The organism is Litorerythrobacter xanthomarinus, assembly GCF_046254955.1.
GTDB lineage: Bacteria > Pseudomonadota > Alphaproteobacteria > Sphingomonadales > Sphingomonadaceae > Qipengyuania_C.
Genome location: NZ_JBJXRG010000002.1, coordinates 53,918 through 109,518 on the forward strand (window position 1 = coordinate 53,918; position 55,601 = coordinate 109,518).

Below are 55,601 nucleotides of genomic sequence, written 5' to 3' on the forward strand. Positions count from 1 at the left end.
GTGCGTCCGGCATATCCGGGGGGACCCCTTCCAGGCGAAGAGATCGATGCGGATGTCGCCGCTGCCCCTGCGGATGACGATGATCGCTACAACACCCACGAAGCGCCGGACTTCTCCGAAGCCTGATCTCAATCGGGGCGGCCGCGCTCCGTGTCTTTGTAAGCGGGGATGGCGAGGCTCCATTTGATCGCCGCCCCGCGCAAGGCAAATCCGGCAAGCCACGCCGCGCTCCACACGTATGGATTGTCGAGACCCAGCAGGCTGCCAGCAGCAGTGAGCAGGGCCGAGAGGGCAGCAGCTGTCACATAAAGCTCGGGTCGCATCAGGATTGACGGTACACCCGCGATCACGTCGCGGACCACGCCCCCGGCGCATCCGGTCACTACGCCGAGGATAACCGCTGGCAACGGCGCGACCCCGAATGCCAGCGCCTTGGCAGTCCCCAGCACGGCGAAAGCCGCGAGGCCTGCCGCGTCGGCCCATTCCAGCATCTTGCCATCCCACCAGCGCGTCGGCGTGAACCACGCTAGCAAAGCCGTACCGAAAATGACCGGAGCGACCCAGGGATCGGTCAGCCAGAAGGCCGGCGTTCCGATGAGCATGTCGCGCAAAGATCCGCCGCCGACCCCGGTTACCAGCGCGAAAAATGCCATTGTAACGAAAGTCTGACGCAACCGTGCCGCCACCAGCGCGCCGCTCAGCGCGAATACGGCTGTGCCCAGAAGATCGAGCAGCGGAGGGAGCGCGGGCGGGTTCAAACTGTCTGCTGCTGCTGCGATTTGACTCGCGCCTTGCGCCGGCGGAACATCAGGACGACGCCGAGCAGCGAAGCAATAACGCTCAGCGCAGCAAAGGATACCAGCATGGTGCGGTTGAAAGCGCTCTGGCCATCCAGCTCGCGAGTCTGCAGGTCCATGATGTGGAGACCCCAGGCAAAATCGAAGGTGCGCCACCAACCAGTGCGCACGGCCTCGATCCGCCCGCTTTGCGTTCCGACATAGACATTTGTCCCATCTTCAAGGGCGACTTGCCAAACGCTCCTCGGCGCGCGGAAATCGAACGGGACATTGTCTGCATCGAATTTCCGGGTGCTTGCAACCTGATCGCCGCCTTCGATACGCTCCGCCACGATCAGGCGCGCCTCGAGCTCGCTGAGCGGCGCCATTTTTGTGCCGTCTTCACGCAGACGGTCGCTGGTGCCGTCGGCATAGTTGATGCGCGTGACGAGTTCGCCGCGCTCCATCGACGTACCGACCGAGCGGACTTCCTTTTCCCATTCTGCGGGCAGGTTGACCGCGATCGCGATATCGCGCGGCAGGTTTTCCGCCGGGACATCCTTCACAAGATGCGAACCGCGGACCTCCTCGATCGGTTTCACGACCATTATCAGGCCGGTAACAACCCACATCAGGATCGGAACGCCCGTGAGCCAGGCGAGCCAGATGTGCCACTTGGCGAATTTGCGCATCGATGCGGCGGCCATTGTGTGCTGCTCCTATCCGTGCAGAATTTCTGCGATCGCGGCTGCCGCTGCGATGCAATCGAGGTCGCGCCAGTAGGGGCCTATCACTTGCATGCCGCAGGGAAGTCCGTCGGTTTCACCAACTGGCATGCAGGTAGACGGCAGTTGGGGGAAGATCGCCAGGCCAGACCATGCCAACCCGTCGGCTGCCCGGCGCATTGTGCCGTTTATTGGCACGTCGCCCTTGAACACGGCTTCGTCGCGGTGCGGGAAAGCGAGGATCGGGGCAGGTGCAGCGAGCACAAAATCGTACTTTTCGAACAGTTCCGCCCAGACTGCTTCACAGCGCGCCTGACTATCCACGAGCTTGAACCAGTCTGCTGCGGTGGGTTGGGCGCCATTCGGCGCAGGTTCGCCGCGGGCCATCGAGATATTGAGCATCTTGATGTAATCCGCATTCATCGCGGCAAGATCAGGCAGCAGGTCTGTTTGTCGGTCGATCGCTACTCCTTCGGCCTCCAGCGCGGGAACGGCTGCATCGATCGGTTCCCGCACGCTGGCGTCCAGTTCGCTCACTGGGTGCTCGGCGAGGTACAGTAACCGGCATTCCCGGAGTGGTTTTGGCCGCGCCTTCAATGGCATGCTTGCGGTGAGGCGGACCAGGAGATCTAGGTCTGCCGCATTGCGGGCGAAAGGGCCAGGGACCGACAAGGGGCCATCCTGTACCAAGATATGTCCGAAGCCAGGGTATTGGTGGCCACGCTTGCTCACCAGTCCCCAGCTCAGCTTATGTCCGAACACGCCGTTGAAATGCGCCGGTACGCGGACCGATCCGCCGATATCGGTGCCATAGTCGCACGGCACGAAACCTGCTGCGACAGCAGCGGCTGAGCCGCCCGATGAACCACCGGCGCTCTTCGAAGTGTCATGGGGATTGCGTGTACGCCCATAAACCGGGTTAAAGCTTTGCCAATCGGCCAAACCCGTAGGTACGTTTGTCTTGCCGATGATGACGGCTCCACCTGCCTTGAGCGCCGATGCGACATGCGAGTCCTCTTTGGGAAAAAACCCTTCGTGTTCGGCATAGCCATGGGTGGTCTGCAATCCAGCGATGTTGAAGCTTTCCTTGACGGTCATCGGCACGCCCAGCAGCGGCTGCTTGTCGCTTGGCGACTGTCCATCGAGCGCTGCTGCTGTTTCACGCGCTCGTTCGAAATCGCGTACGACGACGGCGTTGATTTCACCGTCGCCCGCTTCAATCCGCGCGATCGCCGCATCGACCGCTTCGAGCGGCGACAACTCGCCCGCCTTGATCTGCGCAGCCAGTTCAATCGCACCCGGTTCTTCCGTCAATTTCGGATAAGTCATCCAGTTCTCCCTCCTGCACATTCATTGGCGATGGGGCAGGAGCCGTCAATCCCGCGCACGGTGGGCATGACATCGCGCACCGCAAGCGCTAGGCCTGTCACACGTTACACACGCAACCAGAATTCGAGGGTCCTTTCATGCGCATAGCTGTCCTGCCACTGCTTCTCGCTACGTCCGCCTGCGTCACCTATTCGCAAGACGAAGCCGACTACTCGGCCGCCGAAGCCGCTGCCGCCGTCGAGGCAGCTGCCGCTGAAGCGGAGGCTGCCGTGGCGGCTGAGCTAAACGCCTATGACATGCGCGCCAGCATAGATACGCTGGCGGTGATCGAGATGAATCCCGATACCAGCTACCTCACCGCGGAAGAGCGCCAAGTGGTCAACCTGCTGATTGAAGCTTCGGGCTACATGAGCGAGATCTACCTGCGCCAGCGCGGGGTGAACAATCCGCAGATCCGCGATGCCATTTCGCGCAGTCGCCGTGCCGACCGCGATCTGCTGCTCGCAATGTTCGATCGCAATATGGGCCCGTGGGACGAGATGGCAGAACTGCACCCTTTCTGGGGCAGCGAGGCGATGCCCGAAGGCGCCGGTTTCTATCCGGCTGACATTACGCGCGAGGAATTCGACGCCTATCTCGAGGCCAATCCCGAGGAGGCCGAGGCGCTGACCGACGACTACACGGTTGTGCGCCGCGACGGGGACAAGCTCGTCGCCATTCCCTATTCCGAGGCCTATGCCGAATGGTTGATACCGGCTGCGAAACTCCTCGAGGAAGCATCTGAAATCACGAGTAATCCCAGCCTCAAGAAATTCCTGTCACTGCGCGCGAAGTCGTTCCTGAGCGACGATTACTTCGAAAGCGAACTGGCGTGGATGGACCTCGAAGGGACTCCGATCGAAGTCGCGATCGGGCCCTATGAAGTTTACACCGACCGTCTTTACGGCAAAAAGACCGCCTTTGAGAGTTTCGTCACGCTCAAAGACCCCGACGCATCCGCCGCGCTCGCCAAGTACAAGGCCTATCTGCGCGATATGGAAGCGAACCTGCCCATCCCCGATGAGCACAAGAACTTCGCTCGCGGCTTCGAAAGCCCGATAGCCGTGGCGGATCAGGTGCAGGGCGGCGGTGACAACATTCCGGGCACGCAAACCATCGCCTTCAACCTGCCCAATGATGAACGAGTGCGCGAAGCGAAGGGCGCGAAAAAGGTCATCCTTGCCAATGTGCTGGGCGCAAAGTTCGACCGCATCCTCGATCCGATTGCCGATGTAGTTCTCAAGCCTGACCAGGCGGAACTGGTCGTCAAGAAGTACATGTCCAACAATACGCTGTTCCACGAGCTATCGCATAGCCTTGGGCCGGGCAGCATCACCGTCGGCGGACGTGAAACGACCGTGCAGGACGAGCTCAAGGAAATGTACTCGGGCCTTGAGGAATCGAAGGCCGATACGATGGGCTTGTGGAACACACTTTACATGATGGAGCGTGGCGAAATTCCGATGGCCGAAAAGGATCAGCTCCTTGCGACCTATTTCGCCGGGATTTTCCGCTCGGTCCGCTTCGGCACCGAAAGCGCGCATGGCCGGGGCAATGCCCTGCAGTTCGGCTTCCTCAAGGAGAAGGGCGCAATTGCGTGGGACGATGATGCCAAGCGCTTCGTGATTGATGCCGCAAAGATGGAAGCGGGGCTGAAGGAACTACTCACCCAGCAACTGATGCTGCAGGCCACCGGTGACTACGAGGGAACCAAGGCATTCTTCGAAAAGTATGCGCATCTCGACGAGCACGCGAAGGCGGCAGTCGCCTCGATGGATCACATTCCGGTCGACATCCTGCCGGTCTATCCGAAGGAAGTCTGAACCCGGGGGGGGGAGGGGGCAAGATGATTCGAACTGGTTTGATGCTTTTAGCCGCAGCCATGCTGGGGGCTTGTGCGAGCGAACCTCCCGAAACTAGCGCGGACACCAGCAATGTGCTGGAACTGCGTGTCGACGGGCTGAAATTCGTCGGCCCGGATACGATCAAGTCAGGTTGGACGACGATCCGGATCCGCAACGAAGGCGGAATGACTCACCACGCCCTGGTCTATCCCCTTCCCGAAGGGATCACGCCAGAAATGCTGGATCGTGAAGTCGTCAGGCCAATTCAACTCAGCCTTTCTGCGGCGATCGCGGGAGACTCCGAAGAAGCCGCACAAATCGCCTCGACGATGCCCGCTTGGGTCGCCGATCTCGTCTGGATGGGTGGGCCGGGGATGATGTCGGACGGCGTTACCGGCGAAGCGACCATGTTTCTCGAACCTGGCAACTATGTCGTCGAATGCTATGTGAAGTCGAACGGGGTGCAACACAATTACAACTCGCGGGAAGGCGAGCTCGGCATGATCTTGCCACTAACCGTGCTGGCTGAGGATGGCGGCATGGCCGAGCCGGGAGCAAATGTGACTTTGGCGCTCTCCAACAGCGGTTTCGAGATTACCGAAGGCGCATTCGTGGCTGGGACCAACTCGGTGCGCGTCAATTTCGTCGAGCAGCAGATGTACAACGATTTCGTCGGCCACGATGCGCATGTCTTCCGCATCGACGACGACACCGATGTCGATGCTGCGGCGAAATGGCCCGACTTCTTCCCGATCGATGGGCAGCAGACCCCGGCACCGGCGAAGTTTGTAGGAGGCATCCACGATATGCCGCGAGGTTCGACCGGCTATTTCACGGTCGAGCTCGAAGCGGGCGAATACGGCATCACGGCGGAGATCCCAGATGCGCAGGCCAATGGGTTCTTTGAGCGCTTTAGCGTAGGCTAGGGAGAATTGTTGCCGCGCAGCAGACGAGTGAAAAGAGCTCGTAAGCCTAGATAGACTGCAAATGCCAAGGCGATACCGGCAATGCCGTCCACGGCATAGTGCCAACCAAGCGCAACCGACAGTATTGCGATGTAGAGGCTGATTGCCGCGACGGGGATCCACCATCTGCGCGCGAAATAGTAGAAGCACAGCACAGTCCAGGCAGACATGGTTACATGCATGGACGGCATGGCGGATATGCCCGCTGCCGGGCTGAATTCGCCATTGTAGAAGTTGTACCATAGGTAATCGGCAGCGCGCAGTGTTTGCTCTCCCGGATCCAATCCGGCGAAGCGGTCACCATAGCCGAGGCGCTCGAAGAAGATCGGACCGCCTGCAGGAAAGAACGTATGCACCAGCGGCCCGACAATCGACCACAGAAGGAAATAGCTCAACGCCATCGCCGTCTTCTCGGGCGAACTAGGGGCCGCGAACAAGAACATCAGTGCGATAATCATCAGGGCAAACCATCCAGGATGGTAGAACTTGTTGGCGAATTCGATATTCATCCAGCACAGCAGCACCCATGGATCGACGCCGAAAAACAACGCTTTGTCGATGTCTGCCAGCAGCGGATCGGCGCCAAATGGCACGAAGATATTGAGTACTGGCTTGATGTATAGAAACGCCATCATATTGGCCCAGGCAAGCACCATCAGCACCACGAGCTTGGCTACAAGCCAGTTATTGGATCTGATCCATATCGCAAGCTCTCGCACAGGATTCTTAATCCCAGCGAACATCATCTCGAAGACCTTCCACACAAGTCGGACGCCGAGAAGGCCGAAAGTCATAATGAGCCAAAATGGCAGAACTTGTAGGCCGCTTCCGAAATTCACTGATGCAGGCAGCAGAGCATAGGCGAGGAGACCGTTGCCAACGGTAAATAGGGCCGCTGGGATAATCCAGGCCAGTTCGAGTGTGGTCTCCCGCATCATTTATTGTCGCTTACTAACCCTGCGAACATGTCGCAATGCAGGCCAGTAGAATTAGCTTAACCTATTGTGCTGCCGTACCAATGCGGGCCAATTGAACTTCGTCCTCGCTATTGTGGGATCAAGCTGCTAGGCCCCTGATTGACGTCGATATTCGCGACGGACTTCGAGATTTGCCGACCGCCGCTTGCCCCATGGGCCCCGGCATAAACCAGACGACGATTTCCCTTCATCGAACGATTTGACGCACAACCACCGCGCAATGTCGCGCGGGGGCACTACACGCGTTCTTGAAAGGAACACTCATGTCTAAGGTAGGCACCGTAAAATTCTTCAACCAGGACAAAGGCTACGGCTTTATCCAGCCCGACGATGGTTCGCCGGACAGCTTCGTACACATCACTGCAGTCCAGGCTGCCGGGATGACCAATCTCGATAAGGAACAGCGCCTCAACTACGATGTTGAGATCGGCCGCAATGGCAAGGAAAGCGCTGTGAACCTGTCGTCTGCCGACTAGGTGATTACGGGGTGCGGCGGATCGCCGCCGCACCCTTTCGCCTGGGTCTGAAGCGGGAGGTATGAATGGCTGACAACTACAAATTCTACAACGAGCGGGCCGAGGCGGCAGCGGCTGCTGCCGAAAAAGCTACCCTTGATAATGTGCGTGACCGCGAGTTACGCGCCGAAAAGACCTGGCGGGGCCTGGCGACACAGGCGCGATCCGTTGCCAAGCAGCGCGAGAAGGTCGAGCTGGAAAAAGCCGAAAAGCGGGCTGCTGAAGCACTAGAAGCGGCAGAAGCCGCGGAGGCAGCTGCAGCTGACGCGGCACAAGCCGAGGCGGGCAACCAAGCCTAGCCCAATTCTCCTAACGCAGCATCTTCGGCTGCGTAGCCAAACAAATCCCACGGATAAGCGGCCAGCTGCGGAAATGCAGCGCGCCAGTTAGAGGGATTGTGCGCAACCAACCAATCATTAGCTTCCGGACGCATGATATAGGCATCGTCTTCGACAAAGCCGGTTGCCAATGCCTTTTTCGACGAGATCACGAAGGGGGCCGGTACGCTCCACGGAGTTCTTCCTAGGAACGGGTCCGCATCCCGGCTGAGCCCGACGAATTCTGCTTCCACGCCCATATGGTGGGCAATCGCCTCGCCGATCTCGAGCACGCTCGGGCTATCGGCATCGCCCAGATTGAAGACACCTCCTTGCGCGTGCCGCGCCGCGAAAGCGGAAAAAGCGCCGATCATCCGTGCCGCTGTTGTCTGGAACTGCGATTTGCCTTCAAGCGCCAGCGGAATGCGCCTGCGCCCGTCGATCATGCGTTTGACGAACCACCATTCACGTGGGTGCCTGCTCCACGGCCCATGGATTGCGCAGGGCCGCAGGATCGTAGCGCGGTCGCCGAAAAGCTCGCTAGCGCGTTGCTCCATCCGGATTTTGCGGGTCGAATAGGTATCAGGGCCGGGAGCGACGGTTGATTGATCTTCCGTGATTGGGCCATCGAACTGCGGAAATCCGTTCTGCGCTGCCTCATCGAGCGTGCGGCCCTTGTCGTCGCAATAGACGCTGGCGGAGGAGATGACTATCAACCGGTCGACCCGGTCCGGATCGTAGCGATCGATATCCTCCCCGTCGTATGCAATGGTGTCGACAATCACGTCGGCAGCTGGTGCAGTATCCTCGCCCAACAGATAGGGCCGAAAATGCGCAAGGCTGGCGTCATGCCAATCGGGCATGGATCGCGCATGGAGTGTGACATCCCAACCTTCGGACGCGAAGGCCGAGGCTGCGGCATAGCCAATCTGCCCGCCTCCTATGATCGCTACCGACCCGGTCATTTCATCCGCGCTCCCTTCGCGCCATCCCCAGTGCTAGAGCAAACCCGATGATGGGCGAGGCACCGTAGCCGATGAGGATGCTGGGATAGCTCGAAATCATTCCGGCCAGGCTAAAGCCTGCAAGTGTTCCTGCAAGCGCGTATCGCTCGGGTGCGCCCTGGTCGATTACGCGAAGCATCAGCAGGAAGCTCGCTATCATTGTGGCGAGCATTGTGAGAGCGACCAACGGTGATGTCATCGCGAGCTCTGCCAGGACGCGTTCGACGAATGGTTCCGGCGGGATAACGCCGCGCACATGGGCGAAGAGAGCCGCGAAGAAGCCGATGATCGCAACGAGCCCGGGCTTCCATTCTGACCATGCGAGATAAAGCCCGACTGCTGCTCCGGTGAGGGCAAAGGCGCTCGCGGCATCGGGCTGGACCAGGCACATCAGGATAGCTGTCAAAATGATCGGCGGCGCATAATCGCGATCACGCGCCGCGAGGCAGGCGAGGGAAGGGATTGCGATCATACCTGCGTGCAGATGGAGGCCCCCAAGCGGGATCCAACGCGAGATGCCGTGAATGTCCGGCCCCGTCACGAGCGGCACGGCGAGCAAGGCAATGAGCGCGACCGTGATGGCGCGTCTGACGGGCAAGCTCTCTGGAATTCGCCCGACGCCAATCCAGAAAAGACCGCCGGCGAGTGCCGCGGAATTGATGACAAGGTAGCTGGGCGGCGCGTCGAAGATGGCAAGGTAGGCGAGGCTTGCCAGGCACGGCAGTGCCAGCGCGAGCAGGGCGGAGAGGCGCGGGCCAATCCAAAGCCGCACAACCTTCGCCCACTTCGGCGATGTCATCAGATGTGAATCGGTTTGCCGATCACCGCCATCGCGGCCTCTTTGATCGCTTCAGGGTGCGTCGGGTGAGCATGGCAGGTATAGGCGATGTCTTCTGACGTCGCGCCGAATTCCATCGCGATGCCCGCTTCTGCGATCATCGTGCCCGCAACGCTGGCGATGCACCATACGCCGAGCACGCGGTCAGTTTCCGCATCGGCAATGATCTTCACGAAACCGTCCGGCTCGTGATTGGTTTTGGCGCGGCTGTTAGCCATCATCGGGAATTTGCCGACATTGATCGCCTTCTTGTCGCCGCCCGCCTTCTCGATCGCCTCTTCTTGAGTGAGGCCAACGCCCGCGATTTCCGGCCAGGTATAGACCACACCGGGGATCACATCGTGATTCACGATGCCTGTCTGTCCGGCAATATTCTCTGCCACGGCGATGCCTTCGTCCTCGGCCTTGTGCGCCAGCATCGGGCCGGGGACCACATCGCCGATCGCCCACACGCCATCGACAGTAGTGCGGAAATCGTGATCGATTTCGATCTGTCCGCGCTGATTGGTTTCGAGGCCGATATTTTCAAGCCCCAGCCCATCGGTATTGGGCCGCCTGCCGATGGACACCAGCACGCAATCGGCTTCGAGCGTTTCTGCATCGCCGCCTGCGCTCGGTTCGAGCGTGAGGGTCGCTTTCTTGCCCTTTACCGTGCAACCGGTGACCTTGGTCGAGAGGCGCAGTTCCATGCCTTGCTTCTTGAAGATCTTGGCGGCTTCCTTGCGGATATCGCCGTCCATTCCCGGCAGCAGCTGGTCGAGGTATTCAACCACGATCACTTCCGCGCCGAGCCGACGCCACACTGAGCCAAGCTCCAGTCCTATCACACCGCCGCCGATGACGACCATCGTCTTGGGCACTTTTGGCAGTTCGAGCGCGCCAGTGGAATCCACCACGATTAACTTATCATTGTCGACTTCGACACCGGGTAGAGGGGTGACCGATGATCCGGTTGCGATCACGATGTCCTTGGCGGTGACGGTTTCGTCGCCGACTTTTACTGTGTGTGCATCTTCGAAGGTGGCGAGGCCCTTCTTCCAGTCGACCTTGTTCTTCTTGAACAGGAATTCGATCCCTTTGGTGAGGCCGCTAACCGCATCCAGCCGCTGGGCGTGCATCTTGTCGAGATTGAGCTTCGGCTTCACCTCCACACCCATGGATTCCATCGTGCCATTCGCTGCGGCATCGAAAAATTCGGATGCATGCAGCATTGCCTTTGAGGGAATACAGCCGACATTGAGGCAGGTCCCGCCAAGCGTCTCGCGGCTTTCGGCACAGGCGGTCTTCAGGCCCAGCTGCGCCGCGCGGATCGCGGCGACATAGCCTCCGGGCCCAGCACCGATGATAAGGACGTCGTAATCGTAGGAATTGTCAGCCATTGATCAATTCTCTTCCAAAGTTGGATCAGATTGTGTGGCAGGCTCTTGAGTTTCACCCATCTTGTCCATGGCCTCATTCAGGCATTCTTCCGAGATGGCTTCGATTTTGCCAGAGCCTTCCTCAAGCATCTCTCCTATGGAGAGCTCGCTTGCGCTGCGCTTCGCAACGCACTCGCATGTTTGAGCTACGACTTCAGCTGCAATGCCAACTTCCGCCAGTTCAGTATTGCAGGACGCGGCGATCTCTTCCGCAAGGCCTTCTTCGAACCCTTCGCTCATACCGTCTGCTATGTCGCTGCACGCGGCCAACAGGGCCATGCTCGAAATTACAATCAGGTTACGTGTCATATGCTGGTACCTTACAGATCGATCAGCATCCGGGTGGGATCTTCGATCGCTTCCTTGATAATCTTGAGCGCGGTGACTGCCTCGCGGCCATCGATCAGGCGGTGATCGTAGCTCAGCGCGAGGTACATCATCGGCCTGATTACCACTTCGCCATTCACAGCCACTGGGCGATCCTCAATCCGGTGAAGGCCGAGCACCGCGCTCTGCGGCGGATTGATGATCGGGGTCGACATCAATGATCCGAAAACGCCGCCATTGGAGATGGTGAAGGTGCCGCCTTTCATGTCTTCCATTGTCAGCGTGCCCTCGCGTGCGCGGCCACCGAAGTCGGCGATATCTTTCTCGATCTGCGCGAAGCCCTTATTGTCAGCATCGCGGATGACTGGGACGACGAGGCCGTTGGGCGCACTGACCGCGACCGAAATATCCACGTAATCGTGATAAACGATCTCGTCGCCTTCAATGTAAGCGTTGGCGGCAGGAACATCTTTTAGTGCAAGACACGCGGCCTTGGCAAAGAAACCCATGAAGCCGAGCTTGATGTCATGCTTCTTGGCGAAGAGATCCTTGTACTTGGTACGTGCTTCAATCACCGCCGTCATATCGCAATCATTGAACGTGGTGAGCAGCGCGGCATTATCCTGCGCGCCCTTGAGGCGTTTGGCGATTGTCTGGCGCATACGCGTCATCTTGACGCGTTCTTCTCGGCGCTCCCCGGCAGATGGCGCGGGGGCAGGGGACGGCGCGGGTGATGCCGATGGTGCCGGGGCCGAGGCGGGCGCAGGCGCGTCGCTCCCCTTGGCTTTCGCCGCAGCCAGCACGTCTTCCTTGGTCAGCCGGCCATCCTTACCCGTACCCTTGATCGTGGTCGGATCGACCCCGTGTTCGAGTACAGCGCGGCGCACGGCGGGCGACATGGTCACGGTCGTATCGGTATCGCTGATTTCGGCCTGCGCTTCCTCGCGCTGCTCGCTTGGCGCTTCATCCTTGTGCTCGCGCGGCTTGGTATCTGTTGGCCCAGCCTGCGCGGCCGTATCGTCGACGGTCGCGATAACCGCGCCCACCTCCACCGTGTCGCCGACAGCTGCCTTGTGCTCGCTCAGCACGCCCGCGACAGGCGAGGGCACTTCGACCGCGACCTTGTCGGTTTCGAGGCTGACGATCGGCTCGTCGACTGCAACGGGATCGCCGGGCTGCTTTAGCCATTCGCCGATAGTGCCTTCGGTTACCGATTCGCCAAGAGTGGGGACTGCAATTTCAGTGGCCATAATCTGGTCCTCAGACCTTCTTCTTGTTGTGACTGGGTTTGCGTTTCTTCAGCGCGCGTATGGCCTTGCCGCCATCGGCGGTGCCGAGCGCGATCTGGACGAGAGCGTCCTGCTGAGCCTGGTGCCTCGCGGCAAAACCGGTTGCCGGCGATGCGGCTTCCTCGCGGCCGGCATAGATCGGGCGCATGCCCTTCTTGCCAACTGCTTCGGCGGCTTCCTCGATCAGGCGATCGACGAAGAACCACGCGCCGTTGTTCTTGCCCTCTTCCTGGCACCAGACAATCTCTTCGAGATTGGTCATGCGCGCGATGCGCTTGGCCAGCGGCTCGCCGGGGAAAGGATACAGCTGTTCGATGCGAACGATCGAGACGTCTTCGAGTTCTTGCTCGTCGCGCTTTTCCATCAGGTCGTAAGCGACCTTGCCGGAACAAAGCACGAGGCGGCGCACGTTCTTGTCAGGAATCTCCTTCATGTCGGACTTGATCCGCATGAAGTGGTTTTCGCCCTGGAACTCGTCGGCAGACGACTTCGCCAGCGGATGCCGCAGCAGGCTTTTGGGCGTCATGATGACGAGCGGCTTGCGGAATGGGCGCAGCATTTGGCGGCGCAGCACGTGGAAGTAATTCGCCGGTGTGGTGATATTGCAGACCTGGATGTTATCATTGGCGCAAAGCTGCAGGAAGCGCTCGAGCCGCGCTGAGCTATGCTCCGGCCCCTGGCCTTCATAGCCATGCGGCAGCAACAACACGAGGCCGTTGGCGCGCAGCCACTTTACCTCGCCTGAGGCAATGAACTGGTCGATCATGATTTGAGCGCCGTTGGCGAAATCGCCGAACTGCGCTTCCCAAAGCACCAGCGTCTTTGGATCGGCCATCGCGAAGCCGTATTCGAAACCAAGCACGCCGTATTCCGAGAGCGTAGAATCGTAGACTTCGAATTTGCCGTGCGGGAGATGCACCAGCGGGATGTATTTGTGCTCGTCCTTCTGGTCGACCCACACCGCATGGCGCTGACTGAAAGTACCGCGCCCTGAATCCTGGCCCGACAGGCGTACGCCAAAGCCTTCGGTTACAAGGCTCCCGAAAGCGAGTGCCTCTGCGGTGGCCCAGTCAAACCCATCGCCGGTTTCGAACATCTCTTCCTTGGCCTTGAGCACACGGCCCAAAGTCTTGTGGATCGTGATGTCGTCGGGAACCGTGGTGAGCGTGCGGCCCAGGCTTTCGAACAGCTTGGGCTCGATCGCAGTTTCGACATTGCGGCGGGCGTTCTCGGGATCGACCGGCTTGTTGAGACCGGCCCAGCGGCCACCGAACCAGTCGGCCTCGTTGGGTTTGTAGCTCTTGGCCGCTTCGAATTCTTCTTCGAGCAGCTGCGTGAATTCGTCGGCCAGCGCCTTGGCGCCATCCTTCGCTATCACGCCTTCGTCTTCAAGCCGCTGTGAATAGACCACGCTTACCTTGGGGTGCGAGCGGATCTCGTCATACATCAGCGGCTGGGTGAATTTCGGTTCGTCGCCTTCATTGTGCCCGAAGCGGCGATAGCACCACATGTCGATCACGATGTCGCGTCCGAAGGTCTGACGGTATTCGACTGCGAGCTTGCACGCGAATGTCACCGCTTCGGGATCATCGCCATTGACGTGGAGGATCGGCGCCATGACGCCTTTGGCGACGTCAGACGGGTAAGGCGAGTTACGAGCGAACTTCGGGCTGGTAGTGAAGCCGATCTGATTGTTGATGATAAAGTGCAGGCAGCCGCCGGTATCGTAACCCTGCACGCCGGAAAGCGAGAGGCTCTCCCACACTACGCCTTGCCCGGCGAACGCGGCATCGCCGTGGATCAGCACTGGCAGGACCTGCTCGTGCTTTGATAGATCGTCGCGGATAGCTTGCTGCGCGCGGGTCTTGCCGAGCACCACCGGATTGACCGCTTCGAGATGCGAAGGGTTAGGGACGAGGCTCATATGCACCTCGATCCCGTCGAAATCGCGGTCGGTACTGGTGCCAAGGTGGTATTTCACATCGCCCGAACCGCCGACATCGTCGGGATTTGCCGATCCGCCGGAGAATTCGTGGAAGATCACCTTGTAGGGTTTGCCCATGACGTTCGCGAGCACGTTGAGCCGCCCGCGGTGGGCCATGCCATAGATGATCTCGCGCACGCCGAGCGAGCCGCCATACTTGATCACCGCTTCGAGCGCAGGGATCATAGATTCCCCGCCATCGAGCCCGAAGCGCTTGGTACCGACGTATTTCTTGCCGAGAAACGCTTCGTACTGCTCGCCGCGGATCACGGCTTGCAGGATCGCGCGCTTGCCTTCGTCGGTAAACTGTATCGTTTCGCCGGGGCTCTCAAACTTGTCCTGCAGGAAGCGCCGCTCTTCGGTATCGGCGATGTGCATGTATTCAAGGCCAACCTTGCCGCAATAGGTCGCGCGCAAGGTCTGGTGCAGTTCCCCCACTGTGGTCCATTCGAGACCGAGAACACCGCCGACAAAGACTTCCTGGCTCTCCTGACCTTCGAAGCCATGGAACCTGAGCGTGAGATCTTCGGGATCTTCACGGTTGTGCAGGCCAAGTGGGTCGAGATCGGCCGCCATGTGCCCGCGTACGCGGTAGAGCCGCACCAGCATCATGGCCTTGATCGAGTTGTTGGCGGCTTCCTCGATCGCTTTGGGATCGAGCGTCTTGCCCGCCTTGTCGGCCGCGGCCTTGACGGCGAGCTTCATCGCTGTCGGGTCGAGCGCATCGGTGAGATCGGCACCCGATCCTACGACTTCGCTCAGCCAGCGTGGATTGGCCCAGGAGGGGCCGGGTTGCGGCCCTTCCTGATCGCTCAATTCGGGAAGAAAATCGTGGCTTTCGTTACCCATTTCGGCACTCCTTGGGGAGGAAGCGTGCGGTGGTGATCAGGCGTGTTCCTTGAGCATCGCGTCGAGCGTGGTGCCCAGCTCGCTGGGCGAAGGTGAGACACGGATACCCGCTGCTTCCATCGCGGCGATCTTGTCATCCGCGCCGCCTTGCCCGCCCGATACGATCGCACCGGCATGGCCCATGCGGCGGCCCGGAGGCGCGGTTTTTCCGGCGATGAAGCCGACCATCGGTTTGCGCCGGCCGAGCGCGGCCTGTTCTTTGATGAACTCGGCGGCTTCTTCCTCGGCGCTGCCGCCAATCTCGCCGATCATGATGATCGACTTGGTTTCGGGATCATCGAGGAACATGTCGAGCACATCGATGAAATTGGTGCCGTTGACCGGGTCGCCGCCGATGCCGACTGCGGTGGTCTGGCCGAGGCCGACCATAGTGGTCTGGTGCACGGCCTCATAGGTGAGCGTGCCCGAGCGTGAGACCACGCCGACGCTACCTTTCTGGAAGATGCTGCCCGGCATGATGCCGATCTTGCATTCTTCCGGGGTGAGGACGCCGGGGCAATTGGGGCCGATCAGGCGCGATTTCGAGCCTTCGAGCGCTGCTTTGACCTTGACCATGTCGAGCACTGGAATGCCTTCGGTAATCGCTACGATCAGTTCCATTTCGGCATCGATCGCCTCGCAAATCGCGTCGGCTGCGAAGGGCGGGGGGACGTAAATGCAGGTCGCAGTCGCGCCGGTTTCGGCCTTGGCTTCGCGCACGGTGTCGAAATTGGGCAGGCCGATATGCGTAGTGCCGCCTTTGCCGGGCGTGACGCCCGCAACCATCTGCGTCCCGTAATCGAGCGCCTGCTGGGTGTGGAAGGTGCCGGTATCACCCGTCATGCCCTGGGTGATGACCTTGGTATTCTTGTCTACGAGGATGGACATTAATTACTCTCCCAGTTCGGTTTGGGATGGAGGCTTAGGCGAGTGAGCTGTCGAGGCCCTTGCACGCCTCGAGCAGTTCTTCGACTGCATCGACGCTGACCTGGAAGCCAGCCTTGGCGGTGTCGTCGAGTTCAATCTCGACAATGCGCTCCACGCCGTTTGCACCGATCACAATCGGGACGCCGACATAGAGCCCATCCACGCCATACTGCCCTTCGAGATAGGCGGCGCAGGGCAGAACGCGCTTCTTATCCTTGAGATAGGCCTCGGCCATCTGGATAGCGCTGGTCGCCGGCGCATAATAGGCCGAGCCATTGCCGAGCAGGGCGACGATCTCGCCGCCGCCCTTGCGGGTGCGGTCCACGATCGCGTCCATCTTTTCTTGTGTCGACCAACCCATCTTGATGAGATCCGGCACAGGAATGCCAGCAACGGTGGAGTATTCGAGGATTGGAACCATGGTATCGCCATGGCCGCCGAGCACGAATGCAGTTACGTCTTCCATTGACACGTCAAACTCGTCGGCGAGGAAATGACGGAAGCGCGCGCTATCCAGCACGCCTGCCATGCCGACGACCTTGTTGTGTGGGAGGCCGGAGAATTCACGCAGCGCCCATACCATCGCGTCGAGCGGATTGGTGATGCAGATCACGAACGCATCGGGGCAGTTGGCCTTGATGCCTTCGCCGACCGCTTTCATCACCTTGAGGTTGATGCCGAGCAGGTCGTCGCGGCTCATGCCCGGCTTGCGCGGCACTCCGGCGGTAACGATCACGACATCCGCGCCTGCGATATCGGCATAGTCGCTTGTGCCCTTGAGGTTCGCGTCAAAGCCTTCGACCGGGCCGGCCTGTGAGAGGTCCAGCGCCTTGCCGGCGGGCATGCCCTCAGCGATATCGAACAGGACGACGTCGCCCATCTCTTTCATCGCTGCGAGGTGGGCGAGGGTGCCGCCGATCATTCCGGCGCCAACGAGGGCAATTTTGTTGCGGGCCATGTGCGCTTAGGGTCCTTCCGAGCCTTGCGGGACAGTAAATCCAGGCCGAAAATGGTGTTACCCTACGTCCCGCAGGGGGTTACACCCGGCATTCGTTGCTGCGCCTAGGCCCGCTCAGGGGCTATTGCAACCCGAATCCCGGCAATTCACCGAACTATCTTTGCAAATAGTTCGCAATAGCAATAATGGATTGGAAGAACGATCGGTGCGACCCGGGCGGTCACAATATTAGACGGTCGATGCGAAGAATTGTTCCTGCGACTGGGCGCAAGGGCGGGTCGCTTTAGCGCTGAGCGACTTTTGCCAGTTCGGTTGCTTGCTCACGGTCGAGCGCGCGGCAGATACCCAGCCAGTGCTCGAATTGGGACCCATCACCTTTCGCGAGGGCGCTTTCGGCTCGGGCTCGTGCCTCGCTGGCGGCACGAAGGCCATATTCGGCAAAATGCCGAAGTGCTGAGGTGGTGATGGCGTTGATCGTCTCGGCGCTGCCGCGAGGCAAGTCGTTATCGGCATGCCGCGCCTCTCCTTTGACGAGATGGCGCGCGAGCGGAGAAGTCGCCGCAGTGCGGGCGGCGGCAATACGGACTGTCATTTTCGTTATTCCTGCGATCCGGGGGCTTCAGTAGGAAAGCTTATAGCGAACATCCGCTAAAACCGGGTTCGCGCTTAGGGTTTCACGCCTGTTAACTTGTTGTTGCAGCTTGCTCCGGGATTTACCCGGCACTATACCGCGCGCCACGTCACGGGTTGTCCGGGAGACCGGGCCTAAGAGGGAAGGAAGTGAAGGGGCGTTGCCCCGGATTCTTCCGCTGCCCCCGCAACTGTGACCGGGGAGTGGGCGCTCCAACTGCCACTGCATCGGCTTCGGCCTGATGTGGGAAGGCGGGGTGCACCGCGATGATCCGGGAGCCAGGAGACCTGCCCGCGTCGGTCGTTCCGCAGCCGGGCGGGGTGTTACCGGATGCAAACGTGGGTACGCGGCCCTGAAGCTGCGCATCCCGTCATGGACGGCATTTCGTTCATGATGGAGATGCATATGCGTAAACACCTATTGCTACTGAGTTCTGCCGCTGTCTTATGGGCGCACCCTGCGCTTGCTCAGGAAGAGCTAACCGAAGACGAGCAGTTTCCCGATGGTTGGGGCGGCGGCTGCTGTTCGATTGCCGGAACGCGGATCGGGACGATAACCGTCACGGCCACAGGCGATGAGACATTTGTCAGTGATACCGGCCAGCCGGTCACGGTTATCAGCCGCAAGGAAATCGAAGACCTGCAAGGCGCAGACCTTACCCGCGTGCTCGAACGCGCGCCGGGGGTGACCTTCAGTCGCAATGGCGGCGTTGGCGGCTTCACCGGTTTGCGCATTCGCGGCGCGGAGGCCGAGCAGCTGCTGGCGATGATCGACGGCGTACCGGTCAATGACCAGGCTGCGCCCGGCGGCGGGTTCGATTTCGGCAACTTGCTCACCGGTATTATCGAGAAGATTGACTTGCTGCGCGGTGCCAACAGCACGGTGTGGGGCGCCGACGCGCTGGGCGGCGTGATGAACGTCACGACGCGGCGGGAGGATGGTGCTTCTGCAAGCGTTGAATATGGCAGCGACGATACGCTGTTCGCCACGGCATCCGGCGGGATCGGCGATGCAGACGCATTCCTTGGCGTGTCAGGTGGATACTTCCGCACCGACGGGTTCTCGGCTGCTGCCCGCGGCACCGAACCGGACGGATTCGAGCAATGGTCGGTTTCGGCGCGCGGAAACATCCGCCTTACGCCAACGCTCGAAGCTTTCGCCAGCGGACGCTATGCCGAGGGTGATTTGGAAATCGACGGTTTCCCGTTCCCGACATTTACCCTGTCGGATACCGACGAGTTCCAGGATACCGACCAGTACTCGGGTGCGGCGGGGCTGTCCTACGGTGGCGACGGACTAGACCTGATCGCCAGCTATTCTTTCTCGGACACCGAGCGCGCGAACTTCAACCCGCTTTTTGGTGCCGATCCAGGTTTTGTTAGCGACGGTCACCTTGACCGGGTGGACCTGCGCGGCAACCTGCAGGCAAGCGAAGTGATTTCTCTGGCCTTCGGCGGTGAATACGAATGGCATGCCTTTGAGACCAATTTCGACGCCCGCCACACGACCCGCATCGCCGGAGCCTACGGCCAGGTCGGGATATCCTCCGGCGGCTTCAACGCGCATATTGGCGTGCGACAGGACGATCACCAACGTTTCGGTGGCGCGACGAGCCTTGGCGCGGATATCAGCTACGCTTTCGGCGATGGCTGGCGCATTCGCGCGTCGTCGGGCGAGGGTTTCAAGGTGCCGACACTGTTCCAGCTGTTCTCCGATTTCGGCAACGAGCTCCTCCAGCCCGAGCGCAGTCGCAGCTATGACATTGCAATCGAGCATGGGACACGAGGTGGCCCACTTCATGCCGCAGTCACTCTGTTCCGCCGCGACAGCAATGACCTGATCGAATTCGTTTCGTGCTTCGGGTCGAGCAATCCAATCTGCACCGATCGCCCGTTCGGCACCTACAATAATGTCGCCAAGGCGCGTGCGCAGGGCTTCGAAGTGGAGCTGGGCGCGAAAGTGAGCGAGCGCTTTTCGGCAATGGCGGTCTACAGCCATGTCGATGCAGAAAACCGCACTGCCGGTGCGTTCAACGAAGGAAACGATTTGGCGCGCCGGCCCAGGCATGCGTTGACGGCTTCGGTCGACTGGCAAGGTCCGGCAGGGATCGGGCTGGGGGCGGACTTGCGTATGGTCGGTGACAGTTTCGACGATGCGGGCAATTTCACCCGGCTTGATGGCTACCAGGTGGTGACGCTGCGCGCGAGTAAGGCAATCGGCGAGAAGTTCGAGATTTTCGGACGGGCCGAGAACCTGTTCGATACCGATTACCAGACAGCAGCGGGCTACAACTCGCGCGACCGGGCTGTGTTCGTCGGGGTGCGGGTGAAGGTGTGAAAATCGCGCTCGCCCCTATTCTTGTGTCAGTCCTCGCGTTGGGGGCTTGCTCGAGCGAGCAGGCTGCTGGCGTTCGGGGTGAGGGAGAGCGGCCCACCATAGTCAGCCTCAACCCCTGCACCGATGCGATCGCGGCGGAGCTGGCCGAGCCCTCCCAGTTGCTGGCGCTATCGCATTATAGTCACGATCCCTCGGCCAGCTCGATCGACCCTCAGCTGGCAAGGCAGTTCGCCATCACAGGCGGAACGGTAGAGGAAGTGCTGGCATTCGATCCCGATATCGTCATTGCCGATACCTTCCTGCAACCTTCCACGAAACGCGCGCTCGAGGCGCTAGGCATCCGTGTCGAGGTGTTCGATATCACCTCGGATATCGAAGCCTCGCGAGACCAGGTTCGCCGCATGGCCGATTTGCTGGGCGTGCCGGACAAAGGCGGAGAGTTGATCTCCCGCATTGACAACGCACTTTACGATCTTCGTGAGAATGCGTCTGCAGGCCAGCCGACGGCGATCCTGTGGCAACCAGGCGGACTTGTCGGCGGCGAGGACGCGTTGGTGAGCCAGCTTCTGCGCGACGCAGGCTTTGCGATCCATCCCGCTGTGCGCGATCTGGGGCAGGGCGGATATCTGCCGCTGGAAATGGTGCTCACTGATCCGCCCGACATCCTCATACTCGCGGGAGCAACTCGCGGGCAAAGGCATAAGGCGCTTGAAGAAATCGAGGGCATGGAGCTGGCGCATTTTGATTCTTCGCTGCTCTATTGCGGTGGGCCATCGATAATCCGCGCGGCCGAGCGGCTGGCTGAAATCAGAGGGCGGGAAACATGACGCGCCCGGTCTTGCTGCTTCTTGTCCTGATAACGATAGCCGTGCCGCTGTCGTTGCTCGCTGGGCGGGTGTGGATCGACCCGGTCACCACGCCCAACGCCGTGTTGATCCTGATGGAGCTGCGGCTGCCGCGGGCTGTGCTGGCCTTGCTGGTCGGTGCAGGATTGGGCGCCGCAGGCGCGGCGATGCAGGGCTATTTGCGCAATCCACTGGCCGATCCGGGCTTGTTCGGGATTGCTCCAGGTGCGGCGCTGGGTGCGGTTTTCACGCTCTTTCTTGCTGCGCAAGGCTGGCCTGTCGATCCTGCCACCGCGTTGCCCGTCTTCGCCCTGTTCGGAGCCGGCGGGGCGATGGCGCTGCTTGCCATGATTGCAGGGCGGACAGGAGGTATCGCGCTCTTCACCCTGGCCGGATTGATGGTCGCCAGCCTGGCCGGGGCGCTCACCAGCCTGATCATCAGCCTCGCGCCCAATGCCTTCGCCATGAGCGAGATCGTGACATGGCTGATGGGCGCGCTGACCGATCGCGGCTGGAGTGACGTGTGGATAGCCGCACCGCTAACATTGGCGGGAATCGCGGTGCTATATGCCGCCGGACCGGCGCTCGATGCGATGATGCTGGGCGAGAAAGCCGGCCGTTCGCTCGGTGTGAGTCCAGGCGTGCTTATGGCATTGCTGATTGTCGGGACCGGGCTGACTGTGGGCAGCGGCGTCGCGGTGGCCGGTATCATTGGCTTCGTCGGCCTGATTGTGCCGCACCTTGTGCGTCCCTTCACCGATCGCAGGCCGTCGAGCCTGATCTTGCCGAGCGCGTTTGCGGGCGGACTTTTGCTTCTCCTTGCCGATATGCTGGTGCGCGTGCTGCCTTTGGTGACCGAATTGCGGCTGGGCATTGCGCTGAGCCTGATCGGTGCGCCGTTCTTCCTTGCGCTCCTCATCCGTATGCGCAGGGGGCTGGCATGATGCTCAGGGTCGAAAACCTGCTGGTCGAGAAACAGGGCAAGCGCATCCTCGGCCCACTCGACCTAGAGCTTGAGCCGGAGCGGATCACGGCGATTTGCGGCCCCAATGGAGCGGGCAAGTCGACCTTGCTCAGCGCGCTCGCCAGCCTCGAAGGCGCGGCTCAGGGTTCAGTGCTTCTCGAAGGCGAAAGCGTCGCGAAAATGCACCCAAGAGAGCGCGCCAAGGCCATTGGCTATTTGCCACAGGATGGCGAAGTGGCGTGGGATGTCTCGGTGCGCAATCTCGTTGCACTGGGCCGGATGCCGCATCGCGATGGCGCTGCCGAGCCGGTCGATAGCGCTATTGCCGCGCTCGATCTGGAAGCCTTTGCCGACCGTCCCCTCTCTCAGCTCTCCGGCGGCGAGCGTGCGCGGGCGCTGCTGGCCCGCGTGCTCGCGGGGGAACCGCGCTGGATCTTGGCGGACGAACCGCTTGCTGCGCTCGACCTGGCGCACCAGCAGGCACTGGTCCGTGTTTTTACGAAAAAGGCCCGTGCAGGGGCTGGGCCCGGAACTGGAGTCGTGCTGGTCGTGCATGACCTTGCGATAGCGATGAACCATGCCGACCGGGTGGTGGTTCTGGACCAAGGGATGATTGCCTCGGACGGAACGCCGGATACCGCGCTAAGCGAGGACATTCTCAAGAGGGTCTGGAAAGTTCAAGCCCGATGGGTCGGCGAGACGGGATCGCGCGCGCTGAGCGTTTAGGTCCTGGAAGCAGCCGCCTCGCGCGGATTATCATAGCGCGCTTCCATGAAAATCGCTTCGCGACGATCGCTCCGGAACTGAAGACCTTTCAACCTTTCGCCGGCCGCATTATGATAGGCTAGCTGTTCGGCTATGCCTTCATAATTCCGATCAGCGATCGCCTGGTTGAGGCGAGGACTTCTTTCCGGACTGACATTGCCTTCGCCCACGTTGAAAACCAGATCGACCAGCGCGTCGAATTCATGCTGGTACAGTGTGAGATCCCCCACCAAGCGCTGAACTGCCTGCTCGGCGATCTCCAAATCCTGCTCAAGAAGTTCGATGATGCGGTCATCGGAAATGTGCTGACCGAGCCTGAGGTTATCTTCCGGAGCAACAAGGTGGCCAACGCCAACGGTTAGCAGCCCAACTGGATCGGCGTATACCGTCCGGTGGATACCTTCCTCCTCGATCAACGCGAGTTTCATATCGTCGCTGGCGCTTATCTTGGAAGCGGAGACGCGCACCTGGGTGGGGTCTTGCATCACGTATTCCTGCGCCGATGCTGTGTTCGACAGCGCGATGGCGCTTGCGCTGATTGCAGCGGTATTGAAACTCATCGCACTAGCACCAAGTGCGAGCGCGACTTTCTTGCGCTTCTGCGGTGTACGCAGGCCTTTGGCGATGCGCTCTCGTCGCAATGTGCGGCGTCTACGCCGTCGTTCCTGCATACGCTGGAGAAGTTCTCGCGCGCGGTCGCGTTTGCGGCGCCGCGTGGACGCAGTTCCTGGCTTGCGCGGAGACGAAACGGCGGACCGGGCTACGGTCCGCCGCATTGGGTGTTTCGGATCAGTCACGATTATGCGTTTTCAGCGATCTTCGTACTGTCATCGTCGATCAGCCGGTTCTCGTCGGCTGTGAAGCCACCGAGTTCGATCTTGCGGCCGCGCTTGCTTGCATCCTTTAGCGGGAGCGAGATCATCAGCACGCCGTCTTCAAAATCAGCTTCGACCTTTTCCTCGTCGACATGCTTGGGCAGCGCGATGCGACGTTCGAACTTGCCGTAGCTGCGCTCAGTCCAACTATCGTCGCTATCCTTTAAGCGGCGCTTCTTCTCGCCGACGATTGTCAGGACGCCGTCATCTACCGTCAGGTCGATATCGGACTTTTTCACGCCCGGGAGTTCGAATTCCATGCGGTAGGACTGATCCTGCTTCGTTATGTCCATCAACGGGCTTGTCTTGCGACTTGACGTGTAGCGACGTGTTTCATCGTTGTCGTCATCATCGAAAAAGTCGTCGAACAAGCGGTTGATTTGTCGGTTGAGATCGGAAAGCATGTCCGATCCCCAGTTACCCTGGCTCCGTCCAAGGGGTCGTCTGTATGGTGTTACATAGCCAAATGCCATGAGGGATACTCCAAATCTGTGGGCGCTACGTCCGGTCCTGCGTCCTGTCTGGGCGAACCGGGAAAAGCGCCGCGTTTACTTACACTTATACAACGGGCCGAGGCGGCCTATCGTTCCTCGACTCGTCGAAGCTGAGGCACGGGTTAGGCGATGACGGCAAGCGCAACGCGATCTTGCAAGGGCTAGCAATTCGCTGTGCAATGTGGTTTGTCCGGACAAATCGACATTCAACGGGAGCAGGCAATGCGCAGAGGCAATTTGGCACGAGCCATGGCAGCGGCGAGTGGAGTGCTGCTCGCCCTCAGCGCCTGCACGAGCATTCCCGGTGATGAACTCCAGACAGCCTCGCTGGTCATTTCCGACGTTACCGCCATCGATGCAGTGAACCGTGCTCGCAGCGATGTCGACGTAGTGATTATGGCCGAGAAGATCGTGGCAGTCGGCCCGGACGCCGGCGACGGATATCGCGCCGAGCCCGGCAAGCGGGTCAATGGGTCGGGCAAGTTCCTCATTCCCGGGCTATGGGATGCCCATGTCCATGTAACCTTTGATCCCGATATCGATTACCGGACTTTCTATCCGCTTTCCCTAGCGCACGGCATCACGGCCTTGCGTGATACCGGCGGCCATCTCGACAAGCTTGCCCCGGCGCGCGCGGCGGCAGGCCAGCCCGACACGCCAGACCTGTTTGTCGCCGGTCCGCTGCTCGACGGCGAGCTGCGTGTCTATGATGGCTCGAGCGCATTTTTCAAGGATATCTCGATCGGAGTGCCGTCGCCGGAAGAAGGCAGGGCAGCGGTCGATCGCCTCGCTGCGGAGGGTGTCGCTTTCATCAAGGCATACGAGATGCTCGCGCCCGATACATTTCGCGCAATCGTGGACCAGGCCAGGATGCACGGCCTGCCTGTTTCCGCTCATGTCCCATTGTCGATGACGGTGGCCGAGGCGATCGATGCCGGAGTCGATGACTTACAGCACCTTCGCAATCTTGAGTTCGAATGCGCTGCTAACTCGTCGGCGCTCGTGGCCGAACGCCAGGCAATGCTTGAAGCCGGGCCCGCAGCGGCCGATGTGCCAAGCGCGGGTGCACTACGCGGCCATATTCATGGGCAACAAAGGCAGGGTGCGCTTTCCTCGCAGGATCCGCAGGCCTGTGAAACTCTGATCGCCGTCCTGGCCGACAACGGCGTGTTCCAGACGCCGACTTCGCATCTCAACGCTGGGCAAGTAAAGCAGTGGTACCTGACCGATGAGTGGCGCGAGACTTTCAACATGCTGCCACTCGAACTCCGCGCCCGAGCGCTACAACTCACTGATCGCGAGAAACAGGAGCCAAGCCCCGAGACGCTCCGCTATTTCGAGTGGAACCGAGCAACCCTTGCCCGGATGGAGCAGGCCGGGGTCCCGCTGATGGCGGGCACCGATGCACCGATTCTGTTCATGACACCGGGTATCTCGCTCCATGCCGAGCTGGCGCAAATGGTGGAGAATGGCGTGTCACCCATTCGCGCGCTCGAGGCTGCGACGGTGGGTCCGGCGCGCTTTTTCGGGATCGAAAACGAGCGCGGCACCATAGCGACAGGCATGAAGGCCGATCTTGTCTTGCTAGCGGCGAACCCGCTCGATGACATTCGCAACACCCAAGCGATAGTAGCCGTAGTGAAGGACGGCGCGCTGCATGATCGCTCAGCGCTTGATGGGATGGTGAAATCGGTGGGTAATCGCCCTTAAAGCTAAGTCTCGACAGCTGACATGAATTCCTCGTTCGAGGCGACAACCATCCACTTGGCATCGACTTGCTTAAGCATTCCGACGGATTCAACCGCACCCACCACCAAGACATTTTCGTAGCCCATGTTCTTAAAGGCTTGGGCGAATTGGCTAGCCTCATCTCTTGTCAAGCATGCGAACGCCTTAGCATCACTCATCATCGTTCTCCTTCAGCGCCGCGCGCCATTCCTTCATCCCCTGGTTCAGGTTGCTCCGATTGCCCAAGAACAACTCTAGGAAGGGCTGCTGGCTTGTATCGGCGACTATTTTCATGCACTCTGTCTTTTGGGCGCAACTGAAAGTTGCAAAGCCGGTCTTCGTTGTGAATCTCTCCCAGAGTTCTTTCCACTTTTCCTCCGGTGTGGAGAGAAACAGCTCTCCTAATTCGATTCGAGCAGATCGATATTCCGCCGTAAAATCGTTTCTGGTGTCCAATGTGCGTTGCCCGGGCGGTGTAATTTCAAAAACCGAAGAGCGAATCTCTCGGTCATCAGCCGCTGCGGCGGATATCACGTCATTGCAAGCTGTACGTGTCGAACGGTCGAGATCGGTTCTGGCCAAAATTCCGGCGCAGAACATCAGGGGTTCGTTAATCCCGGACGTGAGTGCAATCTCAGCGATCTTGTCTCCCAAGAGCAGCCAGGCAGTATCGGACATCGCATTTTTGTTGGCGCTATACCCGCCGGAATTGAATTTTCCTGCACTAACGCCCGATGCGATACTTCCACTTAGCGATTCCAGCTGATCCAAGAGTGACTTTTCTCGTTCTCGCGCTCGCTCGACGTCTGATTTTGCCGCCGCGACCGCTGCATTTGCGGGAGCGCATTTTGCCCAAGCTTCAGCTGCGTTGGCAGGGGCCGAATTGAATTCGCAGAGCTTTTTTTTCTGTCCGGCCTGATCATCGTGCATTATATCTATCTCTGCGAGTGCTTTGTCCGCAGACTTTTGCGCGGCCTCTGCATCGGCGCGCTCTTTTTGATATGTGGTCAGCAAGTTTGCGACCTTCTCACCTTGTGCGATCGCAGCTCGAGCAGCTGGTCCACTAATCACGGTGGCTCGAGGCTTCACCACGCCGGTCAACTGCTCAATCGCCAAAACGGCGACCATCGAACGATGATCACGAGCGGCCAGCGCCACAAATTGCTCGCGGGTAAGAGCACCGGAAAGCCAGCGTTCGCAGGTCCGAAACATAGACTCGCGCAAGAGATTCAGAGTCTGGGTGCGCTCGATTGTCGAGGCGGTTTGCCCGAAGCTGTATGCGCTCTCGAATTCGTTGCCTTCGGGAGAGAATTGGCCACGTGTGGCCATCGCTGTCGTGAATACCGACATTGCATCCGGAGAGGCCTCCGCGCAGATCTTTATTCTGCCCCGATGCTCGGGATCCTTGACCATGATGAGGTGGCGCTGCATGGCGTCGGTCGTAAAAACCGTGCTTTCCTCTGGACCGGAGAATCTCCAATGAACAGAGTTCAACGCAGCGCAACCAGATAGCGCGAAGGCAGACAAGACTCCAACAACGACCTTTGGTGCAATTCTCATATGTTCTCGCAACATCTGGGCGCATCACGCGCGGGTTTGAGCACTTACGGTGCGATAGTTTTGGTTGCGATCCGAGGGCGTAGGGCCTTTGGGGTAGACAGCTTGTCGCCAAGTACGCCGAAGCGTATTTTTTTCAGCAGATCAAATTAATTATCTGTAATTTGCCCGGTATCTGCACCTTCTTGCAAACCGGTTTGAAGCCGATTGAGCTGGGGTTGGTGGATCATTTCCATTTTTCCTCGCTCGCACGTTGACCTTCTGGAACATTTACGGAACATTGTGGATGAAAGTGGCGCGGCGGGCGCGCCTCTGGACTCTTAGGCACTAACACCCCAGATCGCATCCGCATGGCCCTCACCAAAATCTCCGTACGCGGCGCGCGCGAACACAACCTTCGCGGGATCGATATCGACCTGCCGCGCGACGCGCTGATCGTCATCACCGGCCTGTCTGGCTCGGGCAAGTCGTCGCTCGCCTTCGATACGATCTATGCCGAGGGACAGCGGCGCTACGTGGAATCGCTGAGCGCCTATGCGCGGCAATTCCTCGAGATGATGCAGAAGCCTGATGTCGAACATATAGACGGACTGTCTCCCGCAATCTCGATCGAGCAGAAGACCACCTCGCGCAATCCGCGCTCGACAGTGGCAACTGTGACCGAAATCTACGATTACATGCGGCTGCTGTGGGCGCGGGTGGGCGTGCCCTATTCGCCTGCGACCGGCGAGCCGATCGAGGCGCAAACGGTCTCCAATATGGTCGATAGGGTGATGGCGCTCCCTGAAGGCACGCGTTTCTACCTGCTCGCGCCAGTGGTGCGCGGTCGCAAGGGGGAATACCGCAAGGAGCTGGCCGAATGGCAGAAGGCGGGCTTCACGCGCGTGCGCGTGGATGGAGAAGTGTACCCCATCGAAGAAACGCCTGCGCTCGACAAGAAATTCAAGCACGACATTGAAGTGGTGGTCGACCGGCTGGCGGTGCGCGCCAGGACTGGTGAGCAAGACGGCATCGAAACGCGGCTGGCGGACAGCTTCGAAACCGCTCTGAAGCTGGCCGAGGGGCTGGCCTATGTCGACCTGGCCGATGGGGTGGTGCCAGGGCGTGAAGAAGAAGATAAGTCCGGCGGAGCGATGAAGGGCGCGGGCATTCCCGCCAATCGCATCGTCTTTTCCGAGAAATTCGCTTGTCCCGTTTCGGGCTTCACTATCGAGGAAATCGAGCCGCGGCTGTTCTCCTTCAACGCCCCGCAGGGCGCCTGCGCCACGTGCGACGGGATTGGTGAGAAGCTGCTGTTCGATCCGCAGCTGGTGGTGCCCAACGAAGCGCTGAGCCTCAAGAAGGGCGCGGTGGTGCCCTGGGCCAAGTCCAATCCACCGTCGCCCTATTACATGCAGGTGCTGGCGAGCCTGGCGAAGGCCTACGACTTCGATCTCGAGACGCCGTGGAACAAGCTGGAGCCGGACCAGCGCGAGATCATCCTCAATGGCACGGGCGGGATGCCGGTCCAGCTTACCTTCAAGGACGGGCGCAAACAGTACACGGTCAGCAAGCCGTTTGAAGGGGTGATCGGCAATCTCAATCGCCGCCTCTTGCAGACCGATAGCGCGTGGATGCGCGAAGAGCTGTCGAAGTTCCAGACCGCGCAGCCGTGCGAGGCGTGTCATGGCAAGCGGCTTAATGAGAAGGCGCTGGCGGTGAAAGTCGGCCCGGGCGAAAATGCCACCGATATCGCCGAGCCGACCAAGATGAGCGTCGCCGATGCAGTCGAATGGTTTGGCTCGCTCAACGACAAGCTCAATGACACGCAGCAGCAGATTGCCAAGGCGATCCTGAAAGAGATCAACGAGCGGCTCGGCTTCCTCAACAATGTCGGGCTCGATTACCTCAATCTTGACCGCACGTCGGGCACGCTATCGGGCGGGGAGAGCCAGCGCATCCGGCTCGCATCGCAGATCGGCTCGGGCCTCTCGGGCGTGCTCTACGTGCTCGACGAGCCATCGATTGGCCTGCACCAGCGCGACAATGACCGGCTGCTCGAAACGCTGAAACGACTGCGCGATCTGGGCAATACGGTGATCGTAGTCGAGCATGATGAAGATGCGATCCGCAATGCCGATCATATCGTCGACCTTGGCCCCGGGGCGGGCGTGCATGGCGGCGAAGTGGTGGCGCAGGGCACGCTCAAACAGATCGAGCGGGCGAAGAACTCGCTCACCGCGGATTACCTCACCGGCAGGCGCGAGATCGAGGTTCCGGCCACCCGCCGCAAGGGCAATGGCCACAAGCTGACCGTCTACGGCGCGCGCGCCAACAATTTGCAGGACGTTACCGCCGCGATCCCGCTCGGCACCTTCACTTGCATCACCGGCGTATCGGGCAGCGGCAAGTCTTCGCTCACCATCGACACGCTCTACGCCGCCGCCGCGCGCAACCTCAACGGCGCGCGCGTGATCGCGGGCGCGCACGACAAGGTCACCGGCCTCGAATATTGCGACAAGGTGATCGAGATCGACCAGTCGCCGATCGGCCGCACCCCGCGCTCCAACCCGGCGACCTACACCGGCGCCTTCACCAACATCCGTGACTGGTTCGCCGGCCTGCCCGAAGCGCAGGCGCGCGGTTACAAGCCGGGGCGCTTCTCCTTCAACGTCAAGGGCGGGCGCTGCGAGGCCTGCACCGGCGACGGGCTGATCAAGATCGAGATGCACTTCCTCCCCGATGTCTACGTCACCTGCGAGGAATGCGGCGGCAAGCGCTACAACCGCGAAACGCTGGAGGTGAAATTCAAGGGGCTGTCGATCGCCGACGTGCTCGACATGACGATCGAGGATGCGGAGGAGTTCTTCAAGGCCGTCCCGCCGATCCGCGACAAGATGCACATGCTGAACGAGGTCGGCCTCGGCTACGTCAAGGTCGGCCAGCAGGCCACCACGCTTTCGGGCGGGGAGGCGCAGCGGGTCAAGCTCGCCAAGGAGCTGTCCAAGCGCAGCACCGGGCAGACGCTCTATATCCTCGACGAGCCGACCACGGGGCTGCATTTCGAGGATGTTCGCAAGCTCCTCGAAGTGCTGCACCGCCTCGTCGAGCAGGGCAATTCGGTGGTGGTGATCGAACACAACCTCGATGTGATCAAGACGGCCGACTGGATCCTCGACCTGGGGCCCGAAGGCGGGGTGCGCGGCGGCGAGATCGTCGCGGCAGGCACGCCCGAGACGGTCGCGCAGGAGCCGCGCAGCTTTACCGGGCAGTATCTCGCCGGAATGCTTGACCGGCAGAAGGAAGCTGCGGAATAATCGCTCCGACAAGGGGGTGATTTATGGAACTCGAGGCATTCTTTCTGACCACGGCGGAGATTTCCGTCGTGCTGATCGGTTTCGTCACGATCTTCCTGACATTCGTGATGAGCGGGCGAGAGATCGGCAAGGCAGACCGGATGCACAGCCGCGCATTGCTAACCGGGGCCTACCCCTTGCTGTTCGTGCCCTTCGTACCGATCGCGGCCAATGCCTATGGGGTAAGCGAAGCGACCACGCTGTTCAGCTTCCACCTCGCCGGAGTGCTCGCAAGCGTCATGATCGGTGTCGTGATGATGGGATTCTATTCCCGCCTGAGCTGGGCCGACGTAAAGGAAGTCGGCTGGATACACACCGTGGTGTCATTCGCGCTGGGCTGGGGTGCCTGGGGGTTCTTCCTTGCAGGCATGCTTGGTTATGCCCCCGCGGGCAACGCCGTGGTGGCCGTGATCTTGAGCTTCCTGCTGACGGGCACCGCGCTGTTCAGCTTCGCCGCACAGCAGATGAAACTGTTCGACTGGAATAATCCGTAGGGATTGAGTCACAGTGCTTCGCGTTCTTTCGCTTGGCCACTGAAACGGCGAGCGACCAGCGAGCCGCAAGGGCGACCGCCCGTCGGCCGGTTAGGCCGGAAGCCAAGTGAGCGGACGCGAACGCCGGCGCTTGAGGCTAAACGAAGACTCTCAAACCCGCTCCGCCATTTCGACGAGGTCCTTGGCTTCCTTGAGGCCCATGCCGGTGGCCTCGCGCACCAGCTTGATCGCCTCGATCTTGCGCCCGCCTTCGATCGCGGCGCGGATTTGCGGGACGGCGAGCATCGCCTCGACGCCCGTGCGCGGGCCGCCTGGCGCGAGGCTGCCGCCTCTCTCGCTGGCGGGCTCGGGCGGAGGCGTATTCCTGAGGAAGCCCTCGGACTCGCGCTTCTGCTGCTCGATCATGTCGCCGCTGCCGCGCCGCAAGAGGAGGAGGATCGCAAGGACGATCCCCGCGCCGACAACGCCGCCGATTAGGGCCGTGGTGATATCCATCCGCGCAAGACTAGCGGGCAGGGCGGGGGAAGGGAAGGAGGGGTGCGCACTAACCCAATCCTAACGCTTCAAGGCCAAGTTCCTGCGTCATGGCAGCAACGCAAGCACCCAAGGGATTCGCAATCCTGTTCGTTCTCGTCGGCGTGCCGCTGATCATGTGGGACGCATGGTCGACCAGCGGCGAGATCAACAAGAACAGGAGCAGCGCCAATGCGGCAGAGGCGCGGCAGGCGCGCTGCGTGAGCAAGATGAATGTCGCCGATATCCCGCAGGAAATGCGCGCCGAGCTGTGCCGCTGTGTCGCGAATGAAGCCAAGGCGCGCGGCCTCTCCCCGCGCCCCGAAGGCTATGACGCCCAGACCCTCGAGCCAATGGTCGAGGACTGCTGGAACCTGCTCGCTTCGAAGTATGGATAAGGGGCGACCACGCCGCCGATTATGGCTGTGGTGATATCCATCCGCGCAAGACTAGCGGGCAGGGCGGGGGAAGGGAAGGAGGGGGATGGTCAGTGAACCTACAGGCGATGCGTTCTCTCGCTTTACGAAGGCTTTGGCGGCATTTGAACCTCGTCGTAGCTGCAAGCTCAGACCGAGGCGAGGTGGTAAGCTTGACCAATTAGCTCGCAATCCCAGGGATTGCCGACTTCCGATAGTTTCGATCTCAGTCGTACATGGCCCAACTTCTCATCAATACGCCTTAGCTCAATAGATGCTTCCGCTAAGGATCGTTCAACTGAGTTATGCTGCCTGCGAGCTCGTCTAAGTTGGCACTCTCCAGCGGCGTACGCATTTGGCGTGGCTGCATTGATCCTTGCAATATCATCATTGCTAGGCCTTGGTGTCGAGCCGCGCCCGTACGGGGTCAATACGGCGCAAACATCCGAATGCAGCATATTTTCCCACTTGGGAACAAAATGGCCGTTGGGAGAGCCGTGATGCGCAATCTTGTAGAATCGACACTGGCCTCGTGGCGCCCAATAGAGATCGTGAACGCCCTGCCAGCCACTTAAACTCTGTCTGATCTCCAAGTCAGCACCAAATAGGAGCCATTCGCCTGCGATCTCGAAAACAATTGCTACCGACGTGTCGTTACGATCTGGCTTCCGTAGTACGCGATCGGCATCGTTAGCCGGATGCCAGCCTGCTATTTCATTCAGGAACAGATCAATGTCTTGATCCGACGGTGAGAGCGACTCGATCCTGAGATCGTTGGCCACCAAGAGCTGACGCTGCGGGCCAGCGAGGCGCTTGTGATGCTGACGGGTTTCCAGAAGTTTGGCCACCCTTATAAGCTCTTGAACTCCAGATTGGAATTTGGTTCCGTTGACCGGGGCAATCCTCTGAATTGTTGCGCGAAACTCGTCATGGCACAAGACTGTCGAATACGAAATTAGACTCTCTGAAGCCCACCCCAGAAGGTCGCTCGCCCCTCTAATGTGATCATCATGCCAATGAGTTAGGATGATCAACTGAACTTTTTCAGGGCTAACCCCTATATGTTCTAGATATCTTCGCGCGACGGGAAATCCGTCGTCATCCAAGAAAGAATCAATCACTATCCATCGATCTTGGCCGACATGGACAACTGAGCACTCGCCAATGCCTTTGCCAAAGATAGAGATTTCTATCTGGTCGGCCTTTGGCCGATCTAGGTCAATTGTCATAGCTTATCTAAAATCTGATGTGTGTCCAGATCCGCACGATTAGCAGTCGACCGAAGATAGCATATCGCTTCGCGAGTCCGCATTCCGCTTGCTTTCTTCGTTAGACCGATGATTAGCCTGAATAGGACGCCCGGCGAGATCCGATCACGATCACTTGGCGAGAACTCCTCTAACGGAACAGAGATCATATGATCCTCTGGTGAGATATCTATCAGCGACTTGGCAAACGCTTCAACTTTACCTTCCGAGGTTACAGACTCTACTACGCACTCCCACTCTTGAAGGGTGCTAACTGAGCGTTCGCCATAGACTCTCGATTTGAACACTTCTGGAAAGTCCAAGATCCTCGCTCTTCGTTTCTCTTCCTCATCTCGCTGTTGATGAAGGGCTGGGTTATCCAGTGGATGCAGATTTTCGTACTGGCCAAGATAGTCACTTGATCTCGACGTGGTATCGGACTTTAGTCGATTGATTGATCTTTGGACAAAGTCCTCGTCGACGAATGAGAAGTCGCGCTTCTCATATTGCCATAGGTCGATATCAAATCCGTCTACGATGGTCTGCTCTCCGAGCAGTTCCTCTGTATGCTGGAGTTGCAATGCTTGAGCTGCTTCGCTCATGAGCTTCTGCCCACGCTTATCATATGGGAGATAATTTCCCTTGATTGGTATATTATTTGATCAAAACGCTCTGTGACGATTGCGGAGAAGTTGAAGGTTTGATTCTCGTCCGCAATATGATGATTTATGTTCATGAAAACACCAACGTCGTTCTCGACTCTTGTTGAAGGTTGAACTGTAACATTGATCGCTCCGAGACTTCCATACTCTGGAAACTTCGCCCTAAAGGCCAACGTCGAGAATCCACCAGCATCATCTTTGCCTTTGTGATCCATCAGCTTTCCATAGTCTCCCCACTCTTCGATTGGCGCAAGACGTCGCCCAAATTCCTGTCTTTGTTTCCAAGAGTTCAGCCTGAAGTGGGCCCAGTAGTTCACACCAACTGCTTCGATCGGCGTGTGAGGCAACAGTTCACCGAAAATCCTGGCGAAAAGATCAATGCTGCGAACCAGTGGCTCTGCGGCCGCTTGAATCAGGCACCTTTCAGTTTGAATATCGAACTTCATTCCCGGTATCTGAAATTGAGAGACTTCAGCATGGGCAATACTGAGCCTTGCAGAGTCTTCTTCTTCGCTAGTGATCAAGCCGTGTTTTGAGAGCCAGGCAGGATGAAATATTGCTGGATTGAAGGTACCGTTGGCAATGATGTTGACGCCTTGCTCTTCAACGAAATCCATAGCCGACATGATATTCCCCCACGATTTCGCGTAGTGGGCGCATAGTCGAAGGTGAATATGGCTGCAATGGGGCGATGCAACGTGATTTCCATAGCTTGTACGATTGTACAGGAATGACCTTTCCTACTTAAGCCGATATGCAATATTTTCTTGGGTTCCCTCCACTCCATCAGGAGCGAACTATGAACGCCCTCGTCTCCATCGAACCCACCCGCTACACCATCTTCTCCCCGCAGGCGCGGGCGAAGTTCCTCGACCATCTCTCCATTAACGGAAACGTCCGGCTCGCCTGCAAGGTCGCGGGAGTCTCCTCGCAGACCGCCTATCGCGCACGGCGCAAGCATCCCGAGCTGGCGCAGCTGTGGGATGCGGCGCTCGTCAGCGCGCGCTCGCATGCCGAAGATGTCCTGGCCAATCGCGCGCTGGATGGCACCGAGGAAACCGTGTTCTACCACGGCGAGGAAGTCGCCACGCGCATCCGATATGACTCCCGCCTGCTGCTGGCGCATCTCGCGCGGCTGGACCGGATGGCCGAGCGCGCGGACGTGACCGCCACGCTCCCCGTGTTCGACGAGGCGATTGCGGCGCTGGAGGAGGGCCGGGAGGTGGCCGATATTCTCCCGCAGGACAGTGCTCCATGTGCTCCATCGCGTAGGATTTCCGCCCAGGAGAAGGAGGCGCAGGAACAGGCCGAACGCGAGGCAAGTTGGGCTTATGACGAGCGCGTGCGGCTGATGGAGCGGGCGCGGCCCGAAGATGCTCCGCTGATCGAGGAGATGAACGATGATCCGGGCTACGATCTCGAAGTGGTGCAGCTCGAGGCGTTCGAGGAAGGTCTGGACGAGTGGTGGACGATCAGGGACGAATACGAACTCGACGAGCGGCTTGAAGCGCGGGATCTCGCGCTGGAAGGCAACGAGGAGACTGAATGTTAACCGGATTTGTGCTACAAGTGGGCGATTGAGGAGGGACTCTCATGGGAAAGATCGGGGCAGCAATCGGCGCGGGGATCATCGCAATCTACGTCTTCGTGCAGGTCTTCACCGGGCTGGGCGGGACGATACCGGGCATGGACGGCCCGGGCGACGCATCCAGCTTCGCCGAAGGACCGCAGATGCGCGGGTGCCTGCGCAATCTCGCCAAGGAAGGCGCCAGCGAGGCGCAGGCGCGCGACACCTGCGGCTGCATGTTCCGCGAGTTCGACAAGCGCGGCCTCTCGCTATGGGATGCGGCGAACGAGGATAACTTCGCGATGATGAGCGAGATCACGCGCGATTGCGCGGCGGTCCACGGGCTCGACGTGCCTCCGCTGGGCGGCTCGGGTGGTGACAGCGACTGGGGGTAACGCCCTCAAGTAGCGTAGCGGTAGGGCGATAACGACTTCCCGCTTGGAACGACTCGCACTGCAGGAGTAACCTGTCGTCAATCGCAAGGAGAGACTGCAGGAGACTGACCATGACGTGGCAATTGGCGGGTGCGGCAATGGTGCTGGGGCTGGCGAGCGGCGCGGCGGCGCAGGACGGGCAATATGCCTATCTCGGGGCCTCGCTGTTCGGGACCGAGGAAGTGGGCGGCAACGGCGCGCCCGATCCGGCGAGCGCGGACTTCTCGGCCGAGATCGACCTTAAGGGCGGGGAGATCTGCTACCTGCTCGAGCTCAACGAAATCGCGGACTTCGCCGCTGCGCATATCCACGAAGGCGCGCGCGGGCGCAACGGACCGCCGGTCGTGACATTGCAGCTGGCGGGAGATGACGGCGAAGATGTGTGCCAGGCGGTCGATCCGGAGGTGCTGGCGAAGATCGCGAAGCGGCCGGGGAGCTATTACGTCAATGTCCACACGGAGGCATTCCCGACCGGCGCGGTGCGCGGCCAGCTGCGAGACTGATTGGCCTCAAGTAGCGTAGCGTTAGGCGGAGAAGGAGCGCCTCAAGTAGCGTAGCGTTAGGCGGCCAGAACTCAGCTCTCGAGCAGCTCGAGCTCGACCTTGGCATGGCCGCGGCGAATCATGCCGATTTCCTCGGCAGCAGCGCGGCTGAGGTCGATTGCACGGCCCTTGGCATAGGGCCCGCGGTCATTGATGCGCACGATCACGCTCTTGCCGTTGCGCGGGTTTGTCACGCGGACCTTGCTGCCGAAGGGCAGGGTGCGGTGCGCGGCCGTCATCGCGTGCATGTCGAACCGGGTGCCGCTGGCGGTCAGGCGGCCATGGAAGCGGCGGCCGTAGTAGCTGGCAACGCCTTCGCCGAGCGAGCGGGCCTGCGTGTCGAGCGGAGCCTCGATCGCGGTAACGTCGACCGCGCCCGGCACGACTTCGGGCTCCGGATCGGGGATCGCGATATGCTCAAAGTTGTCGGCAAAATCGCCTTCGCTGGCCAGAGCAGAAGTCCCGGCGTTCGCGGGCAGCAGTAGGGCCGCGGCAAATGCCGAGCTGCGCAGTGTGCGCAAGATCGCTGTCCTGAAGAGCCCTTCCGTCATCGGAAGCTATATACAGGCGGCGCGTTGCCGATGGGACTATCCCAAGGGCGCTTAAACCCGCGATTCACTCCGCTGGTCGCGGAATCGGGAACGATTAACCAAGATATGGCGCGAAAGTGGAGCTTCGCGGAGTTCAGGAACCCTGGTTTCCCGCGCATACTCCCGCGAACAAGACGCGGCGATTGCAGAACGGATAGGTGCGAAGTTTGCACTCTTGCGGACTCCCCAAGAATGCGAGAGCCATACCATGAGGCCCAAAGCAAATGGGGCCGGCATTGCTGCCGACCCCACTCTCACCGATACGTGGTCACTCTTAGGTCCGAAGACCGCCAAGCGAACTTGGCATCCGATGTTTTCCCTTCTGGTCCGCCCGAAGGCTTTCCTTCCGGTTCTCTCACCGGCGCTCGCACCGGCATCCGGTTCCAGCTGCGTTTCGGTCCGTCTACTTCCAGGCCGAAGCCCTTCTATCGCGGTTTCCGTCGTCTTCCGGTTCCGAGACCGTTCCTACCGTATGGCCGATGTCTCAAGCGGTCTGAAAGTCTTGCGACTTCGCATCCCTTCGACTTCGACCGGTCTTCCCGGCCCATGGTGGTTCAGCATTCGCGTTCTCTTCATCAACTGGCCTTGCTTGGGCAGGAGCCTTTTGCAATGCCGGTCTCCAAGACCGCGCGGACAGTAACCGCCATGTCGGTTCAGGTTTGAAAAACAATCGCAATCAAGTCGTTAGACCGTCTTGCTATCGGTTTTCCCTCTCCGTTCCGATGAACCAAGACTGCTCCGGTTCAGCGAGTCGCGCAAGTTTTGTGAACCTCATTTTTCCACTTTCCGTCGATTCACTTGTGGACGCGAGTGGAAAACTCAACGGTTCGTCGCAAACTCTTTCAGGCGGCGCAGAAGGGGGTTCGCAATCCTAGCGATCGCGCTGCGCAAGCAAGCGGAGTCGCAATGCGTTTAGCTTGATGAATCCTTCGGCATCCTGCTGGTCGTAGGCTCCAGCATCGTCTTCGAAGGTGACGTGCTGTTCGGAATAAAGCGAATTGGCGGACTTGCGGCCGACAACGCTGGCGCTTCCCTTGTAGAGTTTGAGGCGGACGGTCCCGCCGACCTTTTCCTGGCTGTGATCGATTGCTGCCTGAAGCATCTCGCGTTCGGGAGCGAACCAGAACCCGTTGTAAATGAGCTCGGCGTATTTCGGCATGAGCTCGTCCTTGAGATGTGCCGCACCGCGATCCAGCGTGATCTGTTCGATCCCGCGATGGGCCCGGGCGTAGATCTCACCGCCCGGTGTCTCATACATCCCGCGCGACTTCATGCCCACGAAACGGTTCTCGACGAGGTCAAGCCGGCCGATCCCGTGCTTGCGGCCCAGATCGTTGAGCGCTTCGAGCAAGGTGGCCGGCGACATTGCCTCACCATTGAGGGCAACGCCGTCGCCGCGTTCGAAATCCACCGTGATGTATTCCGGTTCGTTGGGTGCATCTTCGGGGTTGTCGGTGCGCGAATAGACGTAGTCGGGTGTTTCTTCCCACGGGTCCTCGAGCACTTTGCCTTCGGAAGAGGTGTGCAGCAGGTTCGCATCGGTCGAGAACGGGCTTTCGCCGCGCTTGTCCTTCGGCACCTGGATCTGGTGCTTCTCGGCGAACTCGATCAGCGCGGTTCGGCTGGTGAGATCCCACTCGCGCCAAGGAGCAATCACTTTGATATCGGGATCGAGCGCATAGGCTGAGAGCTCGAAGCGCACCTGGTCATTGCCCTTGCCGGTCGCACCATGCGCGATGGCATCGGCGCCTGTCTCGCGCGCAATCTCGATCAGCCGCTTGGAAATCAGCGGGCGCGCGATCGACGTGCCGAGCAGGTAATCACCTTCATAGCGGGCATTGGCGCGCATCATCGGGAAGACGAAGTCGCGCACGAATTCCTCGCGCAGGTCGTCGATGTAGATGTGCTCGTCCGGAATTCCGAGGAGCTCGGCCTTCTTGCGCGCCGGCTCCAGCTCTTCTCCCTGGCCAAGATCGGCGGTGAAGGTCACCACTTCGCATCGGTAGGCTTCCTGCAGCCACTTGAGGATGACGCTGGTATCGAGCCCGCCTGAATAGGCGAGGACGACCTTCTTCACATCACCTTGCTTGCTTGCAGACATCTGGCATACCTTTGTGTTGTCGACGCGCGCGCCGCTACCAGCGTCCAGAGGCGGCGGCAACTGCGATCCGCTATGGAGGAGCGAAGTTGGGGTTTGCGATCCGCTTGGAAAATGGACTTCTGTGGCCCTATATCGCCTGACGGAAGGAGAGGGCGGGGATGGCGAGCATGTGGTCGATTGCACGCGAGATGGCGGAAAAGGCACCGCCTGAGCGCAACCGCTGGATCGATTTCCTCCGTGCGCTTTCGATCATGGCGGTGGTGATCGGCCATTGGCTGGTGGCTGCGCCATACATTGACGCCAGCGGCGAAGTGCAGGGCGGGCACCTGCTGGGCATCATTCCATGGACCCAATGGCTCACCTGGGGTTTCCAGGTCATGCCGATCTTTTTCCTGGTCGGTGGGTTTTCCAACGGGGTGAGCTGGGCCGCACAGGTGCGCGATGGAGGCAGGTACTCGGATTGGTTTGCGAGCCGAGTCCAGCGGCTGATCAATCCGGTGTTCCCGGTTCTCCTCGCCTGGGCCGTTTTTGCGTTCTTCGGGACGCAGTTGGGTCTCGAACGCGATGTGGTCAGCATGGCGACACAACTGGCGCTGATCCCGGTGTGGTTCCTTGCCGTTTACCTGCTGGTGACCGCGCTAGTGCCGCTGACATGGCGCGCATGGCAGCGCTTCGGCTGGGCGAGCTTCGGCGCGCTGGTGCTGGCCGCGATAGCTGTCGACTGGCTGACGCTTGCGCAAGGCGTACCTTATGTAAACTGGCTCAATTTCCTTTTCGTATGGGTCAGCATCCACCAGCTGGGTTACGCCTGGCAGCAGGGCCGGTCGCATGGATTGGCCGCGATGGCGCTGTTCCTTGTAGGGCTTGCTACGCTTTTCGCACTGACAGTCTTCGGTCCCTACCCCGTGGCGATGATTGGCGTGCCCGGGGCAGAGCTGACCAACTCGATGCCGCCGACGATTGCGCTGCTCGCGCTGGGCGTGATGCAGGCCGGGCTGGTGATCCTCCTGCAGAAATCCGGACGCAGGATGCTCGAAAGCCCGAAGATTTGGACCGCGACCGTATTGCTCAACGGCATGATCATGAGCGTCTACCTGTGGCACCTTACCGCCTTCGTGCTGGTGATGGTGGCGGCATGGATGCTGGGCGGGATTGGCCTTCATGCTGATCCGGGGAGCGCCGGGTGGTGGCTCGCGCGCCCGATCTGGTTCGCACTCTATATCGCGGTGTTGCTTCCGCTCGTGGCGCTGTTCAGCCGCTGGGAGCGCGGTTTCGGTCCGGCGCGCGATGGTCGCCCGGTGCCTCAATGGCGGCTGGTGACGGGATTGTTGCTGATCTGCTTGGGCCTTGCCATGACGGCTGCCATCAGCATCGCCAGCCCGCTAGGCTGGACCGGGGTGAGGATCTGGGTTGTGGCGCTGCCATTCGTGGGCGCGGCGCTGGTTGGCTTTGGCCCGGTGTATCGGATGGTGAAGAAGGCTTAGGGAGGGCAAGATGCTGAAAAAGGTTTTGATCGTATTGGCGGTGCTCGTCACGGCTGGGGCAGTATTTGCCTTTGCAATCACGCGCGACGGCGATGTTACGACACCCCAAGGCGAGGGCACAGTTTCGATAGCATCGGGCGACTTCGAGGGTTTCTCGCTTCCCGAATATGCGGCTTCGTTCGTCAACGATGACTATAAGAGCTACTTCGTCGAGGTCGAACCAGGCATCAAGATTCATGTCTTGGAGGTCGGCGAGGGATTCACGGTCTACATGCAGCACGGGAACCCGACATCTGGCTTCCTCTACCGCAAGGTTGCGGCGGAATTGCCCAAGGATCAACTGCGGCTTGTCATGCCGACGATGGTCGGGCTGGGCTATTCGAGCAAAGTTTCGGCGGATCAGCATACGCTCGAAAATCACATGCGCTGGATGACAGCTGCGCTGGAGCAAATCGGTGTCACCGAGGCCGTCTATGTGGGCCAGGATTGGGGCGGTCCGGTGGGCATGGGAGCGATGGCGCGATCACCCGGTGTGCTTAAGGGGGCAGTGGTGATGAATACCGGCTTCACTGCGCCGCGCGAAGCGCGCGACCTGTCCGAGGCGCACGCGATGGTCAAAACTCCGGTAGTCGGTGAGATGGCTTTGGAAGTATTTGGCTCGATCTTCGATCGCCTCCCCGGCGCACAAGGCGATCCAACGTCGATGCCGTCAGCCGTGCTCGATCTTTATGGGAAGCCCGTAACCGAAAGCGGCAATGCCAAGGCTCCTGTCGCTCTCATGAGGATGGTCCCCGATAGTCCGGATCATCCCAGCGCCGAGCAAATGCGCGAAATCGAGGCCTATGTCGCCACGCTCGACATTCCAGTCGAGCTGGTCTGGGGAATGAATGATCCGATCCTCGGGCCGGGTTTGGCGACGATGCAAGCCAACTTCCCGAAAGCTCCGGTGACAGAGACTGAAGCAGGCCACTTCCTGCAGGAGGAGGTCCCGGAAGAAATCGCGGCGGCAATCCTACGCGTAGTTGATCGCGTTCAGGGTGCGGACGCAGGAAGGGTGGATTCGGACGACTAGCTAAGCCCTGTCCCTACTCCGCTGCTTCCTTGAGGCCAGGATCAAAACGCCAACTGGGCACTTCGCCTTTCTCGCGCAGGCGGGCACTTTCCTCGTGGATGTACTCGCGCGTCATGGGGATAGCATCGCGGTTCTTCACATATTGGAGCTGCCAGTTGACCATCGTGCCGTTGCGGAAGCTTTGCTCGGCCCCGGCAAGGTAGAATAGCCACATGCGATAGAAGGTCTCGTCATACATCTCCGTGATTTCCTCACGGTGCATGACGGTGCGGTTGTACCATTCTTCCAGCGTGTGTGAATAATGGAATCGCATCGCTTCGACATCGGTGACTTGCCAGCCGAACTTCTCGCTCTGCGTCACCAGTTCGGAAAGGGCAGGGATGTATCCGCCGGGAAAGATGTACTTGCGGGTCCAGGCGTCGGTGAAGCCCGGAGGGCCCGAGCGGCCGCAGCAATGGCTGATCATCACTCCGTCAGGAGCGAGCAGGCGGTTGGTATGTTCGAAGAATTGCGGGTAGTGGATCGTGCCGACGTGTTCGAGCAGGCCGACGCTTGAGATGCGATCGAATGTGCCGGTGACGTCGCGGTAATCCATCAGTTCGAACTTAACCTTGTCAGACACGCCGAGTTCTGCCGCGCGCTCGTTAGAGAAGGCAATCTGGTCGGGAGCCAGCGCGACGCCGGTCACCTCCACATCGTACATCTTGTTGAGATAAAGCGCGAAACCGCCCCAGCCACAGCCGATATCGAGCACCTTCATGCCCGGCTTGAGGTGCATCTTGGCGGCGAGATGCGCCTTCTTGTCCATCTGCGCCTTTTCGAGCGAGGTATTGAACGGATCCTCGCGGTAGTACGCCATCGTGTATTGGCGATCTTCGTCGAGGAAGCGTTCGTAGAGCTCGCGGGTAAGGTTGTAGGTGTGTTCGGCATTCTTGCGCGCCGACCCACGCAAATTGATCCCGTCGAACTTCGCAATGGTCCGCTGGAGGCCCTTGCGCAGCTTGCTCTTCGGCTTGAGCGAGGCTTCACCCATCCGCTTGGCATTCATCGTCACCAGCAGGATCATGTCGCGGATATCGTGTGGTTCCTCGACCACCAGCCAGCCCCACATGAACGCTTCGCCTGCACCCATTTGCGGATAGCGCACGATATGGTTGGCGGCCTTCTTGCTGGTCAGCTTGATGCGGATCGGGCCGGGCCTGCCGCCCACTTCGGGCGGATATTCGCCGCCCGGACCATAGGTATATTCCTTGCCGTCATAGTTGGTAACGATCAGCTGGCCTTTCTTGATGGCCTTGCCGAGAAACTTATCGAGTAGATACATGCGGGTTTATCCCCTCCGACCCCATTTGCTGACAGACTGCGTTGGCGAGGCTAAAGTGTCAATCGGAAGGAGGCGAAATGTCTGAAGCGAAAACGCAAATTACAGCAGTCGATCCGGCCGCCTTTATCGATGCAGTCGAGCCTGAAGCCAAGCGCGACGATGCCAAGGTGCTGGATGCCATGTTCCGCCGCATCACGGGCGAAAAGCCGAAGATGTGGGGCAAGTCGATCATTGGCTACGGGGATTATCACACCACATACGACAGTGGGCGCAAGGTGCACTGGCTGCGCACCGGATTCTCGCCGCGCAAGACCAAGCATTCGCTTTATCTGATGGGAGGATATTGCGATCCTGTGACGGGCGAGAAGCACGGCGATGCGCTGAAGCGGCTCGGAAAGCATTCAAGGGGCAAAAGCTGCCTCTATATCAACAAGCTTGCGGATGTTGATCTGGAAATCCTCGAAGAGATGATCCGCAACGACTGGAACGAGATGAACCGGCGGTATCCCGATTGATTTCCTGCGGAGGCAGGAATCTCAGTCAATCTGGCGTTTCACTGGTCGTCTGAGAACCCGGCCTTCGCCGGGATTCAAACGGAACTAGATCCCCGCGTACCACTGGTAGTCATATCGATCTTCCCAATACCCGCCTTTGCCTTCGCCGATGTCGTCAAGGCTGGCGACAGCTTCGATCCCCGTGAGATACTTGGCGTGCTTGTAGCCGAGCTGCCGCTCGACCCTGAGGCGCAGCGGCGCGCCGTTCTTTTCCGGGATTGGCTCGCCATTGAGCATATGGGCGATGATCGTTTGCGGATGGAAGGCATCGTCCAGATCGATGCTCTCGTAATACTTCGAGCCGCCCAATGTGTCGGCGCAATGGAAGACGATATACTTGGCTTCGGGCTTGAGCTGCGCGGCTTCGAGCAGCAGGCCGAGCTGCGGCCCTGTCCACTCGCCGATCGCGCTCCAACCCTCAACGCAGTCATGCCGTGTGATCTGGGTCCGTTGAGGTAGCTTGCGGATATTCTCCATTTTAAGCGCCATCGGCTCTTCGACGAGACCGGTTATGGTCAATTCCCAGTCGGGGAATCCATTCGCCAGCTGCGCCTTGTAAGCGGGCTCATCAATCTCGCGCGTGCCATTGCCGCGAAAGTCGGGCGAGATATCCGCCTTCGAATATTCCGGAGCCAGTGCGTCGCCTCGCAAAGCCTTATGTGTCGCCTCGTTCCAGCTCTCGGCGGCAGCCAAGAGCCGTTCGCCGGGGCCGGTGCCGGCAATCTTGGAGCAGCCGGCGGCAATAAATGCCGCCGCTCCTGCAAGCATCGTGCGGCGCTTCATGGGCGCTCTCCCGTGATCATTCCCCGGATCTGCTTCAGCGGCCCGGTCACGATGATCAGTGCGATGTGGATCAGGAAGAAGCCGAAAGTCAGTGCGGCGAAAATGAAGTGCAGCGAGCGGGCGCTTTGCCGACCGCCCAGCAGGTCGACCATCCAAGGCGCAACCGGTTCGATGCCGGGGCTCATCGCTAGGCCAGTGAAGATCATCATCGGAAGCATCACGCCGTAAACCGCACCATAGGCCAGCTTCTGGAGGAAATTGTAGCCGGAGCCGTGATCGAAATCGAACTTGAGGTGCGAGATCACGTCCGCCTTTATCGCGTTCCAGCTCCATTCCTTGCGGGTGGTGGCAACATTTCTTGCGAAGTGGCGGTTCACCAGCATCGCGATCCAGATAGCGAGCAGTGCGAGGGCAAAGGGCCATGCGGCGAGGAAATGCCAGCTGCGCGCCTGCGGGAGGCTGTAATAATCCGGGATGGTCATCCAGCCCGGGAATCGCGGTACATGCAGCCAGGCCTGCGAAGGATCGAAGCCCCAATCACCCCAGTAGAGCCGCCGATGGGCATTGGAGATGTTCAAACCGCTCATCAGCAGGATGATCAGGCAGATCAGGTTTACCCAATGCCATAAGCGAGTGGTAAGGGCATGTCGCATCAGGCTCGCGCTCCTTCCGGAACCATTTCTCGGGCAAGGTAGATGATATCGCGCGGTTGATTGAGCAGGTGCTGGCCGCTGTCGATGAACAATGTCTGCCCGCTTGCGAGCTGTCCGTCGGCAAGGAATAGGCAGGCGTCTGCAATCTCTGTCGCAGAGGTCTTGCGTTTCAGAAGATTGAGCCGGTGGCTCACCTCGGTTTCCTCGGCAGTCTGATCGTGGCTCGGGAGGATTGCGCCAGGGGCGAGGGCATATATCCGGTCGGCTTTGTCCCCAGCGCCCATTGCGAACATCGGCACGCTTGCAGCCATGGCATGCTTGCTGATGCTGTAGCTGAAAAAATCGGGATTGGGGTTCTCCAGCTTCTGGTCGGTAAACTGGATTACGCGCTTGCCGGTAGGCGCATTGGCATGGGCGAGATAGGCTTGCGCCATCATGGTGGGTGTCCGCGCGTTGATGATGTTCGCTTTACGATACGTCCGCCAATCGAGCCCGGTTACATCGTCAGGCTCGAACACGGCCGCAGAGTTTATCAGGGCGCGCCAGTTGGGAAGCCGTGAGGCAAGCGATTTTACCATCGAAACGGCGCCATCGCTGTCGATCAAGTCGCAATGGATTGCCTCAGCCGAGGGCAGCTCTTCTGCCAGTTTCTCGGCTTCTTCGGCAGAGCGGCCATAATGGATCACCACATGCCATCCAGCCTCGGCAAAGGCTCGCGACAAGACCGCCCCGATGCGCTTGGCACCTCCGGTCACAAGGACGGCAGGCAAGGACAGATCAGGCATCGAGTTTTGCTACTGGCATTGATAGCAATTCAGCATATTGCGAGCGCGAGGGGAAGGGCAGGATGCCCGCGGAGGATAAGTAGATGGAACTCGATCTGATAGATGTCTTTGGCTCGGCCCCGATGCGCGGCAACCAGCTGGGCGTAGTCCATGGTGCGGAATCGATGACTGACGAGCAGATGCTGCGCCTGACGCAGTGGCTTGGTTTCTCCGAAACGACCTTCCTGCTGCCGCCCACAGATCCTGCGGCGGATTACCGTGTGCGGATATTCTATCCGGCAGGTGAGTTGCCTTTTGCCGGGCACCCAACGCTGGGATCATGCCATGCCTGGCTGGAATCCGGCGGCCAGCCGATAGGCGATAAAGTGATCGTGCAGGAATGCGGGATTGGCCTCGTCGAGATCCGCAGGAATGGAGAAAGGCTGTCGTTTCGCGCGCCGGAGTTGTCGGACTATCGCCCGTTGGACAAAGCTGAACGCGCGAAAGCAGTCGAGCTTTGCGGTGTCAATCCTGATAGTGTTGTCGAGGCGGTAGACATCAGTAACGGGCCGAACTGGCAGCTGCTGCGCCTGGACTCTGCCGATGCGGTGCTCGCGGCCAATCCCGTTGCAAAGGCACCTGCCGGAACCGACCTCGGGCTCGCAGGCCCTGTCTCAGGCGGCGAGATCGACTGGGAGATCCGCGCATTCTTCGGCGACCAGAACGGTACCTTTCGCGAGGATCCTGTCACCGGGAGTTTTAACGCAGGAGTGGCGGTGCACTTGTTCGAAACCGGGCAAGTGGAAGGCAACTATCGTGCGGCTCAGGGCCGCGAGACCGGCGCGGACGGTTTAATCCATTGTTCACGAGACGAAGACGGGTCGATCTGGATTGGCGGGACCTCCGCCACCGTATCGAGCGGAGCTGCTCTACCCCTCTTTGTCTGAATCGAAAAAGGCGCCCACTACCGTGAGCGCCTTCCACGAGGAACTGATCTGTCAGCCTATCAGCGGCATTTGAGGCTGCCGCGATCGATTTCGCGTCCGACAATCGCGCCAACTGCACCGCCAAGGATGGCACCCAATGTCTTGTCACCGCGACCGGCCAATTCATGACCGGCGAGTGCACCCACCCCGGCGCCGATCACGAGTCCGGTCGTGCCATTATCGCGGCGGCAATAGTACCGACCGTCATCGCCGCGCCACATCCGGCTGCTGCGGGTAATCCTGCGCGGCTCGTAATAGTAACCACGGTCATCATATATCGCGCGATCCTTGGCTCGCTTTCCATGCGCCGGAGCCCATGGTGGAGGATCTGCTGCTGCCGGGGCGGCCATGCCGAGCCCTGTCACAGCCATCGTGCCAGCTGCGAATGCCAGTGCGAACTTCTTCACGGGAATTCTCCTCTTCGAAATCATTGGGGCCAGAGCTATGTTGCGGACGCAAAACGCCCGATGAACGGGCGTGGTTTCAGCGAAATTAGGGATGGATCGAGCCGCAATTGCGGCGGATTGCGATTATGCGAGGCGCATGCGGGCACGTTCCCGGTGATTGGGGCTGAGGCGTTCAAGGTTTGCTACCGCCGCGAGGTCCTCATTGGAAGTATCAGGCGCAAATATCGTTTCGAAAACGCGCGCCACCGACCAATCTTCATGACCCTGCTCGATACGATGCAGCGTATCGCCGGCTTGAGCGACACCTTCTTCCAGCACCCGGAAATACCAACCCGACCGGCCTGTCTCGATAATCGCTGCGACCATGCCTTTGCGCTGGAAGCGGTGCTCGACCTTCCAGCACGGTTGGCGCGCCTGACTTATCTCAAGAACGGCACTGCCAAGCTGGAATCGGTCGCCGATGCAGACTTGCTCCTCGTCGATACCGCGCACCGCGAGGTTGCTTCCGAAAGCGCCCGGCTCGGCGAGCAATGCATGGCCCATCAGCATCCCGGTCCAGAAATCGTGATGATCGAGCGGGTAGAGGTGCACCGCCATTTCAGGCCCGCCGTGAACCTTGCGATCCGCTTGTTCGTCCACTTCGAAGCCATCGCGGTTGATGCGCAGCGGCCCGGGCGTTGGATGCTTGGCAATTGCGCTGCGCTCGGCGCCGTTGAATGGCACGGCTAGGCCTGTGCAAATCGCTTCTACGCTCCAGTTCAAGCGAAGTCCTTCCGCGCCGTCAACGCCAGCCAAATGCGCTGGACCCCGTCGTAGCCGCCGCCGGCTCCCTCTTCGATCTCGAGCGAAGCCCAGCTTCCTGCCTTACGATATGTGCTGTCCAGCCAGTCTTTGTCGGGAAAGTTGTAGTAGCGGCCCAGAATGTCCCGCCCGTCGGCGCTGCCCGCCTTGAAATTGGCGAAGAACCATCCGCCCGGTTTCAGCGCACGGTGGATCCGTTCCAGAACCTCGCCAAGTTCGCTGCGCGGGACGTGCAGTAGACTGGCATGGGCCCACACGGCGTCATATTCAGCCTCGGCCGCGAGTTCATCGAAGCGCATTTGGCGGCAAGACAGTCCAGTGCGCTGCCTCGCCTTGGTGACCATGGCGGCGGTGCCATCGGTCGCATCCACGATAAAACCGCGCTCTGCCATATAGGCAGTATCTCGCCCGCCGCCGCAGCCCAATTCAAGGATGAGTGCCCCCGCATCAAGCAATTTGAGAAAGCCTTCCATGTGCTTGCTCTGGCCCTGCGATCCGCTGGCCGTGTAAACGGGGGCTTCGTTTTCGTAGAAGTCGAGCGTGGCCTTGTCGCCGTTCATTCAGCAGCGGCTTTGGCGGCTTCGCGGTCTCTTTCGGCGCGGCTCTTCTTCTGCGCAGTCGTCTTGAGCTGGCCGCAGGCAGCATCGATGTCGCGGCCTCGCGGGGTCCGAACTGGAGCCGAAATACCGGCCTCGAAGACGAGATTGGAAAATGATCGGATCCGCTCAGGCGTGGAACATTCATACGGCGCGCCGGGCCAGGGATTGAAGGGGATCAGATTGACTTTGGCAGGAAGCTTGAACTGTTTGATCAGGCGAATGAGTTCGCGCGCGTCATCGTCGCTATCGTTCTTGTCCTTGAGCATCACATATTCGAAGGTGATACGCCGCGCATTGGACGCGCCAGGATAATCGGCGCAGGCCTGCAGCAGTTCTTCGATACCGTACTTCTTGTTAATCGGGACGATCTCGTCGCGCACGTCCTTGGTCACCGCGTGAAGCGAAACCGCCAGGTTGACGCCGATCTCTTCACCGCAACGCTCCATCATGGGCACAACACCGCTGGTCGACAGGGTGATCCGGCGCTTCGAAAGCGCAAGGCCTTCGCCGTCCATCACCAGCGAAAGCGCATCGCGGACATTCTCGAAATTGTAGAGCGGTTCGCCCATGCCCATCATCACGATATTGGTGAGCAGGCGGCCATCAGCCCTGTATTCGCTCTCGTCGGCTTCCTCGGCAAAGTCCATCTTGCCTTTGGGCCATTCACCAAGCGCATCGCGCGCCAGCATGACCTGCCCCACGATTTCACCCGGAGTCAGGTTGCGAACGAGCCGCATCGTGCCCGTGTGGCAAAAGGTGCAGTTGAGCGTGCAGCCGACCTGGCTCGAAACGCACAGCGTCCCGCGATCGGCATCGGGGATGAATACCATCTCGTACTCATGCCCGTCGGCAGTTTTGAGCAGCCACTTGCGCGTACCATCGGTTGAATGTTGCGCCTCGACGATATCGGGCCGCGCGATCACGAAACGCTCGGTGAGCCAAGGCCGCATGGTCTTCGCGATATCGGTCATTTCGCCGAAATCGCTGACACCGCGGTGGTAAATCCAATGATAAACCTGCTTGGCGCGGAGTTTGGCCTGTTTGGCATCGAGCCCTGCTTCGGCAAATAACTCGCGGATGCGCGCCTTGGGCAGTCCCATCAGGTCGATACGGCCATCCTCGCGCGGCGTGATGTCACGCGCGACGGGAACGGGATCAATCTGCCCCGGGATCGGCATTAGCTGGGTATCGGCCATGGGCGGCCATATAGGGGGAGGAATGCGAAAAGCCTAGCGGCTGCTGTTACGGCTTCTTGCACAGGCGACCGTTGCTGCGTCCAGCGCGCTGGCAACGCCAGCCAGTCGATAGCGATCTGAGAACACGCGTCCGGTGCGATCGCGGGCGCGAACGGTCATTGTATTGGCCGAGCGCATTGCTGCCACAATCGCCGCATCCATTGCCGGATCCCGCGCCCAGGCATCGCCGCCGCCTGCTGCCAGCGAGAAGCGCCGTGACCCGACTGACAGGGTCACCGCGCTCCGCTCGGCGATCGGCCGGGAGAGTCGGAAATGCACTTGCCCGCGCACTTGCCGCAGGGGCCATGTGCCGACCGAGGCGAAAGCTTCGTAGTCGGGCTGTTCCACGGTTTCGAACGGCTTCGAGATGGCGTAGCAGCGCGGAGTTGCGGCATCCCTGAAAGCACCCCAATCGGAAAACACGCCGAGGCTGTCGCGCGCTGCGAGAGGTGCGGCACACAAAGCCGCCAAAGTACCAATGAGCGCGAAGATTTTCACCGCGTCGTGCTAGCAACCATGCGGAGATAGGCAAGTCGCAAAAACTGATCAGAAAATCGACATTCAGCGAGCATCGGTAGGTCGCCGATCAAACGCATCGATTAGCGCAAATAATGCCTCACGTCGCGTTCGTAAGAGCGTGATTTGTCGGGATGCATATTGGCGTAGGTCACGGCGTTACCGATCACGCGCATTACGTAGTAGCGCGTTTCGAAATTAGCAGGGATCCGTTCGATCCATTGCGGCCAGTCGATCGCGCCCGTGCGCGGATCACCGTTGAGCCGGAGCCACTGGCTCACGCGCCCCGGGCCCGCGTTGTAGGCTGCGATCGCGAGCGGATATGACCCGCCATAGCGGTCCATCAGCCGCGCAAAATGCGCATCGCCCAAGCGGATATTATAGGACGGATCTGCTGTGAGAGAGGCGGACATGTACTGCACGCCGATCTTGCCGGCTTCCTCGCGTGCTGTTCCCGGCATCAATTGCATCATCCCGCGTGCACCGGCATGGCTAACGCGGTTGCGATCGAATTCACTTTCTTGCCGGGCGATAGCATGGACCATGGTCCAATTTGCTCCACCGTGTGTCCTCGTGGTGGGAAAGCCGAGGCGCTCGAATCCGTCGAGACCATGCTCGCCAGCGCTCATGCCAGCCACGACTTCGAACTCCTGCAGCCCCGTTTCACGCGCAAGATCGGCGACCATCCGCATTTCGGCAGGGGTCTTGGCATTGTCGGCGATCGCTTCGAACAAGGCGCGTTCGGTGCGCCAGTCCCGCCGCGTCCTGGCCACTGCGCGCAATGCTTCGACCGCCGGCTGCGCATCGAATTCGGCACGCTGGTCTGGAGTGATCTCTAATGCGGGTAGGGGCGCGAACTCGGGCATCGGACGGCCCAGCTCGGCAATCGCCAGCTGACCGTAGTAATATTCGGGATGTGCGGCAGCGAGCTCGAAATAGCGCGTGGCTTCGTTGGTATTGCGCGCGCGCCCAGCAGCCTTTCCGGCCCAGTAGAAACCCTTCGAACGAGTGAGCGGTGTCTTCGCGCTGGTGCCGTAGCGATAGAACAATGGTGCTGCGGCCGCACCGTCGCCCAAGGTCCAGAGAGCTTTCGTCCCTCCCAGCCACATCAGATCGGTCATCTTGTCGCGCAGGACAAAGCTGCCCTCGGACACATCGAATCCGGGCCCAAACAGATCGTCCGTCTTACTGGCAATCTGCACGGCCTGACGCGAGCCTGCTGCCTTTGCGACGCGCAGAGCGAGCGAAACGAAGTCTTCCGCGTTGTGCGGCAAGGTTTCGAACGCGGGACGATTGGCTAATAAGTTGATGGCTGCTGGCAAGTTACCTTTGCGCTGATAGAATTGCGCGAGATTGTAGACGTAGCCCGGATCGGTGCGAGACAAGCCAGCTCGCTCGCTGGCTGAACCGGAAAGCAATGCGAGCCGAGCCATCGCTTCCGGCCGAGCGCTTGCGGAAATCAGCGCGCTTTGTCGCTGTGCCGCTTCGAGGTTGCCCTGCCACAGCAATGCATCCATCCGCGCGTCATGGTCCGCTTCGGTGAAGCGGGCGCCGAACATGCCTGTCATGTACGCTTCGGCCGGGCCCGACATGGATCCGCCGCGCCAGGATTCTCGCGCAAGCTCGAAAGCGTCCTGGTGTTGCATGCCCGACAAGGCGAGCGCGTAGCGTGCTTTTGCCGAATTGGTGAGCGGAGGATACTGCTCGAAGAATGCCACAAGTTCAGCCGAGGAGATTGGCTCATTGTCGAGCGACTCCTCTGCCCTCACACGAAGCAACGTCTCTTTCGGATACCCCGGATAAGCGAGCAAGAAACCGGCATAGGCTCCAAACCCGGCAGACTTGTTGGCAGATTCGGTCAGCCACTCCCATTGGTTGATGGCGAGATCGGTTCGGGTGGGTGCACGCGCGACGAGGCTGGCCCGGGCACGGTCTTCAACCGATACCGATTGCGCCGAAATGGGCGCAGAAGCTGGCAATACGGTGGTTGCCAATCCGGCGGCGATAATCAGGGCTTTGCGGTCCATGCTGGACATTATGAGGGCCTGCTCCTTATCAGGGCGTGAATAACGCCTGCGGTTTTGGCATTTTTCGTTGAATCGCAGGACTCTAATAGCACAACGCAGAGGCTTCGAAAATGTTCTCCGGATCGATTCCCGCACTTGCGACACCTTTTCGCGACGGAAAGTTCGACGAGGCTGCTTTTCGCAAGCTGATCGACTGGCAGATCGCGAATGGGAGCAATGCGCTTGTCCCATGTGGGACGACTGGCGAAGCCTCAACCTTGTCCAATGAAGAACACCACCGGGTGATCGAAGTCTGTGTTGATCAGACGGCGGGACGGGTGCCGATCATCGCCGGATGCGGATCCAACGATACGCAAAATGCCCTGATGCACATGCAGTTTTGCGAAGAGGCCGGGGTCGCTGCAGGCCTCTGTGTTGCGCCTTACTACAACCGTCCCAGCCAATCTGGATTGATTGCACATTTCAGCTACCTGGCTGAGAATTCGACCTTGCCAATCGTCCTGTACAACGTGCCGTCTCGCACGGTAACGGATATAAAGGACGAGACTGTTGTCGAATTGGTCAAGCGTTATCCTGAGCGAATTGTGGCGATCAAGGATGCCAGCGGAGACCTCTCGCGTGTGGCAGACCACCGAATGGGGCTCTCGAAAGATTTTTGCCAATTGTCAGGAAATGACGAACTGTGGCTGCCCCATGCTGCAGCAGGGGGCAGGGGAGCTATTTCCGTCACCGCCAATGTCGCGCCGGCGCTATGCGCGGAATTCCATGAGGCGATCTCGGCGAACGATCTGAAGCGCGCGCGCGAGCTCAACGATAGACTTTTCCCGCTCCACTACGCGATGTTCTCCGACGCGAGCCCGGCACCCGTGAAATATGCACTCAGCCAGGTGCATGACTGGTTTGCCGAGGACGTGCGTCTGCCGCTGTGCAATGCCAGTGATGAGGCACGCGCAGAAGTCGATAAGGCGTTGGAACACGCAGGCTTAAGCTAACAGGTACGTAAACTAGAAAGTACGGAGGCGGGATTGGGAGCTCAGCGAATAGAGATATTCCTCCCCGAAAATGAGTTTCTTCGCCTTGAGGAGATCGTCGCACTTCATTGCCGCCGATACTGGCGAGAAGACGTGCCGGGAGAGAACGAGAAGCTCACCTGCCTCGTACAGCAGCGCTATACGGAACGACTGCTGGACGATATCGAGACGGCATTCGGGGACTATCCTAGTCTTGCAGTTATCGTCTCGCCGATCGAGGCCTCGATACCGCCAATCATTGAAGACGAAACTTCGGAATTACCTGGCAGGCATCCGGCGAGGCCCCGCACAGCCCTTGAGCGTTGGTTCACGAGAGATCGGCTGAGTACAGACGAGTTATACAGTGACATTGAAGAATCGCTGCGGGTTCGACCCAGCTATGTGGCGACAGTCTTGCTCTCTTCATTGATCGCGGGCCTTGGCATGCGCAGCGGTCAGGTTGCGGTTGTCATAGGGGCTATGGTTATTGCGCCGTTGCTGGGCCCGACTATGGGCCTGGCAATGGCGGCGACTGTGGGCGACAGCAAGCTCGCTCGTCGCGCATTGGCCACTCTCGCAATAGGCACCGTTTTGGGGGTAATTGCCGGTGCTTTGGTTGGTTTCGCCGTGGATATCGATCCCACAGTATCCGAATTGCGCAATCGCACCTTTGTTCAGCCCGCCGATATCGCGCTGGCGCTTGCATGTGGTGCGGCTGGGGTGCTGGCTTTCAGTCGCGGCACGTCACTTGCACTGGTCGGCGTAATGATCGCCGTAGCGCTTGTCCCTCCTCTTGCTGCGAGCGGAATATTTATCGCTCAAGGTGACAGCGATCTTGCGGTTGGGGCGGCCTACCTGTTCTTCACCAACCTCGTCTGCGTCAATGTTGCCGGAATCGGCACATTTCTGCTGCAGGGTTTGCCGCCCAGGAGCTGGCGCATTACCGGGGGCATCTTGGTAGTTTGGCTTCTACTGCTTGCGTTGCTCGCAACGGCGCTGTTTGGGACGTTCAGGTTCGGCTTCCTGAGATAACTCTTGCGATTTTCGTCGTACGAGAGACGACGCAAAGTGACGATTTTGCACCAGATGCCCTTTCGTGGCCCTTGGAAGGGCTTTGCATCGCGTACGCCAACGCCTACATCGCGCCGCCATGGCACGCCCCAAACCTCCCACATTCGATAAGCAGAAAGTCGTCGCCGAGAACCGGCGCGCGCGGTTCGACTACGAGATCGACGAGAAGTTCGAGGCGGGTATCGCTCTGACTGGCACCGAGGTGAAAGCGCTGCGCGCGGGTGAAGGGGGGATTGCCGAAAGCTATGCTGAGGTCCGCGATGGCGAAGTGTGGCTGATCAATTCGAACATTCCCGAATTCAGCCATGGTAACCGGCATAACCACCTTCCCAAGCGACCCCGCAAGCTCATGCTTCACGGGCGCGAAATCTCGCGGCTGACCGGTGCTGTTGAGCGCAAGGGCATGACGCTTGTGCCGATGTCGATCTATTTTAACGCGCGCGGCAAGGCGAAAGTCGAGCTCGCGCTCGCCAAGGGGCGGCAATCGCGCGACAAGCGTGAGTATATCAAGGATCGGGACTGGAAACGCGACAAGGCTCGTATCATGCGCGACAAGGGATAATGCGCTCAGGTTCTGTGCATAGATAACAGCGAGAATTGGGCGTTGGGCGATACTGGTAACCCGACCGTCGGAAACTGCGGCGCACCCCTTGCGAATTGCCCTCCGAATCTCCACACCAAATAGGCGCCCATGGCCCAGACACGATCAAAAACAGCACTCGCCGATTGGCTTCGGAGAAGAATGCCCAAACGCGATGAAATGGCGCGCAACAAGTACCTTGCACCAATCGCACATCGGTTCCTTTCTCCGGAACTTTGGCGTTTTACACGCCGTTCGGTACCGCGCGGCATTGCACTGGGCCTCTTTTGTGCCTTCATCATTCCGCTGGGACAGATCTTCCTCGCCGCGTTCATGGCGCTTCCGGCCCGGGCTAATGTGCCGCTCTCGGCAGCAGTGACCTTTGTCACAAATCCCTTCACATTTCCTGCCTGGATCGTAGCGGCGAACAAGGTCGGTGGAACGGTGCTGAACATCAAGGCGGCAGTGGGCGTGACAAGCGGCGATAGCCTCGCCAGTGACAAGGGGGCACTTGCCGT

Annotated in this window: 57 protein-coding genes and 1 riboswitch (2 of these 58 running past the window's edge); of the genes, 24 read left to right on the forward strand and 33 right to left on the reverse strand. The window is 59.8% G+C overall.

What is annotated here, in order from left to right; genetic code table 11:
- Positions 1–126: the 3' end of a hypothetical protein gene (locus ACEWMW_RS09515; protein ID WP_409413694.1), read on the forward strand. It extends 669 nt beyond the left edge of the window; only the last 126 of its 795 coding nucleotides appear in the window; its start codon lies off the left edge, out of view; the stop codon is at positions 124–126.
- A gap of 2 nt (positions 127–128) precedes the next feature.
- Here the strand turns inward: ACEWMW_RS09515 and ACEWMW_RS09520 are convergent, their stop codons facing one another.
- Genes ACEWMW_RS09520 through ACEWMW_RS09530 form a run of 3 tightly spaced genes read right to left on the reverse strand, consistent with a single transcriptional unit; the run spans position 129 to position 2,830 of the window.
- Positions 129–758, reverse strand: coding sequence for a trimeric intracellular cation channel family protein (locus ACEWMW_RS09520; protein ID WP_409413695.1), 630 nt, complete (start codon positions 756–758; stop codon positions 129–131).
- On the reverse strand, positions 755–1,483 hold the full coding sequence (locus ACEWMW_RS09525; RefSeq protein WP_409413696.1) for a PepSY domain-containing protein: 729 nt from the start codon (positions 1,481–1,483) through the stop codon (positions 755–757). The genes ACEWMW_RS09520 and ACEWMW_RS09525 overlap by 4 nt, the downstream gene beginning before the upstream one ends.
- Positions 1,484–1,495: 12 nt before the next feature.
- Positions 1,496–2,830 (reverse strand): amidase family protein, encoded by a 1,335-nt coding sequence (locus ACEWMW_RS09530; protein WP_409413697.1) that lies wholly within the window; start codon positions 2,828–2,830, stop codon positions 1,496–1,498.
- 137 nt (positions 2,831–2,967) lie between these two features.
- Between ACEWMW_RS09530 and ACEWMW_RS09535 the strand changes: the two genes are divergently transcribed.
- Both ACEWMW_RS09535 and ACEWMW_RS09540 read left to right on the forward strand, forming a co-directional pair.
- A complete protein-coding gene (locus tag ACEWMW_RS09535; RefSeq protein WP_409413698.1) occupies positions 2,968–4,692 on the forward strand; it encodes a dipeptidyl-peptidase 3 family protein in 1,725 nt (574 codons plus the stop codon).
- A gap of 23 nt (positions 4,693–4,715) precedes the next feature.
- A complete protein-coding gene (locus ACEWMW_RS09540; RefSeq protein WP_409413699.1) occupies positions 4,716–5,639 on the forward strand; it encodes a hypothetical protein in 924 nt (307 codons plus the stop codon).
- Here ACEWMW_RS09540 and ACEWMW_RS09545 read toward each other — a convergent pair.
- A complete protein-coding gene (locus tag ACEWMW_RS09545) occupies positions 5,636–6,616 on the reverse strand; it encodes a phosphatase PAP2 family protein (protein WP_409413700.1) in 981 nt (326 codons plus the stop codon). The two genes, ACEWMW_RS09540 and ACEWMW_RS09545, sit on opposite strands and share 4 nt — an antisense overlap.
- Before the next feature lie 302 nt (positions 6,617–6,918).
- On the opposite strand from ACEWMW_RS09545, the gene ACEWMW_RS09550 reads away from it, so the two are divergent.
- On the forward strand, positions 6,919–7,131 hold the full coding sequence (locus tag ACEWMW_RS09550) for a cold-shock protein (protein WP_409413701.1): 213 nt from the start codon (positions 6,919–6,921) through the stop codon (positions 7,129–7,131).
- Positions 7,132–7,196: 65 nt separating this feature from the next.
- A complete protein-coding gene (locus ACEWMW_RS09555) occupies positions 7,197–7,469 on the forward strand; it encodes a hypothetical protein (protein WP_409413702.1) in 273 nt (90 codons plus the stop codon).
- On the opposite strand, the gene ACEWMW_RS09560 is transcribed toward ACEWMW_RS09555, so the two are convergent.
- The 9 genes from ACEWMW_RS09560 to ACEWMW_RS09600 all read right to left on the reverse strand — a co-directional run bounded on the left by ACEWMW_RS09560 (position 7,466) and on the right by ACEWMW_RS09600 (position 17,712).
- The gene (locus tag ACEWMW_RS09560; protein WP_409413703.1) at positions 7,466–8,452 is read right to left on the reverse strand and encodes a Rossmann-fold NAD(P)-binding domain-containing protein; all 987 of its coding nucleotides are present in this window, start codon (positions 8,450–8,452) and stop codon (positions 7,466–7,468) included. The genes ACEWMW_RS09555 and ACEWMW_RS09560 overlap by 4 nt on opposite strands.
- A gap of 1 nt (position 8,453) precedes the next feature.
- Positions 8,454–9,290 carry a hypothetical protein gene (locus ACEWMW_RS09565; protein WP_409413704.1) on the reverse strand — a complete coding sequence of 279 codons (837 nt, stop codon included), beginning with the start codon at positions 9,288–9,290 and terminating at the stop codon, positions 8,454–8,456.
- Complete coding sequence (lpdA, locus tag ACEWMW_RS09570) at positions 9,290–10,708, reverse strand: dihydrolipoyl dehydrogenase (protein WP_409413705.1); 1,419 nt, start codon at positions 10,706–10,708, stop codon at positions 9,290–9,292. Before lpdA ends, ACEWMW_RS09565 begins: the two co-directional genes overlap by 1 nt.
- 3 nt (positions 10,709–10,711) lie before the next feature.
- Positions 10,712–11,056 (reverse strand): hypothetical protein, encoded by a 345-nt coding sequence (locus ACEWMW_RS09575; protein ID WP_409413706.1) that lies wholly within the window; start codon positions 11,054–11,056, stop codon positions 10,712–10,714.
- A gap of 11 nt (positions 11,057–11,067) precedes the next feature.
- Positions 11,068–12,324 carry a 2-oxoglutarate dehydrogenase complex dihydrolipoyllysine-residue succinyltransferase gene (gene odhB / locus ACEWMW_RS09580; RefSeq protein WP_409413707.1) on the reverse strand — a complete coding sequence of 419 codons (1,257 nt, stop codon included), beginning with the start codon at positions 12,322–12,324 and terminating at the stop codon, positions 11,068–11,070.
- Positions 12,325–12,334: 10 nt separating this feature from the next.
- Positions 12,335–15,196, reverse strand: a complete 2,862-nt coding sequence (locus ACEWMW_RS09585; protein ID WP_409413708.1) for a 2-oxoglutarate dehydrogenase E1 component — start codon at positions 15,194–15,196, stop codon at positions 12,335–12,337.
- A 36-nt stretch (positions 15,197–15,232) separates the two neighbouring features.
- A complete protein-coding gene (sucD, locus tag ACEWMW_RS09590) occupies positions 15,233–16,123 on the reverse strand; it encodes a succinate--CoA ligase subunit alpha (protein WP_409413709.1) in 891 nt (296 codons plus the stop codon).
- A 34-nt stretch (positions 16,124–16,157) separates the two neighbouring features.
- On the reverse strand, positions 16,158–17,120 hold the full coding sequence (gene mdh / locus ACEWMW_RS09595) for a malate dehydrogenase (RefSeq protein ID WP_409413710.1): 963 nt from the start codon (positions 17,118–17,120) through the stop codon (positions 16,158–16,160).
- A 283-nt stretch (positions 17,121–17,403) separates the two neighbouring features.
- Positions 17,404–17,712 carry a hypothetical protein gene (locus tag ACEWMW_RS09600; RefSeq protein WP_409413711.1) on the reverse strand — a complete coding sequence of 103 codons (309 nt, stop codon included), beginning with the start codon at positions 17,710–17,712 and terminating at the stop codon, positions 17,404–17,406.
- 135 nt (positions 17,713–17,847) lie between these two features.
- Positions 17,848–18,060: riboswitch (cobalamin riboswitch) on the forward strand.
- A gap of 21 nt (positions 18,061–18,081) precedes the next feature.
- Here ACEWMW_RS09600 and ACEWMW_RS09605 point away from each other — a divergent pair.
- The 4 genes from ACEWMW_RS09605 to ACEWMW_RS09620 are packed head-to-tail and all read left to right on the forward strand — an operon-like array spanning position 18,082 to position 22,623.
- On the forward strand, positions 18,082–20,088 hold the full coding sequence (locus ACEWMW_RS09605; RefSeq protein WP_409413712.1) for a TonB-dependent receptor plug domain-containing protein: 2,007 nt from the start codon (positions 18,082–18,084) through the stop codon (positions 20,086–20,088).
- A complete protein-coding gene (locus ACEWMW_RS09610; RefSeq protein WP_409413713.1) occupies positions 20,085–20,915 on the forward strand; it encodes an ABC transporter substrate-binding protein in 831 nt (276 codons plus the stop codon). The genes ACEWMW_RS09605 and ACEWMW_RS09610 overlap by 4 nt, the downstream gene beginning before the upstream one ends.
- Complete coding sequence (locus ACEWMW_RS09615; protein WP_409413714.1) at positions 20,912–21,877, forward strand: FecCD family ABC transporter permease; 966 nt, start codon at positions 20,912–20,914, stop codon at positions 21,875–21,877. Before ACEWMW_RS09610 ends, ACEWMW_RS09615 begins: the two co-directional genes overlap by 4 nt.
- Positions 21,874–22,623, forward strand: coding sequence for an ABC transporter ATP-binding protein (locus ACEWMW_RS09620; RefSeq protein WP_409413715.1), 750 nt, complete (start codon positions 21,874–21,876; stop codon positions 22,621–22,623). The genes ACEWMW_RS09615 and ACEWMW_RS09620 overlap by 4 nt, the downstream gene beginning before the upstream one ends.
- Here ACEWMW_RS09620 and ACEWMW_RS09625 read toward each other — a convergent pair.
- Both ACEWMW_RS09625 and ACEWMW_RS09630 read right to left on the reverse strand, forming a co-directional pair.
- A complete protein-coding gene (locus ACEWMW_RS09625) occupies positions 22,620–23,459 on the reverse strand; it encodes a lysozyme (protein ID WP_409413716.1) in 840 nt (279 codons plus the stop codon). The two genes, ACEWMW_RS09620 and ACEWMW_RS09625, sit on opposite strands and share 4 nt — an antisense overlap.
- Positions 23,460–23,461: 2 nt before the next feature.
- Entirely contained in the window at positions 23,462–23,941 is a 480-nt protein-coding gene (locus tag ACEWMW_RS09630) for an Hsp20/alpha crystallin family protein (protein ID WP_409413717.1), read from the reverse strand.
- A gap of 312 nt (positions 23,942–24,253) precedes the next feature.
- Here ACEWMW_RS09630 and ACEWMW_RS09635 point away from each other — a divergent pair, with 312 nt between their 5' ends.
- A complete protein-coding gene (locus ACEWMW_RS09635) occupies positions 24,254–25,741 on the forward strand; it encodes an amidohydrolase family protein (protein ID WP_409413718.1) in 1,488 nt (495 codons plus the stop codon).
- A 2-nt stretch (positions 25,742–25,743) separates the two neighbouring features.
- On the opposite strand, the gene ACEWMW_RS09640 is transcribed toward ACEWMW_RS09635, so the two are convergent.
- Positions 25,744–25,866 (reverse strand): hypothetical protein, encoded by a 123-nt coding sequence (locus ACEWMW_RS09640; RefSeq protein ID WP_409413719.1) that lies wholly within the window; start codon positions 25,864–25,866, stop codon positions 25,744–25,746.
- Between the two features lie 64 nt (positions 25,867–25,930).
- Complete coding sequence (locus tag ACEWMW_RS09645; protein WP_409413720.1) at positions 25,931–27,319, reverse strand: hypothetical protein; 1,389 nt, start codon at positions 27,317–27,319, stop codon at positions 25,931–25,933.
- A gap of 347 nt (positions 27,320–27,666) precedes the next feature.
- On the opposite strand from ACEWMW_RS09645, the gene uvrA reads away from it, so the two are divergent.
- Positions 27,667–30,612, forward strand: a complete 2,946-nt coding sequence (gene uvrA, locus ACEWMW_RS09650; protein WP_409413721.1) for an excinuclease ABC subunit UvrA — start codon at positions 27,667–27,669, stop codon at positions 30,610–30,612.
- A gap of 23 nt (positions 30,613–30,635) precedes the next feature.
- Positions 30,636–31,145, forward strand: coding sequence for a hypothetical protein (locus tag ACEWMW_RS09655; RefSeq protein WP_409413722.1), 510 nt, complete (start codon positions 30,636–30,638; stop codon positions 31,143–31,145).
- A 150-nt stretch (positions 31,146–31,295) separates the two neighbouring features.
- Here ACEWMW_RS09655 and ACEWMW_RS09660 read toward each other — a convergent pair whose 3' ends face one another.
- Positions 31,296–31,640, reverse strand: a complete 345-nt coding sequence (locus ACEWMW_RS09660) for a ribosomal protein L7/L12 (protein ID WP_409413723.1) — start codon at positions 31,638–31,640, stop codon at positions 31,296–31,298.
- A gap of 89 nt (positions 31,641–31,729) precedes the next feature.
- On the opposite strand from ACEWMW_RS09660, the gene ACEWMW_RS09665 reads away from it, so the two are divergent.
- Complete coding sequence (locus ACEWMW_RS09665; protein WP_409413724.1) at positions 31,730–32,056, forward strand: hypothetical protein; 327 nt, start codon at positions 31,730–31,732, stop codon at positions 32,054–32,056.
- Positions 32,057–32,223: 167 nt separating this feature from the next.
- On the opposite strand, the gene ACEWMW_RS09670 is transcribed toward ACEWMW_RS09665, so the two are convergent.
- Genes ACEWMW_RS09670 through ACEWMW_RS09680 form a run of 3 tightly spaced genes read right to left on the reverse strand, consistent with a single transcriptional unit; the run spans position 32,224 to position 34,609 of the window.
- A complete protein-coding gene (locus ACEWMW_RS09670) occupies positions 32,224–33,303 on the reverse strand; it encodes an MBL fold metallo-hydrolase (RefSeq protein ID WP_409413725.1) in 1,080 nt (359 codons plus the stop codon).
- Positions 33,300–33,923: a hypothetical protein gene (locus ACEWMW_RS09675; protein WP_409413726.1), complete on the reverse strand. Its 624-nt coding sequence runs from the start codon at positions 33,921–33,923 to the stop codon at positions 33,300–33,302. The genes ACEWMW_RS09670 and ACEWMW_RS09675 overlap by 4 nt, the downstream gene beginning before the upstream one ends.
- Entirely contained in the window at positions 33,920–34,609 is a 690-nt protein-coding gene (locus ACEWMW_RS09680; protein ID WP_409413727.1) for a hypothetical protein, read from the reverse strand. Before ACEWMW_RS09680 ends, ACEWMW_RS09675 begins: the two co-directional genes overlap by 4 nt.
- 173 nt (positions 34,610–34,782) lie before the next feature.
- On the opposite strand from ACEWMW_RS09680, the gene ACEWMW_RS09685 reads away from it, so the two are divergent.
- From ACEWMW_RS09685 to ACEWMW_RS09695, 3 genes are all read left to right on the forward strand, one after another.
- Positions 34,783–35,535, forward strand: coding sequence for a hypothetical protein (locus ACEWMW_RS09685; protein WP_409413728.1), 753 nt, complete (start codon positions 34,783–34,785; stop codon positions 35,533–35,535).
- A 41-nt stretch (positions 35,536–35,576) separates the two neighbouring features.
- Complete coding sequence (locus ACEWMW_RS09690) at positions 35,577–35,945, forward strand: hypothetical protein (RefSeq protein WP_409413729.1); 369 nt, start codon at positions 35,577–35,579, stop codon at positions 35,943–35,945.
- 110 nt (positions 35,946–36,055) lie between these two features.
- Complete coding sequence (locus tag ACEWMW_RS09695; RefSeq protein WP_409413730.1) at positions 36,056–36,487, forward strand: CHRD domain-containing protein; 432 nt, start codon at positions 36,056–36,058, stop codon at positions 36,485–36,487.
- Between the two features lie 71 nt (positions 36,488–36,558).
- Here the strand turns inward: ACEWMW_RS09695 and ACEWMW_RS09700 are convergent, their stop codons facing one another.
- Together ACEWMW_RS09700 and ACEWMW_RS09705 are read right to left on the reverse strand one after the other, a co-directional pair.
- Positions 36,559–37,077 (reverse strand): septal ring lytic transglycosylase RlpA family protein, encoded by a 519-nt coding sequence (locus ACEWMW_RS09700; protein ID WP_409413731.1) that lies wholly within the window; start codon positions 37,075–37,077, stop codon positions 36,559–36,561.
- A gap of 910 nt (positions 37,078–37,987) precedes the next feature.
- On the reverse strand, positions 37,988–39,217 hold the full coding sequence (locus tag ACEWMW_RS09705) for an argininosuccinate synthase (protein ID WP_409413732.1): 1,230 nt from the start codon (positions 39,215–39,217) through the stop codon (positions 37,988–37,990).
- Between the two features lie 158 nt (positions 39,218–39,375).
- Between ACEWMW_RS09705 and ACEWMW_RS09710 the strand changes: the two genes are divergently transcribed.
- Both ACEWMW_RS09710 and ACEWMW_RS09715 read left to right on the forward strand, forming a co-directional pair.
- Positions 39,376–40,701, forward strand: a complete 1,326-nt coding sequence (locus ACEWMW_RS09710) for an acyltransferase family protein (RefSeq protein ID WP_409413733.1) — start codon at positions 39,376–39,378, stop codon at positions 40,699–40,701.
- Between the two features lie 10 nt (positions 40,702–40,711).
- The gene (locus ACEWMW_RS09715) at positions 40,712–41,773 is read left to right on the forward strand and encodes an alpha/beta fold hydrolase (RefSeq protein WP_409413734.1); all 1,062 of its coding nucleotides are present in this window, start codon (positions 40,712–40,714) and stop codon (positions 41,771–41,773) included.
- A gap of 13 nt (positions 41,774–41,786) precedes the next feature.
- Here ACEWMW_RS09715 and ACEWMW_RS09720 read toward each other — a convergent pair whose 3' ends face one another.
- Positions 41,787–43,097, reverse strand: coding sequence for a class I SAM-dependent methyltransferase (locus tag ACEWMW_RS09720; RefSeq protein ID WP_409413735.1), 1,311 nt, complete (start codon positions 43,095–43,097; stop codon positions 41,787–41,789).
- 77 nt (positions 43,098–43,174) lie between these two features.
- Here ACEWMW_RS09720 and ACEWMW_RS09725 point away from each other — a divergent pair, with 77 nt between their 5' ends.
- Positions 43,175–43,612, forward strand: a complete 438-nt coding sequence (locus tag ACEWMW_RS09725; protein ID WP_409413736.1) for a DUF1801 domain-containing protein — start codon at positions 43,175–43,177, stop codon at positions 43,610–43,612.
- A gap of 84 nt (positions 43,613–43,696) precedes the next feature.
- Here the strand turns inward: ACEWMW_RS09725 and ACEWMW_RS09730 are convergent, their stop codons facing one another.
- The 3 genes from ACEWMW_RS09730 to ACEWMW_RS09740 are packed head-to-tail and all read right to left on the reverse strand — an operon-like array spanning position 43,697 to position 45,872.
- Entirely contained in the window at positions 43,697–44,434 is a 738-nt protein-coding gene (locus tag ACEWMW_RS09730) for a molybdopterin-dependent oxidoreductase (RefSeq protein ID WP_409413737.1), read from the reverse strand.
- Positions 44,431–45,087: a cytochrome b/b6 domain-containing protein gene (locus tag ACEWMW_RS09735; protein WP_409413738.1), complete on the reverse strand. Its 657-nt coding sequence runs from the start codon at positions 45,085–45,087 to the stop codon at positions 44,431–44,433. The genes ACEWMW_RS09730 and ACEWMW_RS09735 overlap by 4 nt, the downstream gene beginning before the upstream one ends.
- On the reverse strand, positions 45,087–45,872 hold the full coding sequence (locus ACEWMW_RS09740) for an SDR family oxidoreductase (RefSeq protein ID WP_409413739.1): 786 nt from the start codon (positions 45,870–45,872) through the stop codon (positions 45,087–45,089). Before ACEWMW_RS09740 ends, ACEWMW_RS09735 begins: the two co-directional genes overlap by 1 nt.
- Before the next feature lie 83 nt (positions 45,873–45,955).
- Between ACEWMW_RS09740 and ACEWMW_RS09745 the strand changes: the two genes are divergently transcribed.
- Entirely contained in the window at positions 45,956–46,798 is an 843-nt protein-coding gene (locus ACEWMW_RS09745) for a PhzF family phenazine biosynthesis protein (protein ID WP_409413740.1), read from the forward strand.
- Between the two features lie 59 nt (positions 46,799–46,857).
- Here ACEWMW_RS09745 and ACEWMW_RS09750 read toward each other — a convergent pair whose 3' ends face one another.
- From ACEWMW_RS09750 to ACEWMW_RS09775, 6 genes are all read right to left on the reverse strand, one after another.
- Complete coding sequence (locus tag ACEWMW_RS09750; RefSeq protein ID WP_409413741.1) at positions 46,858–47,244, reverse strand: glycine zipper 2TM domain-containing protein; 387 nt, start codon at positions 47,242–47,244, stop codon at positions 46,858–46,860.
- Positions 47,245–47,367: 123 nt separating this feature from the next.
- Positions 47,368–48,006: an MOSC domain-containing protein gene (locus ACEWMW_RS09755; protein ID WP_409413742.1), complete on the reverse strand. Its 639-nt coding sequence runs from the start codon at positions 48,004–48,006 to the stop codon at positions 47,368–47,370.
- A complete protein-coding gene (locus tag ACEWMW_RS09760) occupies positions 48,003–48,605 on the reverse strand; it encodes a class I SAM-dependent methyltransferase (RefSeq protein WP_409413743.1) in 603 nt (200 codons plus the stop codon). The genes ACEWMW_RS09755 and ACEWMW_RS09760 overlap by 4 nt, the downstream gene beginning before the upstream one ends.
- A complete protein-coding gene (gene rlmN, locus ACEWMW_RS09765; RefSeq protein ID WP_409413744.1) occupies positions 48,602–49,840 on the reverse strand; it encodes a dual-specificity RNA methyltransferase RlmN in 1,239 nt (412 codons plus the stop codon). The genes ACEWMW_RS09760 and rlmN overlap by 4 nt, the downstream gene beginning before the upstream one ends.
- A gap of 33 nt (positions 49,841–49,873) precedes the next feature.
- Positions 49,874–50,377 carry an invasion associated locus B family protein gene (locus ACEWMW_RS09770; protein ID WP_409413745.1) on the reverse strand — a complete coding sequence of 168 codons (504 nt, stop codon included), beginning with the start codon at positions 50,375–50,377 and terminating at the stop codon, positions 49,874–49,876.
- 101 nt (positions 50,378–50,478) lie between these two features.
- A complete protein-coding gene (locus ACEWMW_RS09775; RefSeq protein ID WP_409413746.1) occupies positions 50,479–52,431 on the reverse strand; it encodes a lytic transglycosylase domain-containing protein in 1,953 nt (650 codons plus the stop codon).
- A 101-nt stretch (positions 52,432–52,532) separates the two neighbouring features.
- Between ACEWMW_RS09775 and dapA the strand changes: the two genes are divergently transcribed.
- From dapA to ACEWMW_RS09795, 4 genes are all read left to right on the forward strand, one after another.
- Entirely contained in the window at positions 52,533–53,414 is an 882-nt protein-coding gene (dapA, locus tag ACEWMW_RS09780; protein ID WP_409413747.1) for a 4-hydroxy-tetrahydrodipicolinate synthase, read from the forward strand.
- Between the two features lie 33 nt (positions 53,415–53,447).
- Positions 53,448–54,464 carry a TIGR00341 family protein gene (locus tag ACEWMW_RS09785; protein ID WP_409413748.1) on the forward strand — a complete coding sequence of 339 codons (1,017 nt, stop codon included), beginning with the start codon at positions 53,448–53,450 and terminating at the stop codon, positions 54,462–54,464.
- Between the two features lie 118 nt (positions 54,465–54,582).
- Complete coding sequence (gene smpB, locus ACEWMW_RS09790) at positions 54,583–55,065, forward strand: SsrA-binding protein SmpB (RefSeq protein ID WP_409413749.1); 483 nt, start codon at positions 54,583–54,585, stop codon at positions 55,063–55,065.
- Positions 55,066–55,245: 180 nt separating this feature from the next.
- Positions 55,246–55,601: the 5' portion of a DUF2062 domain-containing protein gene (locus ACEWMW_RS09795; RefSeq protein WP_409413750.1), read on the forward strand. It continues 181 nt past the right edge of the window; 356 of the gene's 537 nt are visible here — the first part of the coding sequence; its start codon is at positions 55,246–55,248; its stop codon lies beyond the right edge, outside the window.

Bases quoted from the DNA above. Each gene is read 5' to 3' on its own strand.
- ACEWMW_RS09525 (WP_409413696.1), bottom strand. From the start codon at position 1,483: ATGGCCGCCGCATCGATGCGCAAATTCGCCAAGTGGCACATCTGGCTC.
- ACEWMW_RS09530 (WP_409413697.1), bottom strand. From the start codon at position 2,830: ATGACTTATCCGAAATTGACGGAAGAACCGGGTGCGATTGAACTGGCT.
- ACEWMW_RS09535 (WP_409413698.1), top strand. From the start codon at position 2,968: ATGCGCATAGCTGTCCTGCCACTGCTTCTCGCTACGTCCGCCTGCGTC.
- ACEWMW_RS09540 (WP_409413699.1), top strand. From the start codon at position 4,716: ATGATTCGAACTGGTTTGATGCTTTTAGCCGCAGCCATGCTGGGGGCT.
- ACEWMW_RS09545 (WP_409413700.1), bottom strand. From the start codon at position 6,616: ATGATGCGGGAGACCACACTCGAACTGGCCTGGATTATCCCAGCGGCC.
- ACEWMW_RS09550 (WP_409413701.1), top strand. From the start codon at position 6,919: ATGTCTAAGGTAGGCACCGTAAAATTCTTCAACCAGGACAAAGGCTAC.
- ACEWMW_RS09555 (WP_409413702.1), top strand. From the start codon at position 7,197: ATGGCTGACAACTACAAATTCTACAACGAGCGGGCCGAGGCGGCAGCG.
- ACEWMW_RS09560 (WP_409413703.1), bottom strand. From the start codon at position 8,452: ATGACCGGGTCGGTAGCGATCATAGGAGGCGGGCAGATTGGCTATGCC.
- ACEWMW_RS09565 (WP_409413704.1), bottom strand. From the start codon at position 9,290: ATGACATCGCCGAAGTGGGCGAAGGTTGTGCGGCTTTGGATTGGCCCG.
- lpdA (WP_409413705.1), bottom strand. From the start codon at position 10,708: ATGGCTGACAATTCCTACGATTACGACGTCCTTATCATCGGTGCTGGG.
- ACEWMW_RS09575 (WP_409413706.1), bottom strand. From the start codon at position 11,056: ATGACACGTAACCTGATTGTAATTTCGAGCATGGCCCTGTTGGCCGCG.
- odhB (WP_409413707.1), bottom strand. From the start codon at position 12,324: ATGGCCACTGAAATTGCAGTCCCCACTCTTGGCGAATCGGTAACCGAA.
- ACEWMW_RS09585 (WP_409413708.1), bottom strand. From the start codon at position 15,196: ATGGGTAACGAAAGCCACGATTTTCTTCCCGAATTGAGCGATCAGGAA.
- sucD (WP_409413709.1), bottom strand. From the start codon at position 16,123: ATGTCCATCCTCGTAGACAAGAATACCAAGGTCATCACCCAGGGCATG.
- mdh (WP_409413710.1), bottom strand. From the start codon at position 17,120: ATGGCCCGCAACAAAATTGCCCTCGTTGGCGCCGGAATGATCGGCGGC.
- ACEWMW_RS09600 (WP_409413711.1), bottom strand. From the start codon at position 17,712: ATGACAGTCCGTATTGCCGCCGCCCGCACTGCGGCGACTTCTCCGCTC.
- ACEWMW_RS09605 (WP_409413712.1), top strand. From the start codon at position 18,082: ATGCAAACGTGGGTACGCGGCCCTGAAGCTGCGCATCCCGTCATGGAC.
- ACEWMW_RS09615 (WP_409413714.1), top strand. From the start codon at position 20,912: ATGACGCGCCCGGTCTTGCTGCTTCTTGTCCTGATAACGATAGCCGTG.
- ACEWMW_RS09620 (WP_409413715.1), top strand. From the start codon at position 21,874: ATGATGCTCAGGGTCGAAAACCTGCTGGTCGAGAAACAGGGCAAGCGC.
- ACEWMW_RS09630 (WP_409413717.1), bottom strand. From the start codon at position 23,941: ATGCTTTCCGATCTCAACCGACAAATCAACCGCTTGTTCGACGACTTT.
- ACEWMW_RS09635 (WP_409413718.1), top strand. From the start codon at position 24,254: ATGCGCAGAGGCAATTTGGCACGAGCCATGGCAGCGGCGAGTGGAGTG.
- ACEWMW_RS09640 (WP_409413719.1), bottom strand. From the start codon at position 25,866: ATGGGCTACGAAAATGTCTTGGTGGTGGGTGCGGTTGAATCCGTCGGA.
- ACEWMW_RS09645 (WP_409413720.1), bottom strand. From the start codon at position 27,319: ATGAGAATTGCACCAAAGGTCGTTGTTGGAGTCTTGTCTGCCTTCGCG.
- uvrA (WP_409413721.1), top strand. From the start codon at position 27,667: ATGGCCCTCACCAAAATCTCCGTACGCGGCGCGCGCGAACACAACCTT.
- ACEWMW_RS09655 (WP_409413722.1), top strand. From the start codon at position 30,636: ATGGAACTCGAGGCATTCTTTCTGACCACGGCGGAGATTTCCGTCGTG.
- ACEWMW_RS09660 (WP_409413723.1), bottom strand. From the start codon at position 31,640: ATGGATATCACCACGGCCCTAATCGGCGGCGTTGTCGGCGCGGGGATC.
- ACEWMW_RS09665 (WP_409413724.1), top strand. From the start codon at position 31,730: ATGGCAGCAACGCAAGCACCCAAGGGATTCGCAATCCTGTTCGTTCTC.
- ACEWMW_RS09670 (WP_409413725.1), bottom strand. From the start codon at position 33,303: ATGACAATTGACCTAGATCGGCCAAAGGCCGACCAGATAGAAATCTCT.
- ACEWMW_RS09675 (WP_409413726.1), bottom strand. From the start codon at position 33,923: ATGAGCGAAGCAGCTCAAGCATTGCAACTCCAGCATACAGAGGAACTG.
- ACEWMW_RS09680 (WP_409413727.1), bottom strand. From the start codon at position 34,609: ATGTCGGCTATGGATTTCGTTGAAGAGCAAGGCGTCAACATCATTGCC.
- ACEWMW_RS09685 (WP_409413728.1), top strand. From the start codon at position 34,783: ATGAACGCCCTCGTCTCCATCGAACCCACCCGCTACACCATCTTCTCC.
- ACEWMW_RS09690 (WP_409413729.1), top strand. From the start codon at position 35,577: ATGGGAAAGATCGGGGCAGCAATCGGCGCGGGGATCATCGCAATCTAC.
- ACEWMW_RS09695 (WP_409413730.1), top strand. From the start codon at position 36,056: ATGACGTGGCAATTGGCGGGTGCGGCAATGGTGCTGGGGCTGGCGAGC.
- ACEWMW_RS09700 (WP_409413731.1), bottom strand. From the start codon at position 37,077: ATGACGGAAGGGCTCTTCAGGACAGCGATCTTGCGCACACTGCGCAGC.
- ACEWMW_RS09705 (WP_409413732.1), bottom strand. From the start codon at position 39,217: ATGTCTGCAAGCAAGCAAGGTGATGTGAAGAAGGTCGTCCTCGCCTAT.
- ACEWMW_RS09710 (WP_409413733.1), top strand. From the start codon at position 39,376: ATGGCGAGCATGTGGTCGATTGCACGCGAGATGGCGGAAAAGGCACCG.
- ACEWMW_RS09715 (WP_409413734.1), top strand. From the start codon at position 40,712: ATGCTGAAAAAGGTTTTGATCGTATTGGCGGTGCTCGTCACGGCTGGG.
- ACEWMW_RS09720 (WP_409413735.1), bottom strand. From the start codon at position 43,097: ATGTATCTACTCGATAAGTTTCTCGGCAAGGCCATCAAGAAAGGCCAG.
- ACEWMW_RS09725 (WP_409413736.1), top strand. From the start codon at position 43,175: ATGTCTGAAGCGAAAACGCAAATTACAGCAGTCGATCCGGCCGCCTTT.
- ACEWMW_RS09730 (WP_409413737.1), bottom strand. From the start codon at position 44,434: ATGAAGCGCCGCACGATGCTTGCAGGAGCGGCGGCATTTATTGCCGCC.
- ACEWMW_RS09735 (WP_409413738.1), bottom strand. From the start codon at position 45,087: ATGCGACATGCCCTTACCACTCGCTTATGGCATTGGGTAAACCTGATC.
- ACEWMW_RS09740 (WP_409413739.1), bottom strand. From the start codon at position 45,872: ATGCCTGATCTGTCCTTGCCTGCCGTCCTTGTGACCGGAGGTGCCAAG.
- ACEWMW_RS09745 (WP_409413740.1), top strand. From the start codon at position 45,956: ATGGAACTCGATCTGATAGATGTCTTTGGCTCGGCCCCGATGCGCGGC.
- ACEWMW_RS09760 (WP_409413743.1), bottom strand. From the start codon at position 48,605: ATGAACGGCGACAAGGCCACGCTCGACTTCTACGAAAACGAAGCCCCC.
- rlmN (WP_409413744.1), bottom strand. From the start codon at position 49,840: ATGGCCGATACCCAGCTAATGCCGATCCCGGGGCAGATTGATCCCGTT.
- ACEWMW_RS09775 (WP_409413746.1), bottom strand. From the start codon at position 52,431: ATGTCCAGCATGGACCGCAAAGCCCTGATTATCGCCGCCGGATTGGCA.
- dapA (WP_409413747.1), top strand. From the start codon at position 52,533: ATGTTCTCCGGATCGATTCCCGCACTTGCGACACCTTTTCGCGACGGA.
- smpB (WP_409413749.1), top strand. From the start codon at position 54,583: ATGGCACGCCCCAAACCTCCCACATTCGATAAGCAGAAAGTCGTCGCC.